General features: G+C 31.1%; 56 protein-coding genes, 1 tRNA gene and 2 pseudogenes (1 of these 59 running past the window's edge). 18 read left to right on the plus strand and 41 right to left on the minus strand.

What is annotated here, in order from left to right:
* Positions 1–248 precede the first annotated feature (248 nt).
* The 12 genes from ABID14_RS06680 to ABID14_RS06735 all read right to left on the minus strand — a co-directional run bounded on the left by ABID14_RS06680 (position 249) and on the right by ABID14_RS06735 (position 14,855).
* Complete coding sequence (locus ABID14_RS06680) at positions 249–1,121, minus strand: copper amine oxidase N-terminal domain-containing protein (RefSeq protein WP_354368420.1); 873 nt, start codon at positions 1,119–1,121, stop codon at positions 249–251.
* A 61-nt stretch (positions 1,122–1,182) separates the two neighbouring features.
* Entirely contained in the window at positions 1,183–4,437 is a 3,255-nt protein-coding gene (locus ABID14_RS06685) for an S-layer homology domain-containing protein (protein WP_354368422.1), read from the minus strand.
* A 30-nt stretch (positions 4,438–4,467) separates the two neighbouring features.
* The gene (locus ABID14_RS06690) at positions 4,468–4,992 is read right to left on the minus strand and encodes a flavodoxin family protein (RefSeq protein ID WP_354368424.1); all 525 of its coding nucleotides are present in this window, start codon (positions 4,990–4,992) and stop codon (positions 4,468–4,470) included.
* A gap of 9 nt (positions 4,993–5,001) precedes the next feature.
* Complete coding sequence (locus ABID14_RS06695) at positions 5,002–5,763, minus strand: ABC transporter ATP-binding protein (RefSeq protein WP_354368426.1); 762 nt, start codon at positions 5,761–5,763, stop codon at positions 5,002–5,004.
* Positions 5,753–6,742 (minus strand): FecCD family ABC transporter permease, encoded by a 990-nt coding sequence (locus ABID14_RS06700; protein WP_354368428.1) that lies wholly within the window; start codon positions 6,740–6,742, stop codon positions 5,753–5,755. Before ABID14_RS06700 ends, ABID14_RS06695 begins: the two co-directional genes overlap by 11 nt.
* The gene (gene isdE / locus ABID14_RS06705; protein ID WP_354368430.1) at positions 6,729–7,649 is read right to left on the minus strand and encodes a heme ABC transporter substrate-binding protein IsdE; all 921 of its coding nucleotides are present in this window, start codon (positions 7,647–7,649) and stop codon (positions 6,729–6,731) included. The genes ABID14_RS06700 and isdE overlap by 14 nt, the downstream gene beginning before the upstream one ends.
* Positions 7,642–8,610, minus strand: coding sequence for a heme-binding Shp domain-containing protein (locus tag ABID14_RS06710; protein WP_354368432.1), 969 nt, complete (start codon positions 8,608–8,610; stop codon positions 7,642–7,644). Before ABID14_RS06710 ends, isdE begins: the two co-directional genes overlap by 8 nt.
* Positions 8,591–10,072, minus strand: a complete 1,482-nt coding sequence (locus ABID14_RS06715) for an NEAT domain-containing protein (protein ID WP_354368434.1) — start codon at positions 10,070–10,072, stop codon at positions 8,591–8,593. Before ABID14_RS06715 ends, ABID14_RS06710 begins: the two co-directional genes overlap by 20 nt.
* A 219-nt stretch (positions 10,073–10,291) precedes the next feature.
* The gene (locus ABID14_RS06720; RefSeq protein WP_354368436.1) at positions 10,292–11,125 is read right to left on the minus strand and encodes a hypothetical protein; all 834 of its coding nucleotides are present in this window, start codon (positions 11,123–11,125) and stop codon (positions 10,292–10,294) included.
* Between the two features lie 4 nt (positions 11,126–11,129).
* Complete coding sequence (locus tag ABID14_RS06725) at positions 11,130–12,788, minus strand: ABC transporter ATP-binding protein (protein ID WP_354368438.1); 1,659 nt, start codon at positions 12,786–12,788, stop codon at positions 11,130–11,132.
* On the minus strand, positions 12,772–14,490 hold the full coding sequence (locus ABID14_RS06730; protein WP_354368440.1) for an ABC transporter ATP-binding protein/permease: 1,719 nt from the start codon (positions 14,488–14,490) through the stop codon (positions 12,772–12,774). The genes ABID14_RS06725 and ABID14_RS06730 overlap by 17 nt, the downstream gene beginning before the upstream one ends.
* Before the next feature lie 2 nt (positions 14,491–14,492).
* Positions 14,493–14,855: a YbaN family protein gene (locus ABID14_RS06735; protein ID WP_354368442.1), complete on the minus strand. Its 363-nt coding sequence runs from the start codon at positions 14,853–14,855 to the stop codon at positions 14,493–14,495.
* 270 nt (positions 14,856–15,125) lie between these two features.
* Here ABID14_RS06735 and ABID14_RS06740 point away from each other — a divergent pair, with 270 nt between their 5' ends.
* From ABID14_RS06740 to ABID14_RS06750, 3 genes and pseudogenes are all read left to right on the plus strand, one after another.
* The gene (locus ABID14_RS06740; protein WP_148130073.1) at positions 15,126–15,305 is read left to right on the plus strand and encodes a helix-turn-helix domain-containing protein; all 180 of its coding nucleotides are present in this window, start codon (positions 15,126–15,128) and stop codon (positions 15,303–15,305) included.
* A 77-nt stretch (positions 15,306–15,382) separates the two neighbouring features.
* Positions 15,383–15,583 (plus strand): hypothetical protein, encoded by a 201-nt coding sequence (locus tag ABID14_RS06745; RefSeq protein ID WP_354368444.1) that lies wholly within the window; start codon positions 15,383–15,385, stop codon positions 15,581–15,583.
* Between the two features lie 9 nt (positions 15,584–15,592).
* A pseudogene (locus ABID14_RS06750) lies at positions 15,593–15,727 on the plus strand (IS3 family transposase); the annotation flags it as partial.
* 82 nt (positions 15,728–15,809) lie between these two features.
* Here ABID14_RS06750 and ABID14_RS06755 read toward each other — a convergent pair.
* Complete coding sequence (locus tag ABID14_RS06755; RefSeq protein WP_354368446.1) at positions 15,810–16,115, minus strand: DUF4298 domain-containing protein; 306 nt, start codon at positions 16,113–16,115, stop codon at positions 15,810–15,812.
* 115 nt (positions 16,116–16,230) lie between these two features.
* The gene (locus tag ABID14_RS06760; protein ID WP_354368448.1) at positions 16,231–17,412 is read right to left on the minus strand and encodes an amidohydrolase; all 1,182 of its coding nucleotides are present in this window, start codon (positions 17,410–17,412) and stop codon (positions 16,231–16,233) included.
* An 81-nt stretch (positions 17,413–17,493) separates the two neighbouring features.
* Between ABID14_RS06760 and ABID14_RS06765 the strand changes: the two are divergent.
* Positions 17,494–17,802 (plus strand): annotated as a pseudogene (locus tag ABID14_RS06765) (transposase); the annotation flags it as partial.
* A 730-nt stretch (positions 17,803–18,532) separates the two neighbouring features.
* Here the strand turns inward: ABID14_RS06765 and ABID14_RS06770 are convergent.
* The 11 genes from ABID14_RS06770 to folE all read right to left on the minus strand — a co-directional run bounded on the left by ABID14_RS06770 (position 18,533) and on the right by folE (position 30,090).
* Positions 18,533–18,931, minus strand: coding sequence for a 2-thiouracil desulfurase family protein (locus ABID14_RS06770; RefSeq protein ID WP_354368450.1), 399 nt, complete (start codon positions 18,929–18,931; stop codon positions 18,533–18,535).
* Positions 18,928–19,968, minus strand: coding sequence for a ribonucleotide-diphosphate reductase subunit beta (locus ABID14_RS06775; RefSeq protein ID WP_354368452.1), 1,041 nt, complete (start codon positions 19,966–19,968; stop codon positions 18,928–18,930). Before ABID14_RS06775 ends, ABID14_RS06770 begins: the two co-directional genes overlap by 4 nt.
* Before the next feature lie 11 nt (positions 19,969–19,979).
* Complete coding sequence (locus ABID14_RS06780) at positions 19,980–22,508, minus strand: ribonucleoside-diphosphate reductase subunit alpha (RefSeq protein WP_354368454.1); 2,529 nt, start codon at positions 22,506–22,508, stop codon at positions 19,980–19,982.
* A 203-nt stretch (positions 22,509–22,711) separates the two neighbouring features.
* Positions 22,712–23,005 (minus strand): hypothetical protein, encoded by a 294-nt coding sequence (locus ABID14_RS06785; RefSeq protein ID WP_354368456.1) that lies wholly within the window; start codon positions 23,003–23,005, stop codon positions 22,712–22,714.
* A 63-nt stretch (positions 23,006–23,068) separates the two neighbouring features.
* Positions 23,069–24,829, minus strand: coding sequence for a copper amine oxidase N-terminal domain-containing protein (locus ABID14_RS06790; RefSeq protein WP_354368458.1), 1,761 nt, complete (start codon positions 24,827–24,829; stop codon positions 23,069–23,071).
* A 167-nt stretch (positions 24,830–24,996) separates the two neighbouring features.
* Positions 24,997–26,310, minus strand: a complete 1,314-nt coding sequence (locus tag ABID14_RS06795; RefSeq protein WP_354368460.1) for a sodium-dependent transporter — start codon at positions 26,308–26,310, stop codon at positions 24,997–24,999.
* 494 nt (positions 26,311–26,804) lie between these two features.
* Entirely contained in the window at positions 26,805–27,500 is a 696-nt protein-coding gene (locus ABID14_RS06800; protein ID WP_354368462.1) for a hypothetical protein, read from the minus strand.
* Positions 27,501–27,675: 175 nt separating this feature from the next.
* Complete coding sequence (locus ABID14_RS06805) at positions 27,676–28,242, minus strand: glycoside hydrolase family 73 protein (protein ID WP_354368464.1); 567 nt, start codon at positions 28,240–28,242, stop codon at positions 27,676–27,678.
* Positions 28,239–29,048, minus strand: a complete 810-nt coding sequence (gene folK, locus ABID14_RS06810) for a 2-amino-4-hydroxy-6-hydroxymethyldihydropteridine diphosphokinase (protein ID WP_354368466.1) — start codon at positions 29,046–29,048, stop codon at positions 28,239–28,241. Before folK ends, ABID14_RS06805 begins: the two co-directional genes overlap by 4 nt.
* A gap of 8 nt (positions 29,049–29,056) precedes the next feature.
* A complete protein-coding gene (locus ABID14_RS06815; protein WP_354368468.1) occupies positions 29,057–29,536 on the minus strand; it encodes an HD domain-containing protein in 480 nt (159 codons plus the stop codon).
* Positions 29,536–30,090: a GTP cyclohydrolase I FolE gene (folE, locus tag ABID14_RS06820; RefSeq protein WP_354368469.1), complete on the minus strand. Its 555-nt coding sequence runs from the start codon at positions 30,088–30,090 to the stop codon at positions 29,536–29,538. The genes ABID14_RS06815 and folE overlap by 1 nt, the downstream gene beginning before the upstream one ends.
* Before the next feature lie 116 nt (positions 30,091–30,206).
* Between folE and ABID14_RS06825 the strand changes: the two genes are divergently transcribed.
* Entirely contained in the window at positions 30,207–31,556 is a 1,350-nt protein-coding gene (locus ABID14_RS06825) for a D-alanyl-D-alanine carboxypeptidase family protein (protein ID WP_354368471.1), read from the plus strand.
* Between the two features lie 373 nt (positions 31,557–31,929).
* On the opposite strand, the gene ABID14_RS06830 is transcribed toward ABID14_RS06825, so the two are convergent.
* Positions 31,930–33,312 (minus strand): aminopeptidase, encoded by a 1,383-nt coding sequence (locus ABID14_RS06830; protein ID WP_354368473.1) that lies wholly within the window; start codon positions 33,310–33,312, stop codon positions 31,930–31,932.
* A gap of 103 nt (positions 33,313–33,415) precedes the next feature.
* Here ABID14_RS06830 and ABID14_RS06835 point away from each other — a divergent pair.
* Positions 33,416–33,492, plus strand: a tRNA-Arg gene (locus ABID14_RS06835).
* A 40-nt stretch (positions 33,493–33,532) separates the two neighbouring features.
* Here the strand turns inward: ABID14_RS06835 and ABID14_RS06840 are convergent.
* The 3 genes from ABID14_RS06840 to cutA form a co-directional block, all read right to left on the minus strand.
* The gene (locus tag ABID14_RS06840) at positions 33,533–33,838 is read right to left on the minus strand and encodes an AAA family ATPase (RefSeq protein ID WP_354368475.1); all 306 of its coding nucleotides are present in this window, start codon (positions 33,836–33,838) and stop codon (positions 33,533–33,535) included.
* Positions 33,839–33,932: 94 nt separating this feature from the next.
* Positions 33,933–34,229, minus strand: a complete 297-nt coding sequence (locus tag ABID14_RS06845; RefSeq protein WP_354368477.1) for an AAA family ATPase — start codon at positions 34,227–34,229, stop codon at positions 33,933–33,935.
* Between the two features lie 253 nt (positions 34,230–34,482).
* The gene (cutA, locus tag ABID14_RS06850) at positions 34,483–34,803 is read right to left on the minus strand and encodes a divalent cation tolerance protein CutA (protein ID WP_354368479.1); all 321 of its coding nucleotides are present in this window, start codon (positions 34,801–34,803) and stop codon (positions 34,483–34,485) included.
* A gap of 103 nt (positions 34,804–34,906) precedes the next feature.
* Here cutA and ABID14_RS06855 point away from each other — a divergent pair, with 103 nt between their 5' ends.
* Positions 34,907–35,233 carry a phage holin family protein gene (locus ABID14_RS06855; RefSeq protein ID WP_354368564.1) on the plus strand — a complete coding sequence of 109 codons (327 nt, stop codon included), beginning with the start codon at positions 34,907–34,909 and terminating at the stop codon, positions 35,231–35,233.
* 885 nt (positions 35,234–36,118) lie between these two features.
* Here the strand turns inward: ABID14_RS06855 and ABID14_RS06860 are convergent.
* The 12 genes from ABID14_RS06860 to rpmH form a co-directional block, all read right to left on the minus strand.
* Positions 36,119–36,535: a hypothetical protein gene (locus ABID14_RS06860; RefSeq protein WP_354368481.1), complete on the minus strand. Its 417-nt coding sequence runs from the start codon at positions 36,533–36,535 to the stop codon at positions 36,119–36,121.
* Positions 36,535–37,410, minus strand: a complete 876-nt coding sequence (locus tag ABID14_RS06865; protein WP_354368483.1) for a PhzF family phenazine biosynthesis protein — start codon at positions 37,408–37,410, stop codon at positions 36,535–36,537. Before ABID14_RS06865 ends, ABID14_RS06860 begins: the two co-directional genes overlap by 1 nt.
* Positions 37,411–37,440: 30 nt before the next feature.
* Positions 37,441–38,280 (minus strand): ParB/RepB/Spo0J family partition protein, encoded by an 840-nt coding sequence (locus tag ABID14_RS06870; RefSeq protein ID WP_354368485.1) that lies wholly within the window; start codon positions 38,278–38,280, stop codon positions 37,441–37,443.
* Positions 38,273–39,028, minus strand: a complete 756-nt coding sequence (locus tag ABID14_RS06875) for a ParA family protein (RefSeq protein WP_354368487.1) — start codon at positions 39,026–39,028, stop codon at positions 38,273–38,275. Before ABID14_RS06875 ends, ABID14_RS06870 begins: the two co-directional genes overlap by 8 nt.
* Positions 39,029–39,191: 163 nt before the next feature.
* Positions 39,192–39,887, minus strand: coding sequence for a 16S rRNA (guanine(527)-N(7))-methyltransferase RsmG (rsmG, locus tag ABID14_RS06880; RefSeq protein WP_354368489.1), 696 nt, complete (start codon positions 39,885–39,887; stop codon positions 39,192–39,194).
* On the minus strand, positions 39,874–41,781 hold the full coding sequence (mnmG, locus tag ABID14_RS06885; RefSeq protein WP_354368491.1) for a tRNA uridine-5-carboxymethylaminomethyl(34) synthesis enzyme MnmG: 1,908 nt from the start codon (positions 41,779–41,781) through the stop codon (positions 39,874–39,876). The genes rsmG and mnmG overlap by 14 nt, the downstream gene beginning before the upstream one ends.
* A gap of 6 nt (positions 41,782–41,787) precedes the next feature.
* The gene (gene mnmE / locus ABID14_RS06890) at positions 41,788–43,167 is read right to left on the minus strand and encodes a tRNA uridine-5-carboxymethylaminomethyl(34) synthesis GTPase MnmE (protein WP_354368493.1); all 1,380 of its coding nucleotides are present in this window, start codon (positions 43,165–43,167) and stop codon (positions 41,788–41,790) included.
* Between the two features lie 104 nt (positions 43,168–43,271).
* On the minus strand, positions 43,272–44,066 hold the full coding sequence (gene jag / locus ABID14_RS06895; RefSeq protein ID WP_354368495.1) for an RNA-binding cell elongation regulator Jag/EloR: 795 nt from the start codon (positions 44,064–44,066) through the stop codon (positions 43,272–43,274).
* A complete protein-coding gene (locus ABID14_RS06900; protein ID WP_354368497.1) occupies positions 44,066–44,794 on the minus strand; it encodes a YidC/Oxa1 family membrane protein insertase in 729 nt (242 codons plus the stop codon). Before ABID14_RS06900 ends, jag begins: the two co-directional genes overlap by 1 nt.
* Before the next feature lie 18 nt (positions 44,795–44,812).
* Positions 44,813–45,028, minus strand: a complete 216-nt coding sequence (gene yidD / locus ABID14_RS06905; RefSeq protein ID WP_354368499.1) for a membrane protein insertion efficiency factor YidD — start codon at positions 45,026–45,028, stop codon at positions 44,813–44,815.
* Positions 45,025–45,360, minus strand: coding sequence for a ribonuclease P protein component (gene rnpA / locus ABID14_RS06910; RefSeq protein WP_354368501.1), 336 nt, complete (start codon positions 45,358–45,360; stop codon positions 45,025–45,027). Before rnpA ends, yidD begins: the two co-directional genes overlap by 4 nt.
* Positions 45,361–45,368: 8 nt before the next feature.
* Positions 45,369–45,503: a 50S ribosomal protein L34 gene (rpmH, locus tag ABID14_RS06915; protein WP_435529957.1), complete on the minus strand. Its 135-nt coding sequence runs from the start codon at positions 45,501–45,503 to the stop codon at positions 45,369–45,371.
* A gap of 503 nt (positions 45,504–46,006) precedes the next feature.
* On the opposite strand from rpmH, the gene dnaA reads away from it, so the two are divergent.
* The 11 genes from dnaA to glpK form a co-directional block, all read left to right on the plus strand.
* Positions 46,007–47,356, plus strand: a complete 1,350-nt coding sequence (gene dnaA, locus ABID14_RS06920) for a chromosomal replication initiator protein DnaA (RefSeq protein ID WP_354368503.1) — start codon at positions 46,007–46,009, stop codon at positions 47,354–47,356.
* 143 nt (positions 47,357–47,499) lie between these two features.
* Entirely contained in the window at positions 47,500–48,594 is a 1,095-nt protein-coding gene (dnaN, locus tag ABID14_RS06925) for a DNA polymerase III subunit beta (protein WP_354368505.1), read from the plus strand.
* Entirely contained in the window at positions 48,595–48,813 is a 219-nt protein-coding gene (yaaA, locus tag ABID14_RS06930; protein ID WP_354368507.1) for a S4 domain-containing protein YaaA, read from the plus strand.
* The gene (gene recF, locus ABID14_RS06935) at positions 48,810–49,886 is read left to right on the plus strand and encodes a DNA replication/repair protein RecF (protein WP_354368509.1); all 1,077 of its coding nucleotides are present in this window, start codon (positions 48,810–48,812) and stop codon (positions 49,884–49,886) included. Before yaaA ends, recF begins: the two co-directional genes overlap by 4 nt.
* A gap of 13 nt (positions 49,887–49,899) precedes the next feature.
* Entirely contained in the window at positions 49,900–51,813 is a 1,914-nt protein-coding gene (gyrB, locus tag ABID14_RS06940; protein WP_354368511.1) for a DNA topoisomerase (ATP-hydrolyzing) subunit B, read from the plus strand.
* 9 nt (positions 51,814–51,822) lie between these two features.
* Positions 51,823–54,252: a DNA gyrase subunit A gene (gene gyrA / locus ABID14_RS06945; RefSeq protein WP_354368512.1), complete on the plus strand. Its 2,430-nt coding sequence runs from the start codon at positions 51,823–51,825 to the stop codon at positions 54,250–54,252.
* Positions 54,253–54,262: 10 nt separating this feature from the next.
* A complete protein-coding gene (locus ABID14_RS06950; RefSeq protein ID WP_354368514.1) occupies positions 54,263–54,574 on the plus strand; it encodes an STAS domain-containing protein in 312 nt (103 codons plus the stop codon).
* A gap of 1 nt (position 54,575) precedes the next feature.
* On the plus strand, positions 54,576–54,923 hold the full coding sequence (locus ABID14_RS06955) for an ATP-binding protein (RefSeq protein WP_354368516.1): 348 nt from the start codon (positions 54,576–54,578) through the stop codon (positions 54,921–54,923).
* A gap of 8 nt (positions 54,924–54,931) precedes the next feature.
* Positions 54,932–55,717 carry a SigB/SigF/SigG family RNA polymerase sigma factor gene (locus ABID14_RS06960; protein WP_354368518.1) on the plus strand — a complete coding sequence of 262 codons (786 nt, stop codon included), beginning with the start codon at positions 54,932–54,934 and terminating at the stop codon, positions 55,715–55,717.
* Positions 55,717–56,376, plus strand: coding sequence for an HlyC/CorC family transporter associated domain-containing protein (locus ABID14_RS06965; protein ID WP_354368520.1), 660 nt, complete (start codon positions 55,717–55,719; stop codon positions 56,374–56,376). Before ABID14_RS06960 ends, ABID14_RS06965 begins: the two co-directional genes overlap by 1 nt.
* 47 nt (positions 56,377–56,423) lie before the next feature.
* On the plus strand, positions 56,424–57,671 hold the 5' portion of the coding sequence (gene glpK, locus ABID14_RS06970) for a glycerol kinase GlpK (protein WP_354368522.1). The gene runs 243 nt beyond the window's last position; 1,248 of the gene's 1,491 nt are visible here — the first part of the coding sequence; its start codon is at positions 56,424–56,426; its stop codon lies off the right edge, out of view.

The following is a 57,671-nucleotide window of genomic DNA, read 5'->3' on the forward strand; positions in this document are numbered from 1 at the left end:
ATTTCATACGAAATATATTAGATAAAACACCAAAGAAAAACACTAAAGAATTCAGAGAAGATTTAAAAGCATTATTTAAAATCACCGATATAAACGGCTCTATAATAAATAGTGTTGGTGAGAAATCATCAGCACTATTTTTGTATGGAAATGTATAAAAAATAGACATAGAAATCACATTCCTATAAAATATAGTTGCTAGCAAATACCAAGGAGTAATTCTATGTCTATTAATAATTATATAAAAATTATTTACTTATCTTTACAGTTCTTGTTGAAGAATCCCAATCTACTTTAGATCCTAATATTTCAGAAATTGCTCTTAGGGGTACAAAAGTCCTTGAGTTCTTAATAACTGCTGGAGAATCAATTGCAATTTTCTTTCCATTAGCCTCAATTTCTTTTTCTCCAATTACAAGGCTTACTTTGTTTTCACCAATGAGAACAGTTTTTGTATCAGCCTTCCAATCAACTTTTTCGCCAAGAGCCTCAGAGATAAATCTTAGAGGAACCATTGTCCTTCCCTTTTCAATGTAAGCTGGAGTCTCAGGTTTGATTTCCTTGTCTGATACGAAAATTTTAATCTCAGACTTAGCTGAAGACTTTTCAGCCTTTACGTCCTTCTTGCTTGCAGGTTTAGAATCCTTAGCTTCCATGGCCTTTGCATTAGCCCAGTCAAACTTTAGGTAAGCCTTTTGTTCTCCTGAACCCTTTCCACCACCAGCAATAGCATCCATAGCATCAACCCATACAGCAACAAGAATTTGATCTTCCTTTGGACTTGTTCTTACAAACTCGTGCTTCTTTATATATTCACCATTAATAGGGCTTTGCTTAGTTTCAACTCTCTTAGAGTCCTTATCGCCATCATAGATAAATAAATTTGTAAGTTCACCTTCCATATTCATAAATTCCATCTTCTTTAGAAAAATATTGTAAATAAATTTACCATCTTTTTCTTCAACTTGAGCAACTTGCTTTAAAGAAGGGTTGCCCATAGACTCCTTATCTGGTTCGCCATACTTAACTAATTTTACTGGTACTTCATAAGAACTTGCAGCAAAAATAGAATTAGGTAATAAAACTAATACTAACAATAGTGATAAAATAATTTTTTTCATATTACACCTCATTTTTATCTAAAGGGACTCTTAATTTAAAAGTCCCTTTAAATTTTTAAACTTAATTGTGATCAATATTGTAAAGAACTTGAGCAACTTGTGCCCTAGTAAATTGAGATTTTGGTGCGAAACTTCCATCGCCCATACCACTTACTACTCCAAGTCTTGCCATTTCCTTTACAGAATCCTTAGCCCAGCCTTGAATCTTATCTTCATCTTTGAAGGCATTAGTATTGCCCTTTGCATTAAGATTCTTGCCTGAAACCTTTAAGAACTTAGTCATCATCACAGCCATTTCTTCTCTTGTTAGTTCTTTATCAGGTGCAAAGTTTCCTTGTCCTACGCCTGATACTATTCCAACTTTATTCGCCCATGTGATATATGGACTGTAGTACATTCCTGACTTAACATCTTTGAAGTTTTGATCCTTGTAGTCATTTACATTGACATTTAACATTCTTCCAAGAACACTTACAAATTGTCCTCTTGTTATAGACTTGTTAGGACCAAATTCTGTATTACTTAGGCCTGCGAAGTATCCCTTGCTTACAACATAGTCAATAGCAGTCTTAGCCCAGTGTCCACTTGTGTCTGTAAAGTTGTTTTTATTATTACTTTGAACAGCTTGTTGATTTTGATTTTGTTGCTTTTGTTGGTTTTGTTGATTTTGATTTTGTTGGTTTTGGTTGTTGTTGTTTCCGCCAACTCTTCCTACTTCTCTTGCATTGTTCCAGTTAAAGGATAGGATTGCATTTTGCTCTCCTCCTCCCGGACCTTTGCCTGCTATTTCATCCATAGCATCTACCCAAACTGCAACGTTTACTCTGTCATATTTGCCGTTCATGGTCCATGACCAAGTGTTGCCTGATTGATCCGCTCTGTACTTGCTGCCATCAATGATAAACAGATTTGTTAAGTTGCCTGTCAAAGTTTTGCCGCCGAAATCTCTTTGGATAGCATGGAAATTAACACTGTATCTGAATTTTCCATCCCTTTCTTCTACTCTAGCAGTGTGATTAATAGCCGCATTTGCCATTGAGTAACCACTTTGATGAGCATGAAGAACTTCTACTGGAACTTCATATTGAACTGTAACTGGGCCGTTATTTTGGTTGTTTTTGTTATTGTTGCCCCAGCCTTGGTTATTGTTGCCCCAACCTTGGTTGTTGTTACCCCAGCCTTGATTGTTGTTGCCCCAGCCAGAGTTGTTGTTGCCCCAACCTTGGTTATTGTTGCCCCAACCTTGGTTGTTATTGCCCCAACCTTGGTTGTTATTGCCCCAACCTTGGTTGTTGCCAGAATTATTTGGCTTACTTGTATCTAATGTAAGTCCTGCCGCAGCAGCTTTTAAATTATCAATGGCAAATTTTACTTGCATGTCCGTAGCATTAGGTTTAGTCAATAAACTCATTAAAGAATTATATGCGTTAACATACATCATGTTGCTTTGATAAGTGTATTGAGGTCCGCCTAAGTTGGCATATCTTTTCAAAGCATCTACAACATCTTCCCTGCTCGGCACATTAGGTGTTGGTGTTGGAGTAGGTGTTGGTGTTTCTCCACCGGGAGTAACTTTAGTCATTTTGCTCTTATCAAATACAAGTCTTGCATTTTGTGCCCCTGCTCCAGGTGTGCCGCCCATAAGACCGTCCATAGCATCTACCCAAACTTTTACATAAAGAGTATTGTCTTTTAAATTATCAAACTCAGCCTTAGTAAGTTTAATTCTAAATACCTTAGGGAATTGTTTTTGAGATCCGTCCATAGCCTTATCTTCCATTTGCTCTAAAACTTCAGCAGGAATTGCCTCTCCCTTTATAGTATTGTCCTCAAAGCTAAATAAATTAGTTAAATGTCCGTAGAATTTAGTTGCGCCCAAAGGTACTTCAATACCTTGGAAAGTTAAATCAATATTTACATCATCGCCCTTTATGCTTACCTTGGCAGGAGATACTAAAGCTTTATTTCCCATAGACTCCTTATCTTGAACTGAGTGCATAAGCTTAACAGGTAAAGTATAAACTTTTTCACTTGCTCCCGGTGTAACATTTACATCGGCACTGTTACTAAAAGCTTCTATAGCTTTGTTTAAATTAGTTAAAGCTTCATTAATTTGCTCTTGAGTATTAGCACTATTTAAAACACTTTTAGCAGCTTCAATAGCAGCCTTTAAAGTTTTAAAAGCATCTTCACTTTTTTTACCTTGGCTTATCTTGTCGGCATCCTTTATCTTAGCATCAAGGTCTGTTTTGTTTAATTGCGCTTCTTTATCCGGACTAGATTTAAATGCTTCTATAGCCTTATTTAATGTGGTTACTGCACCATCTATTGCAGTTTGTTCACTTGCACTATTTAAAACTTCTTCAGCAGAAGTTATTGCAGCTTTAAGAGCATTAAAAGCTTCATCTGTTTTCTTACCTTGTTCAACTTTCTTAGCTTCTGCTATTTCTTTTGTTAAGGCTTCTTTTTCTAGTGGAGTTGGTACTACTTTATCTGCACTTTCATTAAAGGCTTTTACTGCTGCTTTTAATGTTTTAACTGCTTCGTCTAATTGAGTTTGCTCTGTTGCTTCCTCTAATACTTTTTCTGCTGATGCTATTGCAACCTTAAGTGTATTAAATGCTTCTTCTGTCTTCTTACCTTGTTCTATCGCCTTGGCTGCTGCTATTTCATTTGATAAGTCTTGTGTATTTAAAATAACTTTTGTGAATTTTGTTTTGTCTATTACTACCTTGGCGTTTTGTTCTCCTGCGCCCGGTGTTATTGGGTTACCCGGTCCTGATCCTATGGCGTCCATGGCATCTACCCAAACTTTGATCCATAAGAAGTCCGATGCTTCAAATACACTTTTGTCCATTGTGTATCTAAATATTTGTGGGTAATTATGCTCGTTACCGTCTAAGCCAAGGTCTATATGTGACTTTATTACTTCCGCTTCTATTACATCATTATTGTTTAAAGGGTCTTTGTTGTCTCTGTAAAAGAAAAGATTTGTCAAATGGCCTTTCATTCCCATTAGATTCATGCCTTTAAATGTAAGTTCTATGGTAACTTTGTCTCCTCTATAGACTACTTTTGCCCTGTGTTCTATTGCACCATTTGCCATAGATTTTTGTCCCGGGTTATATGCATGGGCTACTTCAACTGGTGCTGTGTATATTCCGTCTTCTACATTGCTTGTAACTGATTGCGATTCTAACGCCTGTACTATGGTAGTATTTTCTGGCATTGGGATTACTGATTGTGCAACTGCCAATGATGGTGTCATTATCGACGCTATAAGTGTTGCTGATATTGCTTTTCTAAATTTGTTCATTGTCGCTCCTTTCAATTTTATCTTTTATTTTTAGCTTTTTGAACTTGCCAATTGTTTTATATTCTTCGCAAAATAATTTGCTGCTTGTTCTAGTTCTTCTTCCGTTGCTACCCTCGATTTTAGGCTTGTTTCTATCATTTTTTCTTTTATCTGTTTTGGAACTACTAGTCCTGTAATTCCTCTTAATTTTTCTATCATCTTGGGGTCAACAAGTCCTGGACATATGTATTGTCCCAGGGAGTCCCTGTCTATTAAAAGATCCTCTAAGTTTTTTATCACCTTCCTTCCATGTTCTGAGTCTGGCATTGCTCCTAATGTTGCAAATAGTCCTATTTTTTTATTTTTGATGGTCTTTAAGAATTTTAGGGTCTTGGTCTCTAAGGTCCCTCTATCTATCCAAGCACCCAAGAGTATAAAATCAAATTTTTCTACTTCAGGTGCATCTCTTATGTCCTTTATGGTCATTTGGTGCTCATCTTTTAAGACTTCATAAATTTTTTCTGCCATTCTCTTGGTGTTGCCTGTCTTTGATGAATATATTATTAGTCCCTTCACTTTTCCTCCTTAATCTTCTGCAAATACATATTTTTTATTTTCAATATCTATTATTTTTAGTCTTGTGTCGTAAATCTTGCTTATGTTTTCTTCTGTTAATACTTGGCTTGCTTTTCCTTGAAATTCGATTTTCCCCTTCATCATTCCTACTATGGTGTCTGAATACTCTAGGGACTGGTTGATGTCATGAAGGACCATGATTATTGTCTTTCCAAGATTTTTATTTAAATTTCTTATTAGTTTCAAAATTTCTATCTGGTATTTTATGTCTAAGTAGGTTGTAGGTTCGTCCAGGAGAAGTACATCACTATCTTGTGCTATTGCCATGGCTATCCATGCCCTCTGGACTTGTCCACCTGATAGGGAGTTGACTCTTTCTTTTCTTATTTCTTCTAAGCCACAAACTTCTATGGCTTCATTTATTTTATTTTTGTCCTCTTGACTTGGCTTCTGCATAAAGCCTACATAGGGATTTCTTCCATAGGCAACAAGTTCTTCAACTTTAATGTCCCCTGCTATTTGATTTTTTTGTCTAACTATGGCAACTTTTTTTGCAAATTCTTTTCTCTCTATATTTTTAATATTTCTGCCGTCAAGACTTATAAAACCCATTTTTGGTTTTTCCACTCTTGTTATTAATTTTAAAAGTGTTGACTTGCCACAGCCATTGGCACCTAGGAGGGTTGTGATCTTATTTTTTTCTATTTTTAGAGAAAGATCTTTTATAACCATATTTTTGTCATAGGCGAAAAATAAGTGATTAATTTCCATAATTTTTCCCTCCTACTTTTAATAGGCCTATAAAGAATATTCCGCCCACTACTGTCATTACTACTGATGGTTTTATTTCGTAAGGGTAGGCTATCACTCTTCCCAAGGTGTCTGATAGGAGGAGGGTTATTGCTCCCAGTATCATGGAATAGGGTATTAGGTTCTTGTGGTTTGAGCCAAGAATTATCCTTGCTATGTGCGGCACTACTAGGCCTAAGAATCCTATTACTCCAACTATGGCTGTTGATACTGATGCAAGTATTATTCCTATTAGGGCTAGGATAAACCTATCTCGATTTACATTAACTCCCAAGGCTTGTGCTGTTTGATCTTCCAGTTGAAGTAGATTCGCTGTCCTTATTGTGAAGAGTGCTATTATTAGAAATAGGATTCCGTAAATTGCCATAATTTTTACATCTGCCCAAGTTTTTTGTGCTACATTGCCTTCGATTATTGATTGAACGTTTGTGAGGTTGCCCCCCATCATGGATTTTATTCCTTCGTTTACTCCCATTAGGGTCATGTTAAGTGCTACACCTACAAGTATTAGTTTTATTGGGTTGGATCCTCCGTTCCAAGCTAGTGAATATATTAAGAGGTAAGCAAGAAGCCCTCCCACTACTGAAAAAAGTGGGCTAAAGGCATATAGGCCAGGGAATAATATCATTACAAGACTTGCTGATAGACTTGCCGCTGATGATATACCTATTATCCCTGGATCTGTTAGGGGGTTTTGCATTACTGCTTGTAAGAGAACCCCCGATGTTGCTAGGGCTGCTCCAGCTAGTATTGATATTATAATTCTTGGAAACCTAAGGTCATATATTGTTGCTACGTCGGGATCATATTCTATAAACAAGCCCCTTAACAATTTACCAAAGGTCATTTCTATGGAGCCTGTTTTCGCTGAATAGAGGATGAGTCCTATTAGGACTAGGATTGATATGGTGTAAACTAGGATGATTTTATTTTTCTTCATTTGTCTTATCACCTGTATTTCCTACTTCATTTGAGTCTTTCCCATAGAAGAGTTTGTCTAAGTCATTTAAGGCTTCCTTGTAGTTAAATTTCGCACTCATGCCAAATTTTTTGTGGTCAAGGTCGTAAACCTTGCCTTCCTTAACTGCCCTAAAGTGTTTCCAAATGTCATTTTCTGCAAAGTCTTTTTTAAACATTGCCATTACTTGATCTGGTAGGGCATGGGCTGTTCTAAGTATCATGTCTGGATCTTTCTTTAACATGTCTTCTGTGTTTATTGTTATGAATTGTTGGTCTGTTCCTTCATATACATTTTCTCCACCTGCAATTTTTACAAGGCTCCCTGCATAGGAGTTTTCTGTTGCTACTACATAGGACCCTGGCAAACCCATTAAGATTAATACTCTAGGTGCTTTTTTGTCCTTGTGTTTTTCTCTATAGTCGTCTATGAATTTTTTGTAATCATCAATTAAGTCTTTGGCTTCTTTTTTTCTGTTAAGTAATTTCCCAAGATCCTCTATTGATTTATACATTCCATCTGTGTTGTTTAGGTTCAAAAATCCATAGTCAAGGTCTGCTGCCTTGTATTTTGGAAGTAGGTCTGAAATTAAAGACACTGGCGAAAAAACATAGTCTGGATTTATTTGTTTTAATTTTTCAATGTCTGGTGTCATCGCCATCCCTACCTTAGGGACATCCTTATATCTTTCTGACATTGGATCTATTTCTGAGTCTGGCACTGCAACAAGGTCAATGTTTAATTTTTCCATTATATAAACTGTTGCCATTGATGTTGCTGCTATTCTCAGTTCGCCATTATTTTCTTTCTTACCAGATTTTTGACTTACGCAAGACGTTAATAATAGACTTGCTAGAAGTATGGCTAGAATCTTTTTTATTCTATTCATAGATGTTTCTCCTTTTTTCTTCTAATTCGTCTTCTACTTTTTTCTTGTAGTTATATGATAGGAGGGCTAGTATGATAAATCCTCCTGTTAATATTACAAAGAGTCCTATTAAGCCATAAATAAAAGCCAAAGTTATTTTGCCTAATTTTGTCTTAGGTGTTTCTTTTTCATCTTGGTCATCTGAATAATATAATTTTTTAATTATTGGAGAATCCTTTGTTAAAAGTCCATGGTCATAACCCAAGTCTCCAGCAGAAAATTTTGAGTTAACTGGTTTTTGCTCTATTACTTCTCCTTGGTTAGGAGCCTGTAAAACTTCTCCAACTTGTTCATCATTGTCTAGTGGTTTTAAGTTGCTTAGGTTAGGTATATTGTTATTTGTATTAGTTTTAGGAATGTTTGCCTGTGCCTGTGCTTGTGGGGCTTCCGTTACTACTTCTTGTTTATTTGTACGTCTTGACGAATTATTTTGAAGGCTTGCAAAGTCAGTGTTACCTTTAACTAAATCTGATATTGTGTAGTAAAATATTACATCCCTTCCCATAGGACCTACAAAAAATGTTGCCCTTACGATTACATTTTTGCTTGGTATTTCAAATCTGTAATCTCGTGTTTCCGCTGTCTTTCCTGTAACTTCTGCTGGTACAGAATAGAAACTATTGTCGCCATAATTTTGGACTGCGAAGGTTTCATTTTTTATATAGTTGGCTAGGTTATAACGGACTGACAAAAATATTCTTCCATCATCTGTTGTTTCTACCAAAGCTTGTGGACATACTACATTTTCTGTCATACCCTGTCCAATGCCTGGATTGTTACCTGGGTCTTCTATGACTCCTGTAACAGGATGGATATAGTAAGGGGTCGTCTTTGCTATTTCTTGTGAATAGGCATAGGTAACATTTATTAGACTTGTAAAAATGAGAGCCATAAGGCAAAGACTATTTATTATTTTTTTCATTATCTTTTAGCCCTCCTAAAAACATCATTTCATCTTTCATATCTTTTACTTCTTGCAAATTTTTTCTAATTACAACAAAGGCTATTGCGTTTAATCCTATAAATATTAGGAGTATTAAAATAATAATGCCCTTTGATTCTTTTTCTTCAATTTCTTGTCCCTCTACCCCATTCTCTATATCTTTATTTTGATTGGTGGATGGTCCCTTGCTTTCTTGACTTTCAATTTTACTTTGTAGTGAGTCTATAGAAGGTGGACTTGTGTTTAGTGTAGTTGAACTAACTTGTGGTCCCTCTACTGGCATAGGGGATGAGGAATCTGAAGAGCTTGATATTTTTTGTGCCTGTGGTTTTTTAACTGTCGCCATAAAGTTATTTGCTCTTTCTTCCTTTGAACTATTAGTGCTTGTACTTATATTGCTTAATGTAGGTAAATTTTTATTATCTATGGTTTCATTTACTTGCACACCTGAACTAGCACCTTTCACCACTATAAAAATTGCTGAATCCTTTGTTTTAAATTCAATGTGATCTCCATTGACTTTGTAATTTATCTGCTTTTTTTCTCCATTACTTACTTCATAAAGACTTAACTTGTCTTGTCCTTTAAATTTTAAAAGAGGTAATTTTAAATCAAATTCCTTGTCTGCATAAATCTTTTTTCTCTTTGCTTGAATGCTTTCTTCCTTGCCACTTATTTCATCTAGGGGTCCTAAAAACTCAATCTTAAAAACATTCACTTGATCTAATTTGTCAAAGTCCTTTGTGAATTCTTCTGCCTGCTTTCCTGATAATTTATTTCCGTAAAATGAAAATTCCTCCTTAAAGGTATCTGGTCCGTAATTGACTATCAAGTTTTTATTTTGGACTTCTCCAGCTTCCTTTGAATTAAATTCTGGCTTCTTTGGTCCGTCTTTAAACTTCTTTATTAAAGTTGCTTCACTTTCATCGATCTTCTTAATTTTGTCAAAGTCTAATTTTATTCTCGCCCTTATTGGTTCGTCACCCATGGGCTCAACCTTTGGATCTACATAAACCTTTGTCATTTCATCCATATTAATTAGGTTTGTCCTAAATACTCTTGGTCTTTTGTCCTTTTCCTTAGGTACTTCTAGGTCATAGCAACCTGCTTCTGCCCTGTGATAAATTCCATCTTCCTTTTGGAAATATATATTTACCAAGGACGCTGTTATGGACATATATTCCATCTTGTCTGATCCTATGTATAAATTTGCTTCTTTATTATTTACTTCTATCTCGGCTCTTTGTATAAGGGCCTTGTTGCCCATACTAGGCTTTTCTTCGATGGCATGCCACAATTTAATTGGAATTTCATAGCAACCATCTTCTAAATCTATTTCTTTTTTCTCTGGTGTGCTTTCATTATCCGCAAATACAAAATCTGTTAAGAATAATAAAGATAATAAAAATACTAGAGATATGTAAAATTTTTTATTTTTCATTATAAAACCCCTTTTTATAAATTTACAATCTAGGTTAATGATACTACTTATCAATTACTTAAACTATAAAAAATTTACGGGATTTTTGTTAACTCTGGTTTACTTAAGGAAAAATTTTTATAAATATATTATTTTAATTTTTATAATAAAAATAAACCCTAGTCACCGACTAGAGTTTAAAATGTTTTTATATATTTTATGGTGTATAAGTTTAAGTTTTTAAGTTAAACAAAGGTTAACTATGAATAAAAAATTTGCTTTTTTTGCATGGATTGTTATTCCCATTTGAGATTTAATTTTTAAAATCAAGGATGCTTCTAAAATTATCCCATCTGATGTTGACCAGTAATCAATTAAATTAAGAGGAATCTTAAAAATCCTGTTCTTAGAATTTATTTCTATTTCTTCGCCTTCATCAAAATAAAATAACTTTGTAGCAATTGCTTTTTTAAAGTAACCATGATGAGCCTTCTCTATGGTCTTAGTCGAAAGTTCTATATAGGATTCTTCTCCTATTATTAAATATGCGTGATCATCAAAGCCCATAAGTGCCATGGAATTATCTACAAAGGAGTTTTTGCTATCTTCAGAAATTTTTTTTATTGAAAAATTAATTTCATGCCTTCCCTTTTCTAAATATTTGGAAATATATTGGACCCTCTCTCTCCCCTGAATATCTTTAGCCAAAATCATACTTTTGTATCTTTTTTCTAGTGCCTCTTGGTAAGGAATAAGTCTCTTTGACAACATTTCAAGACTGATACTCCTAGCAAGATTATCGTCAATATCCAAAAATTTTTGTACTACAAATAAACTCTTATCAAGATTTTCATTATAAAATTCAGAAAGGTCATGTCCTATTTTCGTCAACTTATACTCATTATCCTCTTTGTATAGAATGCCTGTAAGAATCATTTTATCTAGAATTTTTTTTGAGTTAGGTCGAGAACAACTAAAGAATTGACTTGCTTCTGTGATGGTCTTCCTTCCTTCGTAATTTTTTATAAATAATAAATATTGAATTTGTATTTTAGTTATATTTAAATTTAACATTGACTTATGACTCCATTTCTCTCTTCACTTCTACTATTCTGTCACAAATCCTAAGAGAACTATCCCTGTGAGATGAAATTATAATACTTTTATTTTTTCTCTCATTATATAGGGACTTTAAAATTATCCCTTCGTTTAATGCATCTATGTTAGCCGTTGGTTCATCAAGTAGATATAGCTTTGATTTTCTTAAAAAGATTCTTGCTAAAGCTAGTCTTTGAGCTTGTCCAGTGGATATTTCATTATTTTCTTTTACTATCTCTGTATCCAAACCCTTGTCAAGTGTCATTATGAAATCATAAATATTTGCCTTCTTGCAAGCTTCTATTAATTCCTCTTCACTTGCATCTTTTTTTGCAATTTTTAGGTTATCTCTAATGCTTCCTCTAAATAGGTGGGTTTCTTGACTTAAGTAAGAAATGTTCTCTCTTAAATTTAATGTATTCAAGTCTTTTATGTTTTTATCATTTAGGCAAATCTTGCCACTCTTTATATCGTAAAATCTCATCATTAATTTTATTAGTGTCGACTTGCCACAACCGCTTTTGCCTTTTAGCCCTATTATCTCATTTAATGAAGCTTTAAAATTAAAATCATTAATGAGTTTTGTTTCATCATAAGAAAAATTCACTTTCTCAAGACATATATTTTCATAATCAATTTCTTCTCCCTCGTAATTTATCGGTGTAAGGGGATCTTCTTCTAAAAGTTCCATGACTCTCTTGCCACAAGCAAAGGTCAAAACTAAGTTATTTGCAAGAGATGAAAGGGCGCTTGTTGGTCCAAAAGAGGAAATGAAAACTCCCAAGGGGAATAATAAACCACTAAGGTCTAAGACAGAACTTTTGTAAAGCTTAATGGCTGCCAGAGTAAAAATTAAATCTGCAAGTATTATCGTAAAAGATGTGAGGGCAAAATTATTAGATGATTTTTCTGTAAGAGTCTTTGTAGACCTATTTAACTTATTTGCTTCAAATTCAATCTCCTTATACCTATCTTCAAAATAAGAAAAATTAATGATTTCTTTTATTCCCTTAAAGCTTTCCAGGATTAGAGAATTTAAACTTGATATATTCTTCCTCTGCTTTCGTCCAATTTCTCCAGCAGATTTCTCTGTGATAATTGGGATAATTATAGCTAATATCAAGTGAAAAGTTAGAAGTATCCCAGAATAAATTGGATTAAATCTCCATAAAAGTATAAATAAAAATAAAGTGTGAACTAGGGCTATACAGACAGGTGAAATTGTGTGTGCGTAAAAGACCTCTAGTAGTTCTATATCTGATGTAATAATAGAAATTAATTCTCCCTTATTTTTCCCATTCATCTTGGCTGGTCCCAAGGATCTTAGTTTTTTGAAAATTTTGTCTCTTAATATTGCTAAAATTTTGAAGGCTATATAGTGATTTAAAAGCTGCTCTAGGTACTTAAATATTGCCCTCAGTATAGCTAAAGTAAATAAGATTCCAATTATTAATTTTAATTTTACAGTTTGATTTAAAATTAGTTTACTTAGGTAGAACAAGCCTAATGATGGCAATAAAGTCGCAAATATGTGTCCACTTGCACCAAAAAATATGGCAAAAAACATTTGTAACTTTAGATCATCCACAAGGGATAGGAGTTTCCCTATTAAATTTTTATATTCAATTAATTTCTTCATTTAAACCCCACATTTCTAGTTCCCTTTGGTATCTATAAATACCAGAAAATAATTCTCCCTTACTTATTTCTTCAAAACTTCCTTCTTCAGCAACTTTCTTATTGTCAAGATAGTAAATATAGTCTGCGTGAAGGACTGTATTGAGTCTATGAGTAATAAGAATTATGGTCATTTTTTCTTTTAATTTTTGTATAAGATTTAAAATCAAATCTTCTGATTCCTTATCTATATTTGAAATGGACTCATCTAAAATTAAAATCTTTGGTTCTTTCAAAAGTACCCTTCCTATTGCAAGCCTTTGTTTTTGTCCACCAGATAAGTTGTTACCAGCACTTTCTAGGATGCTATCTAAGCCGCCTATATTTTTAAAGTAGGAATACAGACCAACTTCTTCTAACACTTCTATTAACTTATCATAATCTGCATTTTTATTTGCAATTTTAAGATTATATCTAAGGCTTTCCTTAAAGAAGTAAGGGTTATTGTCTACTAACATTATATTTTCATTTAAAGAATCATTTGAAATTTCACTTAAGCCATTGTAAAGTATTTCTCCATCATAATTTCTTTCAAGTCCTCCAACTAATTTTGCAAGGGTGGACTTTCCGCAACCACTTTCTCCTACTATGGCTGTGATTTTGTTTGATTTAATCTTCATATTCAAATCTTTTAAAATTTCCTTTTCTCCGTAAGAAAAATTTAAATTTTTTACTTCTACATCTACTTCTTTATCCTTTATCACATCTTTAAAATCTTCTATACTTTCTATTTCTAAAATTTCAAAGAGGGAATTAGCTGCTGTAATTCCATTCATTACAACATGAAAAAGTGCACCTAGCCTTCTTAAGGGCAAGAAAAACTCTTGGCTTAAAAGTATAAAAGAAAAGGCCGTAAAGACAGAAATCTGACCCTTGGAATAATAGTAGATTGATAGGATTATTCCCAAGGCTGATCCAGCATATGAAATTAAATCTAGGACTGTAATATTATTTAGTTGCATCATGAGAAGCTTCATTGTTTTGACCCTAAAGTCTTCTGCCTTCTCATTTAGTAGATCATTGTAATCTTCATCTGCATTAAAAACTTCTAAACTTGTTAAGCCATATAGGAAGTCTATAAAAACTTCTGACAAATTTGTATATGATTTCCAATAAGTTTTTACAACTTTTTTTGCAAGTTTTTGTACCATCATTATTGCAATTGGTATTAGTGGTATTAGTAAGAGCATTATTATTGCAATTTTGAAATTTAAAAAAGAAAGTATAAAAAATAAAATTAGAGGTCCTATTAGAGAGAATAGAAGTTGTGGCAATAGAGCAGAGTAAAATAAGTTGAGTTGCTCTATTCCCTCTACACCTAAATTTATAACTTCTGAAATAGAAATTTTACTCCCATACTCCATCTTAAAAGAAAAAACCTTCTTCATTAGCCTTTCTCTCAATGTATTTTTAATCCTATATGAAGCCTTGTAAGATATGCTAGCTTCTATTTTTATTAAGAAAATATTTAGTCCAATTATTAGGAACATAAATAAAATAAACTTGCTCCCACTAAAGCTTGAACTAATTAAAGCTTCTATAGACTTGCCTATTAAAAAAATCATGGCAACATTTGTTGTCATTTGTAAAATTTTTATAAGTAAAAGTTTTAAGATTTGTACTTTTTCACTTTTTAATTCATTGAATAATTTCTTGTTAAACATTTCTACTCCTTGATTGTCTTAATTTTAAAAATAAAATATATGTAGTGAAAAATAAGCACTAGTAAAAGTGTGATTCTTGCATGCAAGTTGTTTACAAAATAAAATGATATAGCTAAAAAGAAAGTGATTGTCATGAGTATCTTTCTCTTCCTATCTCTCGTCATACCAGTCTTGTTTTTTATTGGCTCAATATTTTCCTTGTATAATTTAGTAGAAATAAAATAGTCGTTGAACTTTTTTGATCCTCTTGCAAAGCAATAAGTTGCAAGTAACAAGAAGGGAGTCGCAGGTAATAAGGGCAAATATATACCGATTATCCCAATCCCCAAAAATATAAATCCAAGTATTAAAAATAAAATTTTCAATTATATCCTCCTTAATTTTGATTTTTGTATTTTTCAAAATAAATACTAACAAAGAAATTTTTATAAGTAAACAATATTGATATCGAATATCATTTTGTTTATATTAAATATATTCATTTTTTTTATGATATATGTTGATTTATAGGGACTAGACCCTTGTTAACTACAGTTAACTTTTTATATAATTCAAGCCAAAAAAATAAGGCCCTGGTTTGAACTGACCCCCAAAAGTTGGACTTAAAAAACCAACTTAAGGAGGTCAGTTTTTTAATGACAAAATACAATTTAGAATTTAAACTAAATACTGTAAACTTGTACTTAACAGGAGAAATGTCCTATCAAAGCCTAGCAAATGAACTAAAAATCAATAATCCACCTATGATAGCTAAATGGGTTAAAGATTTTAAAGAAGAAGGAATTGAAGGACTAAAACCAAAAAAAGAGAGGTAGACCTTCAAATATGTCAAGTACAGATAAAAACAAAAATCAAAAAATCAAAAAATAAAAATATTAAAACAAAAAAAGAATTGAGTGAATTAGAAAAACTAAGAAAAGAAAATTGCTATCTTCAAATGAAAGTAGATATATTAAAAAAAGATACAATTCTCTCAGATGACAGAATCAGAAATAGACGAATATCTAAGATCATTAAATCACTAAGAGATAAATATAAACTAAAAGACTTGTTGGAATATTTTGATCTACCAAAATCTAGCTACATGTATTGACAAGAAAGACTAGATAATAGAAATAAAGATGAAGAATTAAAAGAAACAATAGAAGAATATATCGAATATTACAATAAAGACAGAATAAAAGAAAAATTAGGATATTTAAGTCCAGTGGAATATAGAGAAAAGAATGCAGCATAAAAAATACCAGAGAAAATATAAATTCTCTCTGGTATTTGGTCCAACTTTATGGGGTCACCACAGTTTTCCTAGAGCCTTTTAATTAACGGTATTTTAAAACTTCTGTGGCAAGCTCAAGCATTTCAATGGCAACATTGAAGTTTTCGCCAAAAAGATCGAAGACAGCATCTTCAGAAAGAACTCCACAAGGAAGATCCTCTGGGATTTCGCCCCTGTCATATCTTTCCAAATCATCAAAATAAGTCTGGGAAGAATAATAATCGCTGAGCTTTCTGTATTCCTCTTGATGAGCCTCAAACCTTTCAATGGCAGCTCTCAAGTTCTCAATAACATCATTGTGGTCATTTAAAATCTTTTCCATTTCACTAATTCTTTTAATAGGATCCATAATATCCTCCTTATAATTAATTGCACAAATCTTTATACCCTTATTATAAAAAATAAATTGCAAAAGAAAAAGATAGGAAATTAATCCTATCTCCTTCACCTTCAAATTTTTAAAATTAATCTTCCATTAAATATTTTACTGTAACTGCTGCCATTGATTTGGCGCAGATTGCCATGGCATCTTCTCTTATGTCAAACTTTGGATGGTGGTGAGGGTAGGGTGCGTCATCTTTTTTTGCTCCCACATAGAAAAAACAGGATGGTCTTTCCTTGGCGTAGAAGGAGAAGTCTTCTGATGGTGGCTGTGGTCCTCCGTCACTTATTTCTTTTACTTCAGGAATTTTTGCCTCCCTAATGGCATCAACAACAAGGTCCGTCATGGCTGGGTCGTTGTATAAAACGGGATAGTCCTTGGCGTAATTTATTTCAACTTCCATGGCAAAAGTTTCCCCAATGCCCTTGGCAATTCTCTTAACTTCTCTTTCAATTACATGGCTGATTTCATCAGACATTGCTCTCACATCACCTGTCACTGTGACAGAATCCTTTATAATGTTAAAAGTTCCCTCGCCGGCAAAGGACCCAATTGTCACAACTCCATTTTCAAAGGGAGAAAGTCTTCTGGACACAATAGTTTGGACTGCTGTTACAAAGTGTGAGGCTGCAACTATGGCATCATTGGATAGGTATGGCATGGACCCATGACCGCCAGTGCCCTGAAATTTCACCCTAAACTTTGCCCTGCCCGTTTGAGTGTTGCCCTTGTGGTAGTGAGCTGTGCCAAGAGGCATGGAAGACATAACATGAATTCCAAAGACATTGTCCACGCCCTCTAGGACTCCTGCTTCAATCATTTGCTTTGCTCCTCCAGGAGGCGCTTCTTCTGCATGTTGGTGGATGATTACAATTTTTCCACGCAAGTTATCCTTTTTCTCATTTAAAATATCTGCTAAGACCATTAAGTAAGCTGTGTGGGCATCGTGACCGCAGGCATGCATAACACCATCGTGCCTTGAGGCAAAGGGAAGTCCCGTCTCTTCATGAATGGGAAGGGCGTCGAAGTCTGCCCTAAGTGCTATAGTCTTGCCCGGCTTTTTTGTGTCAATGACAACCCTAAGACCCTCGCCGCCCATGTTTTCTGTCACTTCCACATCCTTGCCCTTATAAAAGTCAGCTACATATGCTGCCGTTTCAACTTCTTCAAAGGAAAGCTCAGGGTTTTCGTGAAGGTGTCGGCGATGTTTTACCATCTCATCTTGTCTCTTATCTATTTCATCAAAAATTTCTTTTAATAACATAAGGCACCTTCTTTTATTTTTAAGGTTCTATAATAAATAGTGTTGGTGAGGAATCATCAGCACTATTTGACAAAGAACCATATAAACTTAGCAAGAAAAATGAAAGAAGAAATATTTAATAAATATGAAGAAGATAAAAAATATCAAAAAAGCTTACAAATATTAGACGAAGGATTTGAAGATTCCTTTGCTTACTTAAATGAAGAACACGTCTTTTCAAGGCTTAGAACAACAAATTGTATTGAAAGGTTAAATGAGGAAATAAGAAGAAGAGAAAAAGTAATACGTATATTTCCAAATGAAAAATCAGCAATAAGATTAATAGGAGCTATATTAATTGATATAAATGAAGAGTGGATATCTACTCAAAGAAGCTATATTAAATTTTAGATAATAATCAGCTTTAAAGATATAGCAAATAATAAGAATGGTTGTCAATATATTTTAACATACTTTAGGGAGTTCTTTGACATTTCTTAAAACTTAATTAAACTTTTAATAAATTAAAACTGTAAATATTGCAATTGTACGCTCAGTATGAAAGTTGTAAGGGTTGTCGTGGCTTATGGGTCTTAATTATTGATAATCATTATTTCTGTATTCCAATGACAATAGTAAATCTTTAATGAAATTTCCCTACACTGTCATCTCGACCAAGTGAGCGACAGCGAACGCATAAAGAGTCTTGTTTGTAGTGGAGAGAATTTGTAAACATGAAATAGTAAATGTGTTGATAATCATAAGAGAAAACTTCTATTTATTCCTACAGAACTACCCCTATACCGGGAGATTCCTCGATTACAGAAAATTCGTAAGAATTTTCTTTCACTTGGAATGACAGTTGTAAGGGTTATCGTGGCTTATAGGTCTTAATTCTTTATAATTATTATTTCTGTATTCCAATGACAATAGTAAATCTTTAATGAAATCCCCTTATAGTGTAATCTCATCTAAGTTAAAAATAAAATTTTTAAAATAAAAAACAGAGTGTCTTAGTCTTTGTAATTAAACTAAAAATACTCTGTTTTGTTATTACTACTATAAATTTATATTTATTTAATTTTCAATAAGACAATCACGCTACACTCAAACTATATTTTTAAAATTCCAATTAATCTCTTTACTTTTCTATTATTGGAATATCCAAATTTCTTAATTTTTCGGCAAAGATTCCGCTTCCTTTTACTAATTTATGCTCAAAATTGCCATTGTATATCTTGCTATAGCCGCAAGTTGGGCTCTTTGCTTTTAATATAGCTTCATCAATTTGCAAATTCTTTATTTTCTCAAATTCTGCTTCGCTGGCTTCACGATATTTTTTATCTACATCTTCGCCATCAATATTTATTACTCTGCCATTCTTTATTTCTACTGGCTTTCTGGGTGTTCCAAATACTCTTTCTGGACAAATTGTCACATAATCTTTATCTTTAAGATATTCTATGACTTCTTTATTATAATTATTGCCACCATTATATTTGCAGTCCTCTCCCAATAGGCATGCTGATACTATTATCATAGGTCATCTTCAATTACTGAAGATTTTGAATAAGCTGTTGGCTTTGCTTCAAAAAAGTCAGTTTTAATCTTATTTGGGTCAGAATATTCGGATACCCATTTCATGGATTCAGGTTCATCTTTATTTTCAGGATATATATCTCCAAAGCCTAAATTTCTTGAACGCAAATTGCCCAAGTATTTGATGTAATCTTCTATCATATTTTCTGTAAGACCTCTTATGTCATTGCCGATTACATATTTACCCCAAAGAATTTCTTCTTCTACTCCTGTTTTTAACATATCTTTGTATCTTTCGATATCTTCATCTGTAAAAATTTCTGGGTTTTCTTTTTTTAAGTCAATAATTATACTTCTAAATAACCACAAATGTGTATTTTCATCTCTGTTGATATATCTAATTTCAGATACTGTGCCAGGCATTTTACCCATTCTACCTAAATTATAGAAAAATGAAAATCCTGAATAGAAATAAATACCTTCTAAAATATAATTTGCAATTAAAGCTTTCACAAAATTTTTAAGAGTTGGGTCATGATAAAAATCTTCATATTGGTCGCCAATAAATTTATTTCTCTTTAAAAGAATTTCGTCATCTTTATATTGATAAAGTATTTCCTCCCTCTCTTCTGGTGAGCAAATTGTATCTAAAATATATGAATATGACTGTGAATGAACGGACTCTTGAAACCCTTGTATTGAAAGACATAGATTTATCTCATTGGCTGTCACATAAGACTGCAATTTCGGTATTTGTGCAGTTTGTAATGAGTCTAAATAAATCAAAAAAGACAGTATTTTGTCATAGGATGTCTTTTCAAATTTATCCAATACTCTATAATCTTTAATATCTTGTGACAAATTTATTTCTTCTGGAATCCAAAAGTTATTCATTGCTTGTCTATACCAGTCTGAAGTCCATTTGTACTTCAAATTATTAAAGTCGTTTAAATTTGTGGTATTACCATTTATTATTCTTCTCTTTGAAGTTTCAATATCTCCATTTTCGTTGAATAATCCTCTTTTTTTAAGCTCCATATTATCTCCTTTTAAGATGCACAATAATCACATTCTTCTACTTCAAGCGATTTACTTCTCACATAATAAATAGATTTAACCTTTTGTTTAGAGGCTTCTATATAAAGATTTAGTAATTTCCTCATTGTGTAGTCAGTTGTGATATAAAAATTAATTGACTGAGACTGGTCTATATGTCTTTGGCGAACTGCCGTCATCTTTATCAAAATATTTTGATCAATATCGTGAGCATTTTCATATAACCAAAAAGTTTTTGGAGTTAAATCAGGTGCAACACGAGGAAGGATTGAGCCTTTCTTTTCTTCTAAAAAGTATCTCATCATGACAGGGTCTACTCCAGCAGTTGTAGCCGCTATAATAGAAGTAGAACCAGTAGGAGCAACTGCCATTATATAACCATTCCTTAGTCCATTTTTATTTACACTTTCACGAAGGCGTGTCCATTTTTCATCTTTATAATCTCTAAGTTCAAAATAATCGCCATTTTCCCAATCAGAACCTTCAAAATAATCATAAGATCCTTTTTCCATTGCTATCTCATTAGAAGCACTAATTGCATGATAATTTATCCTTTCATATAAATCATCTGCCCACTTTAAATGTTCTTCTTCATCTGAAAATGCAATTCCTGCTTTAGCTAAAGCATGGTGATAACCACTTGTACCTAGTCCTATGGAACGATACTTTCTATTTGTAACTTTAGCATAAGGTATTGGGTAGTAGTTTAAGTCTATCACATTATCCAGTGCTCTAACAGTAGTTTTGACTACATCTTTAAGTTCGTTGTCATCTTCTATATTAATATTTCCCAGTACAAGAGATGCTAAATTGCAGACAACAAAATCTCCCGGCTTAGTCTTAGTTACAATCACCTCATCGCCATCTTCTGTCTCGATAGTTGTAGATATTGTCTCAATTGGGCTCATGTTTTGCATTATTTCAGTACACAAATTGGAGCTATAAATCATGCCTGCATGTTTATTTGGATTCATCTCATTTACATTGTCTCTAAAAAATGCAAAAGGAGTTCCGGTTTCCGTCAATGATTTGATAATCAAACGAACTAAATCTTTGACACTCATCTCACGTCTTGATATATTTTCATCTTCGATACATTCTTTATATTTCTCTTCCCACTCTTTGCCATAATAATCTTCAAGTGAGTAACCTTTTTTAGTTAAAATCTCATGAGGGTCAAACATGTACCAAGTTGCATTTATGTCTTTTTCTGCAAGTTCGAAAAATAAATTTGGATAACTTACAGCAGGAAATATATCATGAGCTTTCATTCTATCGTCACCATTGTTGGTTCTAAGCTGCAAAAACTCAGGTATATCTTTGTGCCAAACATCTAAATAGCAGGCAACAGAACCTTGTCTTACCCCCAATTGGTCGACAGCCACAGCAGTATCATTTGCAAGTTTTAGCCATCTAATGACGCCGCCAGCAACACCTTTGAAACCTCTAATGTCTGAACCAGTAGCCCTAACTTTACCAAAATAGAGTCCCATACCTCCTCCATGTTTAGAAATTTGTGCAAAATTATCAATGGAGCGATAAATTCCCTTGAGAGTATCAGGTACAGTATCTATAAAACAAGAAGATAGCTGATTATATGGTTTTCGGGCATTGGACATAGTTGGAGTTGCGACAGTAACCTTTAAAGTAGAATAAATATCATAAAATTTCTTTGCCCAATAAATTTTGTTTTGCTCAGGAATAGCAAGATGCATTGCAATACCCATAAACATTTCTTGTACATTCTCCACGAGCTTTCCATCATGGCTTCTTATCACATATCTTTTAATAAGAAGATCTAGCCCAGAATAATTCAAAAGATTATTGCGCGAAGAATCAATATATTCCTCTAATTCTAAAATCTCTTCTTTAGAATAATTTTCTAAAATATACTTACCATATAATCCTTTTTCAGTTAAAAATTTGATTTTTTCATAAAAATTATTTATCCCATAAACCTTTAAATTCTTTTCAATATTCATATTTAAATCGTAGTTTAAAAATATAGCAGCAATAAACTCCCATCTTGGTGCATCTTTTGTAGTTAGTTCACTTGCAGCCTTTATTAGCTCAGAAAGATAGACTTCTTGTGTTTGGTTTTCTTTAACAAAAGACTCAAACTTTCTATATAAATCCTCCAGAGAGTATTTTTCATTGTCATATTTTTTTCTGATATTTTTTAGTATATTTAAAAGTTTTTCATCATTTATGAACTCTCCAAATCTATCGATGATTTGACGTTCTTTGCTGTGTTTATTTCTGTATAGAATAAAAGATTTCATTACATCAATATGTTTTTCATCAATTAATTTTAATTCTACAAGATCTTGTATTTTCTCCACAGTTGGCGGGTTCTTTGGATTATAAGTCGAAAGCAGTTCCTCTTTAATTTCCAAAGCATATCTATTTAAATCTTCACTCTTGTACTCCTTATCAATGGATTTAAAAGCTTTTTCAATAGCATGTTTAATCTTTTTATGATCAAAATCCACAGTTCTCTTATCTCTTTTTAAAATTTTCATATATCCCCCATATAGTAGTAAAATATTATAATTTATTATAAGTGCTACTATATATTACCATAATGTAGAGTGTTTTTGTAGGGTTTTACATAAGTATAATTGTAAAATATAACTATACCAATAGGTTTTATAGATACAAAATTATTTAAACTTATGGTAATCATACTAATATTATTGATTAAATATTCTATAAAAATGTTTAATCAAAAATCTTTATTAGTAATCTTAAGATACAGGTTAATACCGCCAAATATTGTCAACAAAGCAAATGGTATAAATATACTCACTACTGCTTCTTTATTTCCTTCTTTGGCATATTCTATCAACGCCCATATCATTAGACCATAAACTATAATAATTAGAATATAAAATATTATTTTAAGTGTTTTTAAAACTAGATTACTTAAGGGGGTGTTTTTAGTTTTTAATTTTTTATATGCCAAAAAACCTAAGTACAATATTATACATTGGACTATAAAACTTATTAATCTATGCATTTTCCCTCCCAATATTAAATTAAAAAAAGAGACCTCAAAAGAGATCTCTCAAAAATATTTAAATTATCTTACTACTGTAAAAAGTGTTTCTGCTGTTTTTTTAACAGCTTCTTCTATATTTTTTTCTGACTCAGCTTTTAAGTCTTCTTTTTCAGTTTCTTTAACTTTGTCAGTTTCTTTGGCTTCTTCGTAAGGTACAGCTATTTTTTCTGTGCTGTCAATTTTATCATAATATTTTTTAAGAAGCTCTTTATCATTTTCTAATTCTTTTTTAGCTTCAAGCATTGCTTGTTGTTTTTCTTGTTCCCAAACTTCTTTGATATCTTTTTCGATTTCTTCGCTAGTCATGCCATCTTTCATCATGTAAGCTATGATTTCGTAATTTTGTTCTTTTTCAGCCATTGCAAGTTTTTCTGATAATTCTTTTTCTGTTATGTTGAAAATGTCAACAATTGGCATAAATTCGTCATCAGTATATTTAACTTGATAACCAAAAGCTTCAGATACAAATCTAACTGGTATATAAGTTTTATTGTTTGAAATTATTGCTGGTGAATCAAGAGCAACTTCTTTGTCATTTACTAATGCTTTGTCTTTGCCAATAGTTAGGATGATTTTTTCGTCATCTTTTGATATTGTGACAGTTTTTGCATTTGCGTTCCAATCTACTTTTGCACCAATTTTTTCATAGAAAGATCTTGCTGAAAGCATTGTTCTATTGTTCATGATTTTTGGCATAGCTTCTGGATCATTAAATGTTATATCTTCGCCATTTACTCTAACTGTAACAATTTTTTCAAAACTAGGCATCATTAGTTTAATGTATTCATCCATTGTTATTTCTTTTACAGAAGTTGGCAATTTAATTTCTACATGTTCATCTTTAATTCCAGATGCAGTTCCTGTGAATTTAATTTTCATAAAGTTTGAAAAATTAATGTCAGCTTTGACATCAGAAGTGTATTTGTCATCTTCAAATGTTGATTTTTCATAAATTTTTGAGCCTTTAAGTGCTTCTTTTGCACCTTTAGCCATTTCTTTTATGGACTCTGAATTGTATTTGTTCTTTAAATTTTTAAATTCAGCTTTATCTTCTTCAGTCATTGTTGGTTCAATTTTTTCTACTATTGCAAGTAAATTTTCAGATACTTTGTCCCAGTTTTTAACAACATGATCAGATCCATTAATTATGTTGTCAATTATTTGATCTGAATTTGCTTCAAATGTATAAGTGTTGCCTTCAACTTTATAATCTACAGATGGTTTGAAATCTCCAAGTGCAACGTCCATAAGCTTCATAATATCTGCTTTAAATTCTTCTGAATTTAGATATTTAATGCTAGCAGGATTCATTCCACCATATCCACCAGATAATGCGAGATAATCTTCTTTAATTTCTTTTATTGATTCAGGATTTGACATTTCAAATATGCTCTTTGGCATATAAATTTTGTCATTATCTACATACATTTTGAAATCAAGAGTATCTGGAAGAGTGTTCATTTCTGCAAGTTCAGCTTCATCTTTAATTTGTCCTTTCATTGATTCTTTTAAAGATTTGAAACCTACATTTACAGAAATTTCTGCTTTAGTTTGTCCTACTTGTTTTCCTGTGAAAGTTACAGGGAATTTCATGTTAAGTGTTTCTTCTGATTGTGGATCTTTGACTTGTATATCATAGTCAAATTTTCCTTCAATTGTTGATCCCTTCCAACTACTTATCTTATTGCTTGCTTCTATATAAGATGCAGTGTTTGGAGTACAAGCTACAAGTGTAGCAAGCACTAAAAGTATAGCTAAAAGTGAAAATATTTTCTTCTTCATAATAACCTCCTCATATATATACTATTATTCTACATCAATAATCTAATCTTTACAATTACAATACTATTACTATATCAAGTAAATTACTAAGATTTGTCAAAGACATTGTTTCTAAATTAATTGAGATTATTTTCATAAAAAATAGCCCTACTTTTGTAGGACTACACTTAAAATGATATACCTTTTACAACCGCTATAAAGCATAAGACTACTGCAAGTGGCACATATAAATATTTACTTATATTGTACCAAAATTTGCCATAACCTTTTTGAGAACCTTCATTGATTTCAGATATTAATTCATTTTTATCCATAATCCAAAACCATGTTATAGCTCCAATTGAAGCACCTATAGGTATTATATATATTGAAATTAAATCCATCCATGGTCCCCATCTAAATATGGCTTCCATATTGACTGAAATTCCAAAACAAGCAATTATTAAAACAGTCAAAAAAGTTTTTCTTTTAACTTTTGGAAATTTATACATTAGCGATTCAATTACAACCTCAAACATGTTTTGTAATGAAGAAATACCCCCAAATACCACGGCTAAAAATAAAACTATTGCAAATAGTCTACCTAAATAAATATCTTGCAAAATTTCTGGTAATACAACAAATAAAAGTTTGGGGCCAGAAGCCAAATCAACATTGTAAGAAAAACAGGCAGGTATAATGACAAGAGCTGCAACAATTGCCGCAACTGTGTCAAAAAATGCTGTACTTAAACTCGATCTAACAACATCTTCACTTTTTTGCAAATATGCTCCATAAACTAGCATTCCAGAACCCGTTACAGATAAGGAAAAGAAAGCTTGACCCATGGCAAATATCCACACCATTGGATCTTTTAAATCTTTCCACACTGGTTTAAACATAAATTCATACCCAGCACTAGAACCATTTAAGAAAAACACTCTTATTGCCAAAATACAAAATAAAATAAAAAATGCAGGCATCATTATTTTATTAGAAATTTCAATACCTCTTGCACCAATACTTAGTGATAATATGACAAATAATATTACTATAAAATGATATACAACTACCGAATAATTATTTAATGAAAAAGAATCAAACCATGTAGATGTTTCTACATGCATTAGAGTTCCAGTAACTGACTCTACAAGTGCCTTTAAAACATATGCCACTATAACTGAATAACCTATAGCGATGCAAAATGAACCGATTAATGGTATCCATCCAATAATTTTTCCAAGTTTATTTAGACCTCGCTTATTAAAAGCATATTCATAAGAGCCAAGTGTGCCTGTACCTGTTTTTCTACCCATAGCATATTCGGCACTGAGTCCACAATATGAAAATATTAAAATAAAAAATAAATAAACAATTAAAAATGCAGAGCCTCCTAGAGAACCCATCCTAAATGGAAAACCCCAAACATTAGCCATGCCTACAGCTGAACCAACACAAGCAAGTATAAAACCCCAACGTGATGAAAAACTTTTTTCTTTCATATTAAATCCTTTCATTTAATGATTAAATTAATATATCATAAAAAAACTAAAATGTAAAACACTTTAAAGCGGTGAGTTCTTGTCCTAAATGTTTGAATTGTTATTTGAATATTTGTTTTAAAAGTAGAAATTTTTATAAACAAGGAAAATTTATAATTTGATAGTCAATTTACTATATGAAGTACAAAGAAATCTTATAACTACAACACAAATTAAAAAAAGGAGGACTAACCAGTCCTCCCCATATTTGACATTTTGCCAATAAATCTTTCAATTGTTATATATCTATAGCTCCTATGCTGTATAAATTAAGCATTTAAACCTTTAGCTAATATAGCTACTAAAAACTAGGCATACTTGCTACTTTTCCCTTGCGGGACGCATTCGAACTTTTCATTGGAATCACCTTTTCTAGTTACCAATTATTTCTTAAGCTAGCTTACTTATACTATAACGTATTAAAAGGATTTTGTCAATGTTTTCCTAAAAGTTTTTTATAATTTTATATTAATTATATTTTTCTTAAGTTTATTTTGTTTTTCAGCTTCCACAAGTATCTTCATTGCCTCAACTGCCGACCTTCTGGAGCCGATATTTACTATATAACTTCCCTGTGAATTTTTACCTCTTATAGCAACTTCATCGTTCTTATTTATTGATATTGATTTCATTGTATCAAAATCAAAACTATATGTGCCAAGAACAAGCCCATCTTCATAAGAACCCACAACTGTACCTAAACTGTCTCTGCCATTTCTAAATTGCCCCCTAAGTGGCATATTATATATGGCTGGTGTTTTATCTTCTTTTTCTGGGAACTTGCCATAGTTTAAGTTCACTAAGAATAGTCCAAATATAACAAATGGTATAAATGGGTTTGAAAGTGTGTCTAATACAGCACTTTTTATAGGATACATTTCATGTAAGAAATATACATTTAAAAATATTAAAAATGCAAAATAATAAATCATATTTAGTCTATAGGTATTTTTATTTACCTTTAGATTTTTCAAAGTGAAAATATTTTTATATTCTATTCCTCTTTCCCAAATTGTCATTATAAATAAGTAGTTTGCAATGGCCCACAAAAATGTGTATATAGAGCTCAACTGATTTTTAGATAATATTTCCATCCCAAATGGTAGAAGTGCTGCAAGTATTACCGATATAATTGTTTTTTTGTTCTGCATAATTGCCTCCAATCTATTATATTTTAAAAATAATGACCAATATTATTATAGCAAATATTGATATATGTGCTAATATTTTCTATTATTTGTTATTTGATAATAACCAAACCAAATATAAATTTATTGACTAATTAAAATAAAACAAAGACTCACGATATTATCTATACCATGAGTCTTAGTCATATTGTCCTAGATTATATTTTTCGATTATTGAAATAATTTTATCAGCATAATTAGGATCTGTTGCATAACCACCTTGATTTATATAAATAGCAGCTTCTCTAAAGTCCCTTGCTGTCTTTACTTTATCGTACCTCTTGGCCTCAGTCAACAGTTTTGCATAATGTTCAAAAGATTCTTTTTTAGATTTATATTTTCGAAAATTCTCCAAATATCTTCCACTTTCACCATTTACATATTCTTCTGTTTCAAGTCTTATACTATTATCTGATAAAGTAGCCTTGACACCAAAATAATTGTTGTACTCTGTTGAAAGTTGCGACCTCCCCCAATTGCTCTCAAGTATTGATTGTGCAATCATCACCGATGGAAACAATCCATACTTTTTGGCTGTTCTCTGGGCAAGAGGAATAGTATCTTCTAAATACAGTTCCCTAAAGTTCACTTCAGGCTGTCTATTTCTTTTAAAAATTACATTTATCATAAATATTAATATTGTGATTGTCAAAACAAACATAAAAAGTACAGTAAAGCAACCTTTCAATAATCTTTTTAAGTTCATTTTTTAATATCCTCATATAAGTCTGATATTTTTCTACCAATAATTGGATGAAAATAATTTGGTATAAGTTCATTTAAAGAATTAAGAACAAATTCACGCTCATGTAAAAATGGATGTGGAACTATCAATTCATCCTCAAATATTATCTCTCTATCTATCAGAAGTATGTCTAAGTCGATAGTTCGTGGTCCCCATTTTTCATGTCTTACTCTATCTAAATCTATTTCTATTTTTTGTAATATATGCAATAGGTCAATTGGATCTTCGAAGCTATTTACCTTGACAACTGTATTTAAAAAATCAGCTTGATCAGTTTTGCCCCAAGCTTTTGTTTCAATAATGGGAGCTTCTTCTAATATTTTTAGTCCCGATGATTTCATCGCATCTATGGCTCTATTTATATATTCTTCTCTATCTCCCATATTAGTTCCAATGCCTATATAATAATTGCGACGCTTTTTTATGCATTTTACTGAGGCAGTATCTAGTGGCAAGTTTATAGGTGCCCATGGCTTTTTGATTTCAATATCTAATTTTTTAACTATTTCATAGTTATCAAATATATACTTTGTCAACTTATAAGCCAGCGTCTCGATTAAATCTTCGTCACCTTTAAATAATTCATAGATTTCATGCGATAATTTACCATAGTCAATAGATTTATCTAAATCTTTTTCTAATGCACAATCTCTAAAAGAGAGATCAGCTTCGACTGAAATAAGAAATTTTTGGCCTAGAAACTTCTCTTCTTTAAACAAACCATGATTGGCATAAACCTCTAGGTCTTTAATTTTAATTTTATCCATCTTTCACCTCAGTAAATTATTGTGTGATTCTTCTTCTCGAAACTCCAATTACATTCTTTATATGCTGGGCAACGAAAACAAGGTCGTGAAAATTTATCAGCTCTGTAAAAAATATCAAAAAACTTATCTTTTTCTAAATCTTTTCCCCTGTGAGCCGATATACATTCCATAATTCTATTTTTTTCTTCATTTGAAAAATAAGTCTCTTTTAGAATTTCTTTGGCTATATCTACAGAGGCAATTGCATGATTTATGCCTTCTTTTATTTCAACTACTCTGCCTAAATCGTGAAGCAAAGCTGTCGAATAAATCATGTCTTTTTCTACATCTAAATCTTCTTCAAGTTTTAAAATATAACAAATTCTCGCTACAGACACAAAATGTTCGTAGTTGTGTCTACAAAAAAATCTATCACGCTCTAAAAATTCAAGCTCATCTAAATATTTATTAAATTTTTTACTTTTTAAAATAATATCTGTATTTTTCACTAGAATTCAATCAACCTATAGGCTTCTTGTTTTAACTTTTCATCTGTTTCTAATATTCCTTTAGCAACAGAGGTAACAGTTTTGGAGCCCGGTTTTTTAACTCCTCTCATATTCATACACATATGCTCAGCTTCTACTACAACTAAAACTCCACGTGGTTTTAAATATTCCATCATAGCTTCTGCCACTTGAAGATTAAGTCTTTCTTGTAATTGAGGTCTTTTAGCGTAAGTTTCTACAGTACGAGCAAGTTTAGAAAGTCCAGCCACTTTTTTGTTTGGAAGATATGCTATGTGAGCCTTCCCAAAAAATGGCAAGAAATGATGTTCACACATTGAGTAGAAAGGAATATCCTTAACTACAACCATGTTATCATCTACCACCTCAAAAGTCTTAGAAAGGTGTTTTTCTGCAGTTTGATTTATCCCTGCAAAAATCTCTTCATACATTCTAGCTATTCTATCAGGAGTTTCTAATAATCCCTCTCTGTTTTTATCTTCACCTATTGCTTCGATAATAAGCTCAGCAGCTTTTTTTAATTTTTCTTTATCCATGATTTCTCCTCATTAATTAATTTCCTATAATTTAAATTATTACCCACAATTATAGCATTAGCCGTTATAATTTACAATTTTTAACTAATTTGTTACAATATTTGACGAGGTGTTAAATGAAGACTAAAGTAACATGGTTATGTCTATGTTTAATGATTTTTATAAATGTAATTCCTGCTTATGCTGAAAATACAGATAATCAAGAAAACTCAGACAATAATTTAAAAGAAACCCTTGAAGAAATAGATCCAAAAATTATTAGAAATAAAAACATATTGGTCCCAACAAAAGAGGGTGTTCAAAAAGCAAATGAATATGAATATGAACTTATAAAAAAATATGAAGATTATCCCCTCGAAAATCTCACAAAATCTTACTTATTAGGCGATTTAGAAACTGGGGATATATTAGAAGCTTATAATATTGACGAAATAAGAGCAATGGCTTCTACATCTAAACTCGTATCCATTTTTGTAGTTTTAGATAGAGTTAAAGACAAAAAAATATCACTAGACGACATGGTCACAATTGACAAAGAAGCGGCCTCTCTACCTGGTTCAAGTTACAAATTGAAAGAAGGAGACAAAATAAGTGTTGAAAAATTAATTGAAGCATCACTTATAGTATCTGGCAATGACGCAGTTACAGCACTTGCCAAATATATAGGAGGGTCAACCGATGGTTTTGTAACTTTGATGAACACAAAATGTAGAGAATTAGGATTAAAAAATGCCCATATGGTAAATCCCACAGGCCTCACTGATTATTCACTTGAAGATTATAATAAAATGACAACTAGAGAAATGTTTAACCTATCTTGTGAAATCTTAAAATACCATCCTGAAATATTAGACTACACTTCTAAAACAGCTCTCAAAGAAGACTCTAGAGAATTTATTGAATATAATACCAATCCTTTACTTGGTATCGTACCAGAAATTGATGGTCTAAAAACAGGATACACAAATGCAGCGGGACGTGCGGTAATACTTACAGGCCTTGAAAAAGGAATTAAGGGCGAAACAAAAGATATGCGTCTTATAGGTATAACTACCGGTTCGCAAGGTGACTGGCAGAGATTTGTCGCTTGTAAAAAATTAATGACAGAAGCTTTTGACAGCTACAGTAATTTAGCAATAGGTAGCTTAAAAGAAGAGCTTAGAACAATTGAGGTTGAAGACTCTCAAGACTCAAATATTCCTGTTTATCAAAAAAATATAGGTTACGGAATTCTTAAATCCGATGAAAAGTTAAAACAAATCGTAGAAATAGATGAGAATTTAATTGCACCAATAGAAGCAGGGGGAAAAGTAGGCTCTGTAAAATACTATAAAGGTGATAATCTCTATTTTGAATCGGACTTAATAGTCAAAGATAAAGTATATGGACAAGGAATATTTAATAAATTTAAGAGAAATTTTGAAGAAATATTTGTAAATATAGAAAAAGCAAGTAAAGCAGCTTAGATAATAAAACTTCTAACAACCAAATATTTTTAATCACGGACAATAATAATTTCCACTCCATGAGTCATCCTGAACGAAAGAAGGCTTGTAAAGATTTCTGAAGTAGAATAAATCTCTATATAGTAAATAAAATTTTCACATTTCTAAAATTATAATATTTATTTAAACCGGCACTATAAAGCTTCTAATGATAATTAACTTTATTTTTGCCGGTTTTTTATATCAAAATATAAATAATTTTTATAAAAATTTATCGATGATAAAAAATACTAAAAATAACTCTGAAATAATAGAATAATAAATAATAAAAAATCGACACAAAGGTGTTAGCCTATATGCCGATTCATTTATAAAATAGTAAGTTTTATTTTAATTATTCAAATTTTTCTAAAAATGCTTTATAAGCTTTATAAGTCATATATGCATCAGCTTTGGATACAAGTTCCACTGGAGCATGCATTGATAGCATTGCAGTACCCATGTCAACAACTTCAGCCCCATATTTTGCTAAAATATATGCTATAGTGCCGCCTCCACCTTGGTCAACTTTTCCAAATCCAGAGATTTGCCAAATTACATCTTCAGATCTGAATAAATCTCTAAGTCTTGAGATATATTCTGGGTTAGCATCGTTAGAACCGCCTTTGCCGCCTGAACCTGTATATTTTGCCATAGCTATACCATATCCAACTTGAGCTTCATTTTTCTCGTCAGATACTTCCTTAAAGCTTGGATCTAGTGCTGCTGACACATCAGCTGATAATACTGATGAATTTGCAAGAGCTCTTCTAACTTTTAGATCTGAATATTGGCCCATATTATCTATTATTTCTGCCAAAGCATTTTCAAAAAACATAGAAGTCATAGCAGTATTACCAACAGATCCTATTTCTTCTTTATCTACAAATAAAGCTACAGCCGTCTTCTTAGGATTTTCTACTTCAAGAATAGCTAGAAGATTTGCATATGAACAAACTCTGTCATCATGTCCATGAGCAGCTATCATAGCCCTATCAAATCCTACATCACGTGCTTTAGCCGCAGGAACTGCCTCAAATTCTGCAAAAGCAAAATCTTCTTCATCTAAATTATATTTTCCTTTTAATATAGTTAAAATATTTCTTTTAATTGGATTTTCATCTCCTTCTACTCCATAAGTAGAATGTCCAACTACTATATTTAAATTTTCAGCAGTGATAGCTTCTTTTAGATTTTTATTATTTTGGTCCTTAGATAAATGTGGAAGTAAGTCATTTATATAAAATATTGGGTCATTTTCATCCTCACCAATTATAATATTGTGCTCAATTCCATCTCTATCTCTAAAATATCCATGTAGAGAAAGACCTATTGTCGGCCATTGATATTTTTTAACTCCACCATAATAATGAGTTTTAAAAAGTGCCAATGAAGAATCTTCATACAAAGGATTTCCTTTTAAATCTAACCTTGGAGAATCAATATGAGAACCCACAATATTTAATCCTTCTTCTAAATTTTCTCCAATAATAAATAAAACGGCAGATTTATTTTTATTATTTAAATAAATTTTATCGCCTTTTTTAATTTTTGATTTTAGTGCTTCTTCAAGAGAAATAAAACCGTGTTCCTTAGCCGCTTCAATTATATAAGTTGTAGCCTCTCTTTCAGTTTTCGCTTTATCCAAAAACACCTTATAATCTTCGGCATATTCATAAATTTTGTCATTAGTCTTGCTATCTATTTGTTGCCAAACAGATTTTTTTTCAAATTGCATTAATATCACCTTCTCTAATCATTATATATTATAAATCTCTATTTGGAAAATGTTTCTATGAGATTTGACAGATAATTTAAATTCATATAAAATATTAATATTAGTCCTCGTAGCTCAGCTGGATAGAGCACACGCCTCCTAAGCGTGGGGTCGGAGGTTCGAATCCTCTCGTGGACGCCACTATCTGTGCTTTTGCACAGATTTTTTTTATAAAAATAAATTATTCTTCTAATAAATAATTTAATAATCTCTTTCTATCGTTGATAAACATAGAAGTGATTATATAACTATCAGTATCCTCATAATCACATAAATTAACTCCCGTCTCATCAAAATTATATATTTGAGCTTTTCCCATACCTAATAAAATAGGCGAATGCGTAGCTATTATAAATTGTGAACCAATATTTACACTTTTATATATTTCATATATCAAAGAAAGTTGCATTTGAGGAGATAAAGCTGATTCTGGTTCGTCTAAAATATAAAGACCTTGTTTCATAAAATTTTCTTTCATTAATTTCATAAAACCCTCACCATGCGAACTGCTATGCAATTCAAGCGAGTAATCATTAAGATACTCTTTTTCTTTTGTTGCTATATTATAGAATTTTTCTGCTCTAAAAAATATCCCCATTTTTCTTTTTGTGTTCTTGATAATCCAATAGCTTCATGTAAATTTGAATGAGAATTATATGTGCAAAATTATAATTCTTAGTTCCACCCTCTGGGTTAAAACCCGTTGCTATTGCTAGTGCTTCAAGTAAAGTAGACTTACCACTGCCGTTTTCACCTGCAAAAAAAGTAATAGGATAATTAAACTCAAGCTCTTTGATATTATTAATAGCTTTAATATTATTTAAATAACTACATTCATCAATTTCACTCCATCTTATACAGATATTGTCAATAAACATTATACCTCCTTATAATATAATTAGATTATAAGGATTTAATCTTTTACAAAAAATAATATAAAATAAAACTTCAATTCATAAATATTTTATAGGACTAAATCTTATACTATGAATTTTAGATAATAGAGCTAAAAACCAACAAGTGAAGGGGATAAATATACTTTATTAATATTTTAAATTTTGTTTAATATACTAAACTGCAATAATATTACCGATATTTGCGTGTTAAATATATTAAATATTGTATAATATATTAATCTCCTGTTTCGATAAGTTCTAAAACATTGATAATAGGCACTTCGTAAGGATGCTCTCTTTTTATAATTTTAATTACTTCACTTAAATCGTCTTTTTTTATTCTAAATTCAACTTTCATTTCTTCTATGGTTTCAATTTTATTTATATCGCCTATATGAGGGGATGCTCCTTCTAGTGGTCTAAAATAGCCTATAACTGGTGTTTCGGAATAAACATAGTCATAATTATTATCTCCCAAATACTCATCATTAATTGCTTCAATTATATCATTTACATTCTCTGCAGGAACAAAAACTTCAATCTTTAAATATTTCATATTATCACCTATTTTTATATACCCAATAAAAATTGTTTAGGAATAAAAACATCGTGGTATAAAACTTATAGATACTATTTAAAAGGGAGGAATTTTAATGGTTATATTAAGTTTGATAATTAAAATAGTAGTCAGTGCAATAGCAATTTTAATAACATCTGCACTATCAATTGGAGTAACAGTTAATGGATTTGGAACTGCTGCTGTTACAGCAATAGTTATTGGCCTACTAGACTGGGCAATCGAAAAATTCACTGGAGTAGATGCATCTCCAACAGGAAGAGGAATAAAAGGTTTTGTAGTTGCAGCGATTATACTATTCGCAGCAGGACAATTAGTAAATGGATTTGACGTAACTATACTTGGAGCTGTGATTGGTGCTGCCATTCTTGGTATCGTTGATGCTATCATTCCAGGTAAAAGAATTTAAGTTATAGATTATATTTATAGCCCGAACGAATCGGGCTTTTTTTTTACATAAAATTATTAAAGTTTAATGACTATTAGTAAATTAACTTATTGTATTAAAAAGATTTAATAAGCATCTATTTTAAAATTATAAAATTCATTAAAATTTAGTAAATCCACTTATATACTTTTAAAAATATTGGCCTAAATAAATTAAAAACTTCATTTAATAATAATATTTTCTGACAAGACCATCTTTTGCGATCTTAATATCTTTCTAAATTAAAATTTTAATTCCAAATATAACTCTATAGTTGATTGTGGATAGCTCTTGTTGTTTAATTATTTTTCTTTATAGCACTTGATTTAATCCACAGTTTTTGATTTTAATACACATTTGTGGATTAAAATGGCGTATTTTACACAAAATTTGAAACTTTTATATTAATAATCTATATAATTTTAAATATATTGTGGATAAAAAAATAATTTGTATTTTTATTCCACAATTTCAAATTAATTTTGAACTTATTCACAATTTCCTCTTTTATAACTAAATAAAAAATATAGACCAAATATAAAATCTGATATATTATAAGCACTATAAAAATAATCATATTCAAAATAATATTTTCCACAATTATTATTTAATAAATATTTTAAATTTCATTTAAATTCAAAGGACTAATTCATGATTTTTTCTCAATAATATAATTCCATATTTTTTATATAATAAAATTAAATCTTTTTAAAAATTTAATTTTATACATCATTTAACTAATATACAGTAATTCTTCGTGAGAATGAAAAATACGGTTCTTTAATAATAATTGATAGATTTATATTAAGGGAAGATAAAAACTTCATATAATTCATTTTAAAGACAAAAAAATAGACCCTTCTGGATCTATTTTGCAAATTCATCTATAATACTATCAAATAATTTTGAGTTTTTACCACTTAAATTATAATATATATCATTTACTCTAAGAGTCAAACCAGTTTTAACAAAAGAAATTTTGTTGCCACTTGTAAAATAAACATTAATATAATTTACAATTTCAGCACTGGTATCTTTATTTGCTTGCTTTCCTCTTAATTTGTTTAATCTTTTGACAATTTTTTCTACATCTTTTGTATTTTTAATTGTCTTCATATTATCACTTTTAAATCCAATAATTTCTATATAGTCTACATCTTTACTATTAATATCAACTATCTTATTTCTAGAAGATATTAAAGTTGCCGATAATATTAGTAATACTGCAAAGAAGAAAATTATAACGATTCTGGATTTATTGAAGGAATTTTTTTGTTTTCTCATTATATTTTTAATACTCCATTCATAAATACATATGCTCTTCCGCCAACTCTAACACAGTTTTCGTCAGCATTCATTTCTGCCACTACTTTTGATTTTCTACCCAAAACAGTTCCTTGCGTAGATACTATACTTTTGCCTTCATTTATTTTATTTCTATATAAATAATACATTGTTGCTGCAGTTGAAGTACCACTACCCACCTCTTCACGCACTCTTATTCTTGGAGAGAATGTGCGTTGATTTATATTTTTACCATCTTCTGTAGTAAAAGCATGAATAGAAATACAGTCTTGCTCTTCAGTAATCAATAGGGCTTTTTTTTCATCCAAATTAATTTTTGAAAGTATTTCATAATTTTTAACTGGAACAATTATATCTTTAGCTCCAGTAGAAATCATTTCAATCTTTGCATCTTCAGCAATACTTAAGCCAATATCTTCTTTTTTTATCCCCAAAATATTTATTATTCTATCAATAATTTCATTATCTTCTATTTCTTTTACTTCTTTTAACTTTAAGTTCATATAAATATTTCTAACTTTGTCATTCTTATATTCAAGTTCTACAGGTATTTTATCAATTTTAGTATGTTGAATAACTTTTTTTACACCATTTTCTAAAGGAGTTATATACTCATTTTCTGCCAGTGCATAAAATGTCGCAATTGTAGCGTGACCACAGAGTTTAATTTCTTCAAAGGGTGTAAAAAAACGTGTTGAATATCTTCCAATATCAAGCCTTTTCACAAATACCATCACGGATTGATTGTAATCTCTGGCAATATTTTGCATCTCTTCATCAGTTAATTGCCAGTCGTCAATAACTACTCCTGTGGCATTTCCCATAAATGGTCTATCTGAAAACGCAGAGACCATATAAGTTGTATAGAATCTTTCCATCCTTTATTAATTCCCTTCCAATATAATATCTACAATTCTACTTAGATCATCTTCATTGTAGTATTCAATCTCAATTTTTCCTGTTTTTCCTTTTTCTTTAAAAAGTACTTTTGTACCCAATTTTGAAGATAAATCATCGCGCACTTTTTCCATAAAAATATCTAATTTTTTCTCTTTAGATACATTCTTTTTCTTATTATTGTTAACTGGCAAAGCCTCTTTTACTATCTTGACAGCTTTTTTATACTGCTCATCGCCATCTTTAATTGATAACAAATTTTTACCATGAGATGGACTTATTTCACCATTTTCAAGGAGTTTTAAGACTCTTGGGTCTAAATTTAAAAGTCTTAGTGTATTGCCAATATATTGTCTACTTTTCCCAATCTCGTCAGCTAACTCTTTTTGAGTTAGATTTTGAGCATCTAAAATATGCCTGTAACTCATCGCTTCTTCTACAGGGTTTAAATCTTTTCTTTGTATATTTTCTATTATGGAAAGTCTATCAGATATATCATCAGAAATATCTTTATTAATTGCAGGAACAGATGTAATCCCTGCTTTTTTTGCTGCTCTAAAACGTCTTTCTCCAGCAATTATTACAAATTTATCTCCAACACTTCTTAATAAAAGTGGCTGAATTATTCCATACTTTTCTATAGATTTTGATAATTCTTCAATTTCCTTTTCATCAAACTTCTTTCGTGGTTGATCTTCATTTGGAATTATTTTATCAATATCTATTTCTAAAAGTTTATTGCTATCATCTTCAATTACTTCTCTTATTTTATCGCTAGAGGACAAAAAGTTTCCTATTCCTCTACCTAGACTCTTTTTTTTAGTCATTTATTTCACCTATGATTTCTTCTGCCAAACTAAGATAGGCTTTCGCACCTTTTGAATTTTTATCGTACTCAAATATATTCATGCCAAAACTTGGTGCTTCAGCTAGTCTTACATTTCTAGGAATAACACTTCTAAATACCTTATCTTTGAAAAAGCTTTTCACTTCATCTACAACTTGTAATGACAGATTTGTTCTACCATCAAACATACACATAACTACGCCCAAAATACTCAAATCTTTATTGAAATTTTCTCGCACCAAAGTTATTGTATCCATTAATTGTGAAACACCTTCAAGTGCATAATATTCACACTGCACAGGTATCAAGATTTTATCACTAGCTACCAAGCTCATCATTGATAATATCCCAAGTGAAGGGGGCGAGTCTATTATTACAAAATCATAATTATCTTTAACTTGATCTAATACCTCTTTTAAATCAAATTGCCAATCTCCTCTTTGAGCAAGTTCAATCTCAACACCCGCAAATTCTCCACTTGCTGGAATAATGTCCAATTTTTGGGTCTTTGTATTATATATTGAGTCTTTGTTTTTATCTATAAGAAAATCATAAATCATATTATCAAATTCAAAAAGTCCCAGTCCTGATGTGGAGTTTCCTTGTGGATCCATATCGACAACTAGAACTTTCTTATTTTTTAAAACCAGTGCAGCTGCTAAGTTAACTACTGTTGTAGTCTTGCCTACACCGCCTTTTTGATTAAAAACTGTTAATACAACGGACATCTTTTACCTCATTTCTATATATATAATGATATCATGTTTGTGAGCATTTTAAAATATGTAATCAGAAATATATATTTTAATTATGCTCCACGTGGAGCACTTACAATAAAAAAATGCTCCACGTAGAGCATTTTTTTAGAAGGCTCTACATAGAGCATTTTGTTTACAGTGGCTTTTTACGTGGCTTCCCGCCACCTCTAGGATATTTTTTGTTAGTGTTTTTTACCTTTTTTATGACAATTAAATAATGTTCTATATCATTTGGTAGTGGAACTTTAATAGTTTCTTGTACTTCTGCACCCATTATTTTTATTGCATTTTGTGCATCTTTAATTTCTTCTATATATTCAGGTCCTTTTTGTGAAATGAAATACCCGCCGACCTTTACAAAACCAAGTGCATATTCAGACAAGGTTCTAAGGTTTGCCACAGCTCTAGATATAGCAATATCATATTGTTCTCTATAAATAGGATTTCGAGCTATTTCCTCTGCTCTTGCATGAATTGCTTCTATTTGCTTTAGATTGAATTTTTCAATTACTTGATTTAAAAAATCAATTCTCTTTTTAAGTGAATCGAGAAGTGTTATATCTAAAGTTTTATCATATAATTTTAATGGGATCCCTGGAAACCCCGCACCTGCCCCAATATCAATAATTTTTTTATTCTCATCAATTAAATTAGTTCGGAATATTGAAAGGCTATCTAAAAAATGTTTGACATTAAATTCATCTTCTTCAGTAATTCTAGTTAAATTAGTGTGTTCATTGTAATCTAACAAGAACTTCTTAAATTCCTCAAATTCTTTAATGTTTTCAGTTTTTAAATTATACTCGTTAAAATAATCAACTAATTTCATTTTTTCTCCTCTTGTGTTCCAAATATATCAGCAATACATTTATATCCGCTGGTGAAACACCTGTTATTCTAGATGCTTGTCCTATGGATTCAGGCCTTATATCTGAAAGTTTTTCTTTGGCTTCAAGTCTTAATCCTTCAATACTATTATAATCTAAATCTTTTGAAAGACTTTTGTTTTCAAGCTTTTTAAATTGTCTGATTTGTATTTCTTGCTTATTTATATAGCCTTCGTATTTTATTTCTATTTCTACATTTCTTATTATATCATCTCTAATTTCTGGTCTCTCTGAATCAAAAACCTCCAACTTTTTATAATCCAGTTCAGGTCTCTTTATTAATTCATATATAGATGATACATTTGTTAAGCTAGTAGAACCAAGTTCTTTTAAAGCTTTATTATTATCTGAAGTTGGTGTTATTTTTACTTTCTTAATTCTAGCTATTTCTTTTTCTATTTCATTTTTACGATATAGATAACCATCATATCTTTTATCATCAACAAGTCCAATATCTCTGCCCAACTGTGTGAGTCTAAGGTCCGCATTGTCTTGACGCAAAGTCAATCTATATTCAGCACGTGAAGTCATCATTCTGTATGGCTCTTTGCTACCCTTAGTTACTAAATCGTCAATTAAAACCCCAATATATGCCTCAGATCTATCTAATATTAAAGGGTCTTTTCCTTTAATTTTTAACGCTGCATTCATACCTGCAATTATTCCTTGACCCGCAGCTTCTTCATATCCACTTGAACCGTTTATTTGACCAGCAAAAAACATTCCTTTATAATCCATATGTTCTAAAGACCTTGTTAGAAGTGTGGCATCTATAGCATCATATTCTATGGCATAGGCCGGTCTTAATATTCTACAATTTTCAAGTCCAATAATCTCTTTATAAAATTGTTGTTGAATCTCAACTGGTAGCGATGATGAAACCCCTTGAATATACATCTCATCTGTAGTTAGGCCCTCAGGTTCAATAAAAACTTGATGGGAATCTCTGTCAGCAAATCTCATGACTTTATCTTCAATAGAAGGACAATATCTAGGCCCTTTGCCCTCTATATCACCAAGTGCAAGTGCAGATCTCTCGATATTATCTCTTATAATTTCATGGCATTTAGCAGTTGTATAAGTTAGATAACATAATTCTTGTTTTTTATTTAAATCTTTATCTATGTTGTCAAAAGAAAAAGGTACCACTTTTTCATCGCCGCATTGTTCAGTCATTGTTGAGTAATCAATTGATTTTCGTAGAACTCTAGCTGGTGTTCCTGTTTTTAATCGGCGAAGTTTCATTCCAAAATCTTCTTCTAATGATTTAGATAAATGATTAGCTGGCCCAAACCCACTAGGACCTGAAGAGTAATTAACTTCTCCCATAAATACTCTAGCTCTCAAATATGTTCCTGTGCAAAGAATGACAGTTTTTGTATTGTATTCAGCTCCATTTCTTGTCAAAACACCCGTTATTTGATTGTTTTCTTTCAATATTTTGATAGCTTCATCTTCAACTAAATACAAATTTTCTTCATTCTCTAGGACTCTTTTCATAACCTCATGATATTTTCTCTTATCCGCTTGTACTCTAAGTGAATGTACTGCTGGTCCTTTTGAAGTATTTAACATCCTAGATTGTATAAAAGTCTTATCAATAACTTTTGCCATTTCGCCACCTAATGCGTCAATCTCACGCACTAGATGACCTTTTCCAGTTCCTCCAATATTTGGATTACAGCTCATTTCAGCGATTGAATTTAAATTTATACACAAAAGCAAAGTCTTGGCACCAAGTCTTGCAGCAGCAAGTGCAGCTTCACTTCCAGCATGACCTGCACCGACTACAATTGTGTCAAAATCTCCTGCTTCATAATATTTTATTTCTGCCATTATAACCTACTTCCCTATACAAAATTCAGAAAATACACGATCTAATATATCTTCAGTTGTAATTACACCTGTGATTTCTGAAATATGATTTATTACATTTTCAAGATCAACTGCTATTAAATCGAGAAATACTTTTTCATCAATACCATTTTTAACAGCTTCTAAATCTTTTCTTGCTTCTTTTAAAGCATTTATATGTCTGATATTAGATAAAACTCCATCTGACGATATTTGAATTTTCCCATCAAAAAACATGTCTTTAATCAAATTTTCTATTTCTCTTATAGATTGATTTTCCATAACAGAAAGTTTTAAATAATCTTTGCCAAAATACTTTTCTATATCTTCATCACTAATTTTTTGAATTAGATCATCTTTATTCAAAATAGTGATGTGTTTTTTATCCTTAATTAATTTGAGTATTTCTTTATCATCGTTGTCGAATTCTCTTGAAATATCAAATATCGCTATAATAAGATCCGCATCTTTCATTTTATCTTTAGCAATAGAGACACCAATTTTCTCAACTTCATCTTCTGTTTCTCTAATGCCAGCTGTATCAGTTATCTTCAACAAAACACCATCAAGATTAATATAATCCTCTATTACATCTCTAGTCGTTCCAGCAATATCAGTAACTATTGCTCTATCGTATCTTAACAAACCATTTAAAAGAGAAGATTTGCCCACATTAGGCTTGCCTAAAATAACTGTATTTATACCATCTCTAAGAAGCCTAGAATTTTTAGAGTTTTCAAGTAAATTGTCGATTTTTGAAATAATCTCCTCATATCTCTTATCCAATTCATCATATGTTGCATCTTCAATTTCATCATCTGGAAAGTCGATATTTGCAACAATTAGTGCTTGCATAGATATAACTTTATCTTGAAGAGCACTCAGGACGCTACTTAAAGAGCCACCTAACTGATTTAAACCGATATCAAAGGAAATATCTGTTTTTGATTTTATCATATCAATTACAGCTTCAGCTTGAGTTAGGTCAATTCTTCCATTTAAGAATCCTCTTTTAGTAAATTCTCCTCTTTCAGCTAATCTAGCTCCTTTGGATAAAATTAAATTGAGTATTCTTTTTACAGCCACAACTCCACCATGACAGTGAACTTCTACAATATCTTCCGCCGTATATGAATGTGGTCCAAGCATTTTAACGACTAAAACCTCATCAATAACCTTGTCTTCATCAAATATATGTCCATATACAAACTTTCTATTTTCAACATCTTTAATCTTTTTTTTGTTTTTTGCAACAAAAATTTCATCTATAATATTAATACTGTCTTCACCACTAAGTCTAACAATGGCAATACCTGCTTCACCAATTGCAGTAGAAATAGCGGCAATAGTATCGTTTAAATTTTGCATAAAATCATTCCTTTTAAAACCAAATAAATACTTCTTTCATCTATAATACTACATTTATCTTAAACAAAAAAGAAGGCCTTTAAATAAATTAAAAGCCTTAAAATTTAGTATTTTCTTTCTTTTTGAATTACCACTTTTCTGAAAGGATCTTTGCCTTCAGAATGAGTTATAACTCCTTCAAAATCTTGAAGTGAAGTGTGGATGATTTTTCTCTCATAAGCATTCATTGGTTCAAGTCTTACTGCTCTGCCAGTTTTTATAACTTTATTGGCAAGCTTTTGTGCAAGTTCTTGTAAAGTTTTCTTTCTCTTTTGTCTATATCCACTTGTATCCAATGTAACTCTAATATATCTTGAAGATTTTTTATTGACTATCAAATTTAATATATATTGGATAGAATCAAGAGTGACACCTCTTTTACCTATCAATATACCTAGTTTATTTTCGTCACCAAGTACATTAACACTTAGTGTATTTCCCTCTAAACTAGCATCAATCTCATTATTCAGTTCAAAAGTGTCAAGAATTTTTTTCATAAATTCTGTTGCAGTCTCAATTATAACTTGATCTTCAGAGATATCATCATTTATTTCTTTTAAGTCTTCACTTTCTTCATGAAAAACATTATTTTCGATTTCAGGTTCAATTTCTTGAACTTTCTCCTGGCTCTTCTCTGGTTCAATATCTTCGTTAAATATTTCATTTAAGATGCTTTTAGTATCATCAATTTTTCTAGAAACTTTTACAGTGGCATCCTTGGAACCAATAATTCCCAAAAATCCCTTTTGTGCCTCTTCAAGGACTTCAATAATAGCATCATCTTCAGTAATATTTAACTCAATTAGAGCCTCTCTTACTGCTTCATCTACGGTTTTTCCCGTCTTAATTACATAATTCATTATCTTTCATTAACCTCTTCAACTTCATCTTTAACAATCTTATTAGTTATCAGTTGTTGAACAATGGCAAATAGATTCGAAACTGTCCAATAAATTACAAGACCTGCTGCAAAATTTTTACCCATCATAAAAATCAGAATAGGCATAACTATCATCATACTCTTCATCATAGACTGAGCCTGATCTGCTCCTGCACCTTGAGTCGCTGGGTTTTTCATAGAAATAAAACTCATTAAAAAAGTACTCACAGCAGCCACAAGAGGCATAATTAAAGTAGTATCAGGATTATCCAAATTAGAAATATGGAAAAAGTTTTTGCTCATAGCCTCGTATACACCTGGATCTGTAAAAGCGTATCTTTGTGGATATAAAAATACTCTATAGAAAGCCATCAAAATTACAAGAGTTAAAATCATAGGCAGACATCCTGCACTCATTTTATAATTTGACTCTTTATATAACTTTTGTTGTTTAGCCGCCAAAGTTTGTGGATCGTTCTTATACTTTCTTTGCAACTCCATAATCTGTGGTTGAAGCTTAGCAAGCTTCTTTTGATTTTTAGTTTGTGAAATATTAAGGGGCAATATAAGTATTTTTATTATAATTGTAGCAATAATAATTGATAGTGCTAAAAAAGATATGCTTTCTGGCTCTTGGGGAATAGTCCCTGCAAGTAAATTGTAAATCAGCCTTACGAAACTACCTAATAAAGAACTAATTAAACTCATTAATCGTTTCCTCCAATTCTAAATGAGAGGATCGTAACCACCATCATGAAAAGGATGACACTTTAAAAGACGCTTTATAGTCAAATAGCTTCCCTTAAAAAATCCGTACTTTTCATAGGCTTCATAACTATATTGTGAACACGTGGGTGTGAATCTGCAATGACTTCCAGGAAGTAAATATCTAGAAATTACTTTTTGATAAAAACGTATCAAAAGCATACAAATTCTTTTCATCTTTTTACCTTCTTTTGTCTTTTTAAGACATTAAAAAAAGAGTATCTGAGATCATAAAATTCAGCCTCACAGGCTCCTTTTTTGACAACAAAAACATAGTCATATCCATCTTTTATTTTGTCATAATTTTCTCTATATAGATGTTTTAACCTTCTTTTTACAAAATTTCTTTTTACAGCATTTCCTACTTTTTTAGTAGTTGTAATACCTACTCTGGGGTAGGTCATGTTATTTTTCTTTGTAAACAAAGTTAAATATTTAGACCCGGAAATATTCTTTGCCGAGTAGACCCTTTGAAATTCACTATTTTTCTTTAAATAACAATCCTTCATTTTTAAATTTATGCCGATAATTTCTTTCTACCTTTTCTTCTTCTAGCACTGATAACTGCTCTACCTGATTTAGTTCTCATTCTTGAACGAAAACCATGTTCTCTTTTTCTTTGTCTGTTTTTTGGTTGGTATGTTCTTTTCACTATTTTCACCTCATTTCATCTTTACTATTTTATTGACAAAAACCCACATTGTCAAGACTTTAAGCTGATTTTTCAAAATTTTATCTATTATATATAGTATTGATAGTAAAATCTATTCAAAATTAGACAATTAATATCTCCATAATCAATAATACATTTAAAAATCAAAATAAATATAAAATATTTAATTATCACTTTAAATCACCATCTGTTGATAAGTTGAGCCTTATTTGTTAAAATATATGTGGATAAATTTTATATGTATGTCGATAAAAATAAAACTGTTTATAAATAAAACTATTAACAATCTGTTGATAAATTGTTGGTAAGTTTATTTTTATTTTTTAAATTTGGAAGTTTTAATAGTTTTTAAAAGCTTTTTATAAACAATAACCAAATTTTAAAATGTTTATATCTTTTTATCAACAGTTTATTAACAAATGTTGATAACTTTATACATATTAATTTTTAAACAATTCAAAATTGTTAATAAAGGAGGAAATATGGATCAAAAACTTTCCACTATGTGGGAATCATTCTTAAAAGAATTGGAAAAAAAATCCATGTCTCAAGTTACTTACTCTACTTGGTTTTCTAGGATGCTACCTAAATCAGTAGACTATGATAATAAAAGTATTGTAATTACAGTTCCTTCTCAGTTTATAAGAGATTATCTTGCCAATAACAAAAGGCATTTTGACCTTGTAGTTTCTGCCTTAAAAGACGTTACTGGAATAGAATTTGAAGTCACTATTATATCTGAGGCTGAAGCAGAAAATATGACACCAGGCTCATTTTCTAATAAGTCTTTTTTAAATTCAACAAGGTTAAATCCAAAATACACTTTTGAAACTTTTGTAGTAGGTAAGAGTAATGAATTTGCTCATGCTGCAGCCCTTGCTGTAGCTGAAAATTACGAAAACCCACGCAACGCATTTTCAAACCCACTCTTTATATATGGGGGAGTAGGTCTTGGAAAAACTCACTTAATGCAGGCTATTGGTCACTTTGTAATAGGTCAAGATCCTACAAAGAAAATACTATATGTTACAAGTGAACAATTTACAAACGAACTTATTAATTCTATACAAACAAATAAGAATGAAGAATTTAGACATAAGTACAGAAAAGTTGATTTACTGTTAATTGACGATATTCAATTTATAGCCGATAAGGATAGAACTCAAGAGGAGTTTTTTCATACATTTAATGAACTTCACGAACAAAATAAACAAATAGTTCTTACATCAGATAAACCACCAAAAGAAATAAAATCTCTTGAAGAGAGGCTGGTATCTAGGTTTGCATGGGGATTAGTAGTAGATATTTCTGCACCAGATTTAGAAACAAGGATTGCTATTCTCAGAAATAAAGCTGATTCTGAAGGTTTTGAGGTATCAGACGATGTTATGAATTTTATTGCAGAAAATGTGAGAAGTAATATTAGAGAACTAGAGGGAGCATTATCAAAGGTAATGGCTTATTCTAAACTCACTGATGCTGACATATCAGTAGATAGTGCAGCCATAGTACTTAGAGATATTTATGAAACTAAGGCCAAAAAGAAGGTTACGGGCGAATATATTAAATCCGTTATTTCAAAAAAATATGGTATTTCAATAGAAGATATTAATTCCAAAAAAAGAACAAAAGCTATTGCTTATCCAAGGCAAATAGCCATGTATATAACTAGAGAACTCACTGATTTAAGCCTCCCTAAAATAGGAGATGTATTTGGTGGACGTGATCACTCAACTGTTATTCATGCTTATGACAAGATAGAAAAAGATATGGAAAATGATCCTGTATTTAAAATAGAAATAACTAATTTGATTAAAGAAATTAAGTCATAGTGGATAACTATCGAATTATCAAAAGTTATCCACATTTTATCAAGATTAATAAATTATGATTATTAAATCTTGTGAGGACTTATCCACAAATCAACAGCCCCTACTATTATTACTATTTAATATACTATTTTCTAGGAGGAAAAATGAAAATACGAATAAATAGAAAAGAACTGGCTAAGCATATTCAAATAGTTCAAAAAGCAATTTCTGCTAGAACAACTATGCAAATATTAGAAGGTATTATGCTAAAAGCTGAAAATAACACTTTAACTCTTACAGCTACAGATACTGAAATCAGCATAAGAACAAAACTTTCATGTATAGTTGAAGAAGAAGGACAATTAGTTATACATTCGAGACTATTTGGAGATATTGTCAGAAAACTAAATAATGATTTAATAGATATAAAAGTTGAAAATTATAATATGAATTTAAGATGTGGCGAATCAATATTTAATATTAGTACGCAAAATGCAGAAGATTATCCTGATTTACCACGTATTGACGAATATAAAAAGCTGACTATGTCTGCTAGTGAAATTAAAAATATTGTCAAAAAAACTACTTTTGCTGTTTCACAAGATGAAACTCGAATAATATTTACAGGTGTTTTGATGGACATTAAAAAAGACTACATTAATTTTGTAGCTCTTGACGGATTCAGAATGGCTATTCAAAAGATAGAAAAAGAAGTGGATTTTGAAACATCTATTATTATTCCATCGAGATCTTTAAATGAACTTGTAAAAATTCTTGAAGATGATTACGATGTAGAAATCCATATTTCTAGAAATAATATTGTATTTTCTTTCAATAATACAGTATTTTATTCAACACTTTTAAGTGGAGAGTTTTTTAACTATAATGGACTACTGCGTGATAATCACGATATAACTTGTGATGTAAAAAAATCTGAGTTTCAATCAGCAGTTGAAAGAGCTTCACTTTTAGCTAGAGAGGATAGAGCAAATCTTATTAAATTAAATATTGAAGATAGTTCTATTGAAATAAAGAGTAATTCTGAAATTGGAGATGTTTTTGAAAAAGTTCAAACGTCTAATGTAAATGAAAATTTAAAAATAGCTTTTAACTCTAAATATATATTAGATGGTGTTAAAATATTAGAAAATGAAGATATTCTTCTAAATTTTACAGATTCTGTGAATCCTTTAATTATTACAGAATCTGAAGATGACTCATATATTTATTTAGTTTTACCAGTAAGGTTGGCGGGATAAATGGAAAGACAAATTATCAATATAGACACTGAATTTATAAAACTAGATTCTCTTTTAAAGTTTGCAGGTCTTTGTGATACTGGCGGAATGGCTAAAAATGTAATAAAAGATGAACTCGTAAAAGTTAATGGCGAAATTGAAACTAGAAGAGGACGCAAACTCTATCCAAATGATGAAGTCGAGTTTTATGGAAATGTAGTTGTAATTGGTGAAAAATGAGACTGGAGTTTCTAAAGCTTCTAAATTTTAGAAATTATAAGAATCTCGTGTTTAATCCAGACGAGAATATAAATATTTTATATGGACTCAACGCTTCTGGTAAAACAAATTTGATTGAAGCTATTTATATGTCTGTAAAATCTACAAGTTATAGAAATACTAAAGACAATGAACTTATTAATTTAGATGAAAATAAATCTAGTATTATTTCTAGATACATGAATAAAGAATATAAGGACGATTATAGAATTGAGATATTCAATAATCAAAATAAAAAACTATATATAAACGATGAAAAAGTGAATTCTAAAGAATATCGAAAATCTAGATTTGCAGTCCTTTTTAGCCCAAATGACTTAAATATGATAAAATATTCACCTAGGGATAGGCGGAAATTTCTAGATGAAATACTTTCAAATTTAGAACCTTCTTATGATTATTATTATCAAAGATATAGGAAAATTTTATTTGAAAGAAATAAACTCTTAAAAATTAAGATGGATAAAAATTTATTAGATATTTACAACAGAGAACTTGCTGTAAATGGGACTAAAATAATTGTAATGAGGCTAAAAGCTATAAAAAAATTAAATGAATTTGCAAAATATCATTATAAAAACATTGCAGGCGACGATTTAAATATAACTTATCTTTCTACTGTACCAGTAGTACTTGATGAAGAACTTTTAAAGAAAAACTATCTGAATCTTTTAAACTCAACTTTTACAGTTGATATGGAAAAAAGATATACAACTGTGGGCCCGCATAGAGATGACTTGGATTTTAAAATAAACAAACTTTCATCAAAAATATATGGTTCTCAAGGAGAACAGAGAAGTATTGTACTTAGTCTTAAGCTATCAGAGACGGATTTGATAAAAAGTCTATATAATGAATATCCAATTCTTTTATTAGATGATGTATTTTCGGAGATAGATTTTAATAGAAGAAGATATTTTATATATTCTCTCAAAAACACACAGACATTTATCACTACTACAGAGGTAAATAAATATTTACAAAATATAGATGCAAAATTTTTCCAAATAAGTAATGGAAAAATTATAAATTAGAATAGGAGAAAACATGGCAAACACTGAAAGACATTATGGTGCTAGCGATATCCAGGTTTTAGAGGGGCTTGAGCCTGTTAGAAAAAGACCAGGGATGTATATTGGTTCAACAGGACCTAAAGGACTACACCATTTAGTTTATGAAGTTGTAGACAACTCAATAGATGAGGCACTTGCAGGTATCTGCGACCATATTATTATTAAAATAGATGAAGATGGCTATGTCGAAATTTCAGATAATGGTTCGGGAATACCAGTAGAAAAGCACCCTCAAACAGGAAAATCAACAGTAGAAACTGTTCTTACTATACTTCATGCTGGGGGTAAATTTGACAATGGAGCTTACAAAGTAAGTGGTGGGCTTCATGGTGTAGGTGTTTCTGTAGTAAATGCACTTTCAACAAAGCTTGTTGCTACAATTAAAAGAGATGGAAAAATTTACCAACAAGAATTTTCAAGAGGACATGCTACTAGTGAATTAAAAATCATTGGAGATGTTAAAAAAACTGACACAGGTACAACTATTTATTTTGAACCTGATCCTGAAATTTTTGAAACAGTAGAATTTTCTTTTGAAACTCTGTCTAAAAGATTTAGAGAAATGGCCTTTTTAAATAAAGGAATTAAAATTGAATTTATAGACAAAAGACATAAAAAACAAGAAGTTTATTATTATGAAGGTGGTATAAAATCTTTCGTTGAATTTATCAATGAGAAGAAAAAACCAATTCATGATGAAATTATATATATTGAAAAAGTAAAAGAAGAAACAGCAATTGAAATTGCCATTCAATATACTGACTCTTATAGTGAGGTAGTACTTAGTTTTGCCAATAATATAAATACCGAAGAAGGTGGAACACATCTTTCAGGCTTTAGATCGGCACTAACACGTACTTTAAATGACTATGGGCGTAAAAATAATATAATCAAAGAAAAAGAAGAAAACTTATCTGGAGAAGATGTTAGAGAAGGTATGACAGCTGTAATAAGTGTCAAACTTCCTGATCCACAATTTGAAGGACAAACTAAAGCTAAGCTTGGAAACTCTGAAACAAGAGGAGTAGTGGATTCTGTTTTATCAGAAGAATTGGCAGTATTTTTAGAAGAAAATCCTAAAATTGGAAAGAAAATCTTAGAAAAATCACTTTCAGCAAGACGTGCAAGAGAAGCTGCAAGACGTGCTAGAGATTTGACTAGAAAGAAAAACAATCTCGAAAGTATGACTCTTCCTGGCAAACTCACAGACTGTCAAAATGATGACCCTGAAAGAAATGAAATATTTATAGTCGAAGGTAATTCAGCAGGCGGTTCTGCAAAAGATGGACGTGATTCAGCTTATCAAGCAATTTTACCACTTAGAGGTAAGATTATGAATGTTGAAAAAGCAAGACTTGATAGAATATTAAATTCATCTGAAATTCGAGCTATGATTACTGCATTTGGAACAGGAATTGGCGAAGAGTTTGACATTTCAAAACTGAGATACAATAAAATTATAATCATGACCGATGCTGATGTGGATGGTGCCCATATAATGACACTGCTTTTAACTTTCTTCTTTAGATATATGAGACCATTAATAGAAGAAGGGCATGTATATGTTGCACAAGCACCACTTTATGGTATCGAAAAAGGCAATAAGATTTTGAGATATTGCCACAATGATAAAGAGCTAAGACTTGCTCTTGAAGAATATAAAAGTGATAAAGTAAATATCAAAAGATACAAAGGGCTTGGAGAAATGAACGAAGAGCAACTTTGGGAAACAACTATGAATCCTGATAATAGGTTACTGCTCAAAGTAAATATTGACGATTTGCAACAAGCTGATGAAACATTCGACATTTTAATGGGTTCAGAAGTAGAACCAAGACGTGATTTCATCTCAGAAAATGCAGAATATGCAGATTTTGTGGATGCATAGGAGGATCTTATGAGTGAAGACAAATTTATAGAAGCGGGGATACTCGACGTAGATATTGATAAAAAGATGAGATCTTCTTATCTTGATTATTCAATGTCTGTTATTGTAGCTAGAGCATTACCTGATGTACGTGATGGGTTAAAACCTGTTCACAGGAGAATTTTATACGGAATGCAAGGACTTGGTCTATCGCCAGGTGGTAGTTATAGAAAATCAGCAAGACTTGTTGGGGATGTTATGGGTAAATATCACCCTCATGGTGACTCCTCAATTTATGAAGCTACTGTAAGACTTGCACAGAGTTTTAATACTAGATATACACTTGTAGATGGTCAAGGAAACTTTGGTAATATAGATGGTGACGATGCAGCGGCAATGCGTTATACAGAAGTTAAAATGACAAGACTTGCCGAAGAAATGCTGCGCGATATTAACAAAGATACAGTTGATTTCAAACCGAACTTTGACGAAAATGAAAAAGAGCCAGTGATACTTCCATCTAGATTTCCAAATTTATTGGTAAATGGTTCTAGTGGTATAGCTGTAGGTATGGCAACCAATATGGCTCCTCACAATATGAATGAAGCCATAGATGGAATTATTGCATACATTGACAATGATGAAATTAATATAGATGAATTAAATGAAATAATAAAAGGACCAGACTTTCCAACTGGTGCTCAAATTATGGGCACAGATGGAATCAAAAAAGCTTATAAAACAGGTAGAGGAAAGCTTACAGTAAGAGCAATTGCTGAAATTGAAAATGTAACTAAACAAAAACAACAAATAATAGTTACAGAACTTCCTTATCAAGTTAATAAATCAAATTTAATTATTAAAATTGCAGAACTTGCCAAAAATAAAGTTATTGAAGGTATATCAAACATAACTGACTCATCAAATAGAAATGGTATCAAAATAATAATTGATTTAAAAAGAGATGCAAATGCAAATGTGGTTTTAAATAAACTGTATAGAAATACTCAAATGCAAATAACATTTGGTATTATAAATCTTGCTCTTGTAAATGAAAAACCAGAGATATTAAACTTAAAAGATTTAATTAGACATTATGTAGATCACCAAGTTGAAGTTGTAACAAGAAGAACAAAATTTGATTTAGATAAAGCTGAAAAAAGAGCTCATATTGTTGAAGGTCTTTTCATAGCTCTTGACAATATAGATAGAATTATTCAAATTGTCAGAAGTTCTAAAGATGACGACGAAGTCAAGAAAAAATTTAAAAAAGAATTTGACTTGACAGATTTACAGTCACAGGCAATTCTTGATATGAGAATTAGGAGACTCACTGGATTAGAACGTGAAAAACTAGATGCTGAGTATAAAAAATTAATTAAAGATATCAAGAGATTTAGAGAAATCCTAGAGAATAATGATGTTTTGATGAACTTAATAAAAGAAGAGCTTACAGAAATAAAAGAAAAATATGGCGATTTGAGAAGAACAATAATATCTCCAAGTGCAACAGATATTGAAATGAGAGATATAATTAAAAAAGAAGATGTTGTAATAACTCTAACTCAATTTGGCTATATCAAGAGAATGAGTGAAGGAACATACAAACCACAAAAACGTGGTGGAAGGGGTATATCTTCTGGTAATATGCGTGAGGATGACTTTGTAAAAGAATTATTTGTAACATCAACTCACGATATAATACTGTTCTTTACAACTCTTGGAAATGTATTTAGACTAAATGCATACGAAATACCTAAGGACTCGAGGGCTTCTAGGGGAACTGCACTTGTAAATCTATTACAACTTCAATCTGATGAAAAAGTTACATCTATAATACCTGTAGAAAAATACGATCCAGATATGAATTTTGTAATGGTTACAGAAAAGGGATTAATCAAAAGAACTTCTGCTAAAGAATATAAAAATATAAGAAAATCAGGTATAATATCTATAAACCTCAATGATGGAGATAGACTAATAGGAGTTCATTTAACTCACGACAAACAAGAAGTTATGCTAGTGACAAGAAACGGCATGTCAATAAGATTTAATGAAGAACAAGTTAGAAAAAGTGGTAGAAATACAATGGGAGTTAAATCCATTGAACTGGATGATGACGATGTTGTGGTTTCATCTGCTATTGTAAAAGATGACGAATATCTATTGGTAGTTTCTGAATGTGGTTATGGAAAGCTGACAGAGATTTCAAAATACAGACCTCAAAATAGAGCAGGTAAAGGTGTTTTGACATACAAAGTTACCCAAAAAACTGGTAAAGTTGCAGCTGCAAGTGTGGTAGATAAACAAGACGATGTCATGATTATCGCCGATTCTGGTATAATTATAAGAATTTTAACTGACGATATTTCATTGCAGGGAAGAAATACATCCGGTGTAAAACTTATGAATTTAAAAGATTCAAAAGTAGTTTCTGTAGCGAAATATATAGGTGACTAGGAGGAATCAAATGAATTTTAAACTTGAAACGAAAAATACTGCAGATTTTTTAATATTATATCCAATTGGGGAACTAGACGTATACAATACTGGTGCGTTTAAAGAAAAAGCCCTCAAAGCATATAATGAAGATAAAAAGAATATCTTATTCGACTGCAAAGACTTAAAATATTTAGATTCAACTGGGCTTGGTTCTTTGATGTTCATACTAAAGAATATCAAAGAAAATGGTCACAAAATAGTTATAGAAAACTTAAATAGTTCAATTATGAAACTATTTAAAATAACTCAATTAGACGAAGTATTTGAAATTAGGGGGTAGTATGGATACACTAAGATATCAATTACCAAATGATGCTTTGTACTTTTCTACAGTAAGGCTTATGACTACAGGTATTTTAAACACATTAAATAGAAATATCGAAGAAATAGAAGATATTAAAATGGCTGTCACAGAGTCTTTGAATATTTGTCTAAATTTGAAAAAAAATGATGTAATAAATCTTGTTTTTGAAATTGAAGAAGAATCTCTAAAAATAAAAGTTTCAGAAATTTCAGAAGATGAATTAAATTCTTGTGAAAAACTCTCTCTTGCAAAAACTATAATCGATTATCTTGTAGATAATTCATATTTTGAAGAAAATACTTTAGTACTCGTAAAAGAGCTTTAGGTTTAATTATGAATTTAAAAAAATATAACGATTTAGATAGAAGGCTTACAAAAGAAGAGAGAAAAGAACTTTTTAGAGAATATTACGAAGAAAAAGACCAAGAAATACGAGATATTTTAATTGAAGAGCATCTATATATTGCAGAGATTTTATCAAAAAAGTATACAAATAGAGGAATCGACTATGACGATATATTTCAAATAGCGTCTATTGGTCTTATATATGCAATTGAGAGATTTGATCCAACAAAAGGATTTGAATTTTCATCTTTTGCAACACCTACAATAATTGGTGAGATTAAAAAATATTTTAGAGATAATGGTTGGACAATTAGAGTTCCACGTAGAATACAAGAACTATCCAAAAAAATTGCCAATGCAACAACAACTCTATCTCAAAAATATCAAAAAACACCTACAATTGAAGATATAGCAGAATTTTTGGGCTCAACTCCCGAAGAAATAATGGAAGCTATGGAAGCATCAAAAGTTTATACACCACAATCATTAGATGTAACATATGAGAGTGGCAGCGAAAATGAATTTAGCTTGGCTGATTTGATAGGTGAAGATGAATCTTACTTTGATAAAATAGAAACAAATGACTTTTTCAAAAAAGCTATGAAAAATTTAGATGATGTAGAAAAGAAAATATTATTAGACAGATATTTCAATAAGAGAACTCAAGTTGCGATTGCCAAGGAGTTAAATATTTCTCAAATGACAGTTTCAAGAATTGAGAAAAAAGTTTTAGGGAAGATGAAAAAAGAAATAAGTAAAAGTATGGAGGTATAATGAATAGAAAAAAATATCTTGTGGGGCTTTTGAGGATAGTAAATATATTTGAAATAATAGTATCCATAATGCTTATTGCAGGAGTGATTTTTGCAGTACCCGATATAGTAAAATACTATTTTCAAATAATTCAGTCTGATGAATTAGCTTCATATGAATTATTTCAACATTTTCTATCTCATGTTCTTCTACTAGTTATAGCTATAGAATTTGTCGTTCTTATGATTGCTCATACAGACTCAAATATCATTCATCTGATTATGCTTGTGATTTCAAGAAAAATGCTAGTATATTCAGATACTATGCTTGATTTATTAGTAGCTGTAGTAGCTATTGCTATATTATTTGCAGTCAGAAAATTTTTAGTTACAAGTGTTACAGAAGATGGAGTGCTAGAGCACGCAACTGAATTTTCTGCCTCTACCTCAATACAAAAATTAAACGCCAAATACGATCTAGACATAAATGGGGGCAAATCAACTACACTTGGTGGTTATGTATTTAGCTTATTAGAAGAAGCGAGAGAAGAACCGGATATAGGTGTAATTGTCGAAGATGGCACTTACCTTTTCCAAATATTAAGAGCAAGTGGTGGCGTTATAGAAACTGTATCAATCGAACGAATTGAAAATAAAAAAGAAGAAAAATCAAAAGAATAATAGGTCTGTAATTTTACAGACCTTTAATATTATTAAGTTGGTGAATTATGAAAAAATACATAATGTCTTTTGACGCAGGCACAACATCTGCAAGGACAATAATATTTGATAAACATGGAAATCCAGTATCTTCAGCACAAAAAGAGCTTTTGAGATTTTTTCCAAAACCAGGATATGTAGAAGAAGACCCTGAAGATTTGTGGTCAAAACAGCTTGGAACAGCAGTAGAAGCGATGAGTAAAGTTAATATTGACCCAGAAGAGATTGCTGCAATTGGAATAACAAATCAAAGAGAGACGACAATAGTATGGAATAAAAAAACTAAAGAACCAATTTATAACGCAATAGTTTGGCAGTGCAAGAGAACTTCAAATTATTGCGAAGAACTCAAAAGACAAGGATTAGAAGAAAAAATAAAAGACAAAACAGGTCTTGTAATTGATCCATACTTTTCTGCAACCAAAATAAAATGGATACTAGATAATGTAGAAGGAGCTCGTGAAATGGCAAAAAGAGGTGAGCTCTTATTTGGAACAGTTGACACATATTTAATTTATAATCTCACTGATGGAAAAGTACATATGACAGATTATACAAATGCTTCCAGAACAATGCTATTTAATATTCACACACTTGATTGGGACGAAGAACTGTTAAAGCTTTTTGATATACCAAAAAGTATGCTCCCTGAAATAAAAAATTCCAGTGAAGTGTATGGTAAATCAAAATCTAAATATTTAGGATGTGAAATAAAAATAGCAGCAGCAATAGGTGACCAACAGTCGTCACTATTTGGCACAGCATCCTTTGAAAAATCGATGGGAAAATCAACATTTGGCACTGGTGCATTCCTTCTTATGAATACTGGAGATGAAATAATAAAATCAAACTCTGGGCTTGTTAGCACAGTAGCTTGGTCTATTGATGGGAAAGTGACATATGCTCTTGAAGGTTCAATTTTTGAGGCGGGGTCATGTATTAATTATTTGCGAGATAATTTGAGGATATTAGACCAAGCTGATGACTCTGAATATATGGCGACAAAAGTAGAGGATACAAATGATTGCTACTTTATACCAGCATTTACAGGATTAGGTGCACCTTATTGGGATCAAAAAGCAAGAGGAACTATAGTTGGCATAACTGGATCTGTAAATAAATATCATATAATTAGAGCTGCACTGGAGTCAATTGCTTATCTGTCTACAGATGTCATAAATGCTATGGAAAAAGACTTAGGATTTAAAATAAAATCTCTAAAAGTAGATGGTGGCATGAGCAAGAATGATTTCTTG

This window comes from Peptoniphilus olsenii (genome assembly GCF_040545475.1).
GTDB classification, from domain to species: Bacteria; Bacillota; Clostridia; order Tissierellales; family Peptoniphilaceae; genus Peptoniphilus_A; species Peptoniphilus_A olsenii.

Excerpts from the sequence above, each read along its gene's own strand:
- ABID14_RS06700 (WP_354368428.1), bottom strand. The coding sequence starts at position 6,742 with ATGAAGAAAAATAAAATCATCCTAGTTTACACCATATCAATCCTAGTC.
- ABID14_RS06715 (WP_354368434.1), bottom strand. The coding sequence starts at position 10,072 with ATGAAAAATAAAAAATTTTACATATCTCTAGTATTTTTATTATCTTTA.
- folE (WP_354368469.1), bottom strand. The coding sequence starts at position 30,090 with ATGGATAAAGAAAAATTAAAAAAAGCTGCTGAGCTTATTATCGAAGCA.
- ABID14_RS06740 (WP_148130073.1), top strand. The coding sequence starts at position 15,126 with ATGACAAAATACAATTTAGAATTTAAACTAAATACTGTAAACTTGTAC.
- ABID14_RS06785 (WP_354368456.1), bottom strand. The coding sequence starts at position 23,005 with ATGCATAGATTAATAAGTTTTATAGTCCAATGTATAATATTGTACTTA.
- ABID14_RS06720 (WP_354368436.1), bottom strand. The coding sequence starts at position 11,125 with ATGTTAAATTTAAATATAACTAAAATACAAATTCAATATTTATTATTT.
- ABID14_RS06730 (WP_354368440.1), bottom strand. The coding sequence starts at position 14,490 with ATGTTTAACAAGAAATTATTCAATGAATTAAAAAGTGAAAAAGTACAA.
- ABID14_RS06775 (WP_354368452.1), bottom strand. The coding sequence starts at position 19,968 with ATGGAGCTTAAAAAAAGAGGATTATTCAACGAAAATGGAGATATTGAA.
- ABID14_RS06695 (WP_354368426.1), bottom strand. The coding sequence starts at position 5,763 with ATGGAAATTAATCACTTATTTTTCGCCTATGACAAAAATATGGTTATA.
- ABID14_RS06965 (WP_354368520.1), top strand. The coding sequence starts at position 55,717 with ATGAATAGAAAAAAATATCTTGTGGGGCTTTTGAGGATAGTAAATATA.
- ABID14_RS06860 (WP_354368481.1), bottom strand. The coding sequence starts at position 36,535 with ATGAGAAAACAAAAAAATTCCTTCAATAAATCCAGAATCGTTATAATT.
- ABID14_RS06725 (WP_354368438.1), bottom strand. The coding sequence starts at position 12,788 with ATGAAGAAATTAATTGAATATAAAAATTTAATAGGGAAACTCCTATCC.
- dnaN (WP_354368505.1), top strand. The coding sequence starts at position 47,500 with ATGAAAATACGAATAAATAGAAAAGAACTGGCTAAGCATATTCAAATA.
- ABID14_RS06960 (WP_354368518.1), top strand. The coding sequence starts at position 54,932 with ATGAATTTAAAAAAATATAACGATTTAGATAGAAGGCTTACAAAAGAA.
- ABID14_RS06800 (WP_354368462.1), bottom strand. The coding sequence starts at position 27,500 with ATGCAGAACAAAAAAACAATTATATCGGTAATACTTGCAGCACTTCTA.
- jag (WP_354368495.1), bottom strand. The coding sequence starts at position 44,066 with ATGAATTATGTAATTAAGACGGGAAAAACCGTAGATGAAGCAGTAAGA.
- rnpA (WP_354368501.1), bottom strand. The coding sequence starts at position 45,360 with ATGAAGGATTGTTATTTAAAGAAAAATAGTGAATTTCAAAGGGTCTAC.
- ABID14_RS06685 (WP_354368422.1), bottom strand. The coding sequence starts at position 4,437 with ATGAACAAATTTAGAAAAGCAATATCAGCAACACTTATAGCGTCGATA.
- dnaA (WP_354368503.1), top strand. The coding sequence starts at position 46,007 with ATGGATCAAAAACTTTCCACTATGTGGGAATCATTCTTAAAAGAATTG.
- yidD (WP_354368499.1), bottom strand. The coding sequence starts at position 45,028 with ATGAAAAGAATTTGTATGCTTTTGATACGTTTTTATCAAAAAGTAATT.
- ABID14_RS06950 (WP_354368514.1), top strand. The coding sequence starts at position 54,263 with ATGAATTTTAAACTTGAAACGAAAAATACTGCAGATTTTTTAATATTA.
- ABID14_RS06680 (WP_354368420.1), bottom strand. The coding sequence starts at position 1,121 with ATGAAAAAAATTATTTTATCACTATTGTTAGTATTAGTTTTATTACCT.
- ABID14_RS06955 (WP_354368516.1), top strand. The coding sequence starts at position 54,576 with ATGGATACACTAAGATATCAATTACCAAATGATGCTTTGTACTTTTCT.
- recF (WP_354368509.1), top strand. The coding sequence starts at position 48,810 with ATGAGACTGGAGTTTCTAAAGCTTCTAAATTTTAGAAATTATAAGAAT.
- ABID14_RS06795 (WP_354368460.1), bottom strand. The coding sequence starts at position 26,310 with ATGAAAGAAAAAAGTTTTTCATCACGTTGGGGTTTTATACTTGCTTGT.
- ABID14_RS06840 (WP_354368475.1), bottom strand. The coding sequence starts at position 33,838 with ATGAAATTAATGAAAGAAAATTTTATGAAACAAGGTCTTTATATTTTA.
- mnmE (WP_354368493.1), bottom strand. The coding sequence starts at position 43,167 with ATGCAAAATTTAAACGATACTATTGCCGCTATTTCTACTGCAATTGGT.
- ABID14_RS06755 (WP_354368446.1), bottom strand. The coding sequence starts at position 16,115 with ATGGATCCTATTAAAAGAATTAGTGAAATGGAAAAGATTTTAAATGAC.
- ABID14_RS06710 (WP_354368432.1), bottom strand. The coding sequence starts at position 8,610 with ATGAAAAAAATAATAAATAGTCTTTGCCTTATGGCTCTCATTTTTACA.
- gyrB (WP_354368511.1), top strand. The coding sequence starts at position 49,900 with ATGGCAAACACTGAAAGACATTATGGTGCTAGCGATATCCAGGTTTTA.
- ABID14_RS06900 (WP_354368497.1), bottom strand. The coding sequence starts at position 44,794 with ATGAGTTTAATTAGTTCTTTATTAGGTAGTTTCGTAAGGCTGATTTAC.
- ABID14_RS06875 (WP_354368487.1), bottom strand. The coding sequence starts at position 39,028 with ATGTCCGTTGTATTAACAGTTTTTAATCAAAAAGGCGGTGTAGGCAAG.
- ABID14_RS06825 (WP_354368471.1), top strand. The coding sequence starts at position 30,207 with ATGAAGACTAAAGTAACATGGTTATGTCTATGTTTAATGATTTTTATA.
- cutA (WP_354368479.1), bottom strand. The coding sequence starts at position 34,803 with ATGAAATATTTAAAGATTGAAGTTTTTGTTCCTGCAGAGAATGTAAAT.
- mnmG (WP_354368491.1), bottom strand. The coding sequence starts at position 41,781 with ATGGCAGAAATAAAATATTATGAAGCAGGAGATTTTGACACAATTGTA.
- ABID14_RS06805 (WP_354368464.1), bottom strand. The coding sequence starts at position 28,242 with ATGAACTTAAAAAGATTATTGAAAGGTTGCTTTACTGTACTTTTTATG.
- ABID14_RS06845 (WP_354368477.1), bottom strand. The coding sequence starts at position 34,229 with ATGTTTATTGACAATATCTGTATAAGATGGAGTGAAATTGATGAATGT.
- ABID14_RS06780 (WP_354368454.1), bottom strand. The coding sequence starts at position 22,508 with ATGAAAATTTTAAAAAGAGATAAGAGAACTGTGGATTTTGATCATAAA.
- ABID14_RS06865 (WP_354368483.1), bottom strand. The coding sequence starts at position 37,410 with ATGGTCTCTGCGTTTTCAGATAGACCATTTATGGGAAATGCCACAGGA.
- gyrA (WP_354368512.1), top strand. The coding sequence starts at position 51,823 with ATGAGTGAAGACAAATTTATAGAAGCGGGGATACTCGACGTAGATATT.
- yaaA (WP_354368507.1), top strand. The coding sequence starts at position 48,595 with ATGGAAAGACAAATTATCAATATAGACACTGAATTTATAAAACTAGAT.
- folK (WP_354368466.1), bottom strand. The coding sequence starts at position 29,048 with ATGGATAAAATTAAAATTAAAGACCTAGAGGTTTATGCCAATCATGGT.
- ABID14_RS06830 (WP_354368473.1), bottom strand. The coding sequence starts at position 33,312 with ATGCAATTTGAAAAAAAATCTGTTTGGCAACAAATAGATAGCAAGACT.
- isdE (WP_354368430.1), bottom strand. The coding sequence starts at position 7,649 with ATGAATAGAATAAAAAAGATTCTAGCCATACTTCTAGCAAGTCTATTA.
- ABID14_RS06790 (WP_354368458.1), bottom strand. The coding sequence starts at position 24,829 with ATGAAGAAGAAAATATTTTCACTTTTAGCTATACTTTTAGTGCTTGCT.
- ABID14_RS06760 (WP_354368448.1), bottom strand. The coding sequence starts at position 17,412 with ATGTTATTAAAAGAAATTTTTGATGAAATAGATAAGAGACAAGATGAG.
- ABID14_RS06870 (WP_354368485.1), bottom strand. The coding sequence starts at position 38,280 with ATGACTAAAAAAAAGAGTCTAGGTAGAGGAATAGGAAACTTTTTGTCC.
- rsmG (WP_354368489.1), bottom strand. The coding sequence starts at position 39,887 with ATGAAATTAGTTGATTATTTTAACGAGTATAATTTAAAAACTGAAAAC.
- ABID14_RS06770 (WP_354368450.1), bottom strand. The coding sequence starts at position 18,931 with ATGATAATAGTATCAGCATGCCTATTGGGAGAGGACTGCAAATATAAT.